The sequence below is a fragment of the Candidatus Liberimonas magnetica genome, from assembly GCA_020523885.1.
Taxonomy (GTDB): Bacteria; Elusimicrobiota; Endomicrobiia; order Endomicrobiales; family JAFGIL01; genus Liberimonas; species Liberimonas magnetica.
Genome location: JAJAPY010000024.1, coordinates 1 through 48,867, shown reverse-complemented (window position 1 = coordinate 48,867; position 48,867 = coordinate 1). Strand labels below are relative to the sequence as shown.

The 48,867-nt window shown below is 36.5% G+C and carries 44 protein-coding genes and 2 tRNA genes; 7 read left to right on the top strand and 39 right to left on the bottom strand.

The window, feature by feature from the left end:
• From LHV68_13090 to LHV68_13075, 4 genes are all read right to left on the bottom strand, one after another.
• Positions 1–148 (bottom strand): lipocalin family protein (locus LHV68_13090; protein MCB4792798.1); only part of this gene is annotated, 148 nt, incomplete at its 3' end.
• A gap of 142 nt (positions 149–290) precedes the next feature.
• Positions 291–470, bottom strand: a complete 180-nt coding sequence (locus LHV68_13085) for a hypothetical protein (GenBank protein ID MCB4792797.1) — start codon at positions 468–470, stop codon at positions 291–293.
• 300 nt (positions 471–770) lie between these two features.
• Positions 771–1,718, bottom strand: a complete 948-nt coding sequence (locus LHV68_13080) for an FRG domain-containing protein (GenBank protein MCB4792796.1) — start codon at positions 1,716–1,718, stop codon at positions 771–773.
• 10 nt (positions 1,719–1,728) lie between these two features.
• Positions 1,729–4,686, bottom strand: coding sequence for an N-6 DNA methylase (locus LHV68_13075; GenBank protein ID MCB4792795.1), 2,958 nt, complete (start codon positions 4,684–4,686; stop codon positions 1,729–1,731).
• A gap of 732 nt (positions 4,687–5,418) precedes the next feature.
• On the opposite strand from LHV68_13075, the gene LHV68_13070 reads away from it, so the two are divergent.
• Both LHV68_13070 and LHV68_13065 read left to right on the top strand, forming a co-directional pair.
• On the top strand, positions 5,419–6,912 hold the full coding sequence (locus LHV68_13070; GenBank protein ID MCB4792794.1) for a DUF4062 domain-containing protein: 1,494 nt from the start codon (positions 5,419–5,421) through the stop codon (positions 6,910–6,912).
• 3 nt (positions 6,913–6,915) lie between these two features.
• Positions 6,916–8,004 (top strand): zinc ribbon domain-containing protein, encoded by a 1,089-nt coding sequence (locus LHV68_13065; protein ID MCB4792793.1) that lies wholly within the window; start codon positions 6,916–6,918, stop codon positions 8,002–8,004.
• 29 nt (positions 8,005–8,033) lie between these two features.
• Here the strand turns inward: LHV68_13065 and LHV68_13060 are convergent, their stop codons facing one another.
• The 20 genes from LHV68_13060 to LHV68_12965 all read right to left on the bottom strand — a co-directional run bounded on the left by LHV68_13060 (position 8,034) and on the right by LHV68_12965 (position 24,182).
• On the bottom strand, positions 8,034–8,720 hold the full coding sequence (locus tag LHV68_13060; protein ID MCB4792792.1) for a HEPN domain-containing protein: 687 nt from the start codon (positions 8,718–8,720) through the stop codon (positions 8,034–8,036).
• 99 nt (positions 8,721–8,819) lie between these two features.
• The gene (locus tag LHV68_13055) at positions 8,820–9,365 is read right to left on the bottom strand and encodes a hypothetical protein (protein ID MCB4792791.1); all 546 of its coding nucleotides are present in this window, start codon (positions 9,363–9,365) and stop codon (positions 8,820–8,822) included.
• A gap of 237 nt (positions 9,366–9,602) precedes the next feature.
• Entirely contained in the window at positions 9,603–11,219 is a 1,617-nt protein-coding gene (locus LHV68_13050; GenBank protein MCB4792790.1) for a hypothetical protein, read from the bottom strand.
• Positions 11,185–11,721, bottom strand: a complete 537-nt coding sequence (locus tag LHV68_13045; protein MCB4792789.1) for a hypothetical protein — start codon at positions 11,719–11,721, stop codon at positions 11,185–11,187. Before LHV68_13045 ends, LHV68_13050 begins: the two co-directional genes overlap by 35 nt.
• Positions 11,722–11,867: 146 nt before the next feature.
• The gene (locus LHV68_13040; GenBank protein ID MCB4792788.1) at positions 11,868–12,245 is read right to left on the bottom strand and encodes a response regulator; all 378 of its coding nucleotides are present in this window, start codon (positions 12,243–12,245) and stop codon (positions 11,868–11,870) included.
• A gap of 239 nt (positions 12,246–12,484) precedes the next feature.
• Positions 12,485–13,177 (bottom strand): DNA/RNA nuclease SfsA, encoded by a 693-nt coding sequence (locus tag LHV68_13035; protein ID MCB4792787.1) that lies wholly within the window; start codon positions 13,175–13,177, stop codon positions 12,485–12,487.
• A gap of 69 nt (positions 13,178–13,246) precedes the next feature.
• Positions 13,247–13,729 (bottom strand): hypothetical protein, encoded by a 483-nt coding sequence (locus LHV68_13030; GenBank protein MCB4792786.1) that lies wholly within the window; start codon positions 13,727–13,729, stop codon positions 13,247–13,249.
• A 1-nt stretch (position 13,730) separates the two neighbouring features.
• The gene (locus LHV68_13025; GenBank protein ID MCB4792785.1) at positions 13,731–14,702 is read right to left on the bottom strand and encodes a hypothetical protein; all 972 of its coding nucleotides are present in this window, start codon (positions 14,700–14,702) and stop codon (positions 13,731–13,733) included.
• Positions 14,695–15,513, bottom strand: coding sequence for a site-specific DNA-methyltransferase (locus LHV68_13020; protein MCB4792784.1), 819 nt, complete (start codon positions 15,511–15,513; stop codon positions 14,695–14,697). The genes LHV68_13025 and LHV68_13020 overlap by 8 nt, the downstream gene beginning before the upstream one ends.
• Positions 15,507–17,213, bottom strand: coding sequence for an N-6 DNA methylase (locus LHV68_13015; protein MCB4792783.1), 1,707 nt, complete (start codon positions 17,211–17,213; stop codon positions 15,507–15,509). The genes LHV68_13020 and LHV68_13015 overlap by 7 nt, the downstream gene beginning before the upstream one ends.
• Before the next feature lie 124 nt (positions 17,214–17,337).
• A complete protein-coding gene (locus LHV68_13010) occupies positions 17,338–17,565 on the bottom strand; it encodes a DUF2188 domain-containing protein (protein ID MCB4792782.1) in 228 nt (75 codons plus the stop codon).
• A 12-nt stretch (positions 17,566–17,577) separates the two neighbouring features.
• A complete protein-coding gene (gene lexA / locus LHV68_13005; GenBank protein ID MCB4792781.1) occupies positions 17,578–18,201 on the bottom strand; it encodes a transcriptional repressor LexA in 624 nt (207 codons plus the stop codon).
• Between the two features lie 82 nt (positions 18,202–18,283).
• Positions 18,284–19,111, bottom strand: a complete 828-nt coding sequence (locus LHV68_13000; GenBank protein MCB4792780.1) for a metallophosphoesterase — start codon at positions 19,109–19,111, stop codon at positions 18,284–18,286.
• A 15-nt stretch (positions 19,112–19,126) separates the two neighbouring features.
• A complete protein-coding gene (locus tag LHV68_12995) occupies positions 19,127–19,363 on the bottom strand; it encodes a hypothetical protein (protein ID MCB4792779.1) in 237 nt (78 codons plus the stop codon).
• A gap of 211 nt (positions 19,364–19,574) precedes the next feature.
• Positions 19,575–19,754, bottom strand: a complete 180-nt coding sequence (locus tag LHV68_12990; protein MCB4792778.1) for a hypothetical protein — start codon at positions 19,752–19,754, stop codon at positions 19,575–19,577.
• Entirely contained in the window at positions 19,751–20,053 is a 303-nt protein-coding gene (locus LHV68_12985) for a hypothetical protein (GenBank protein ID MCB4792777.1), read from the bottom strand. The genes LHV68_12990 and LHV68_12985 overlap by 4 nt, the downstream gene beginning before the upstream one ends.
• A 16-nt stretch (positions 20,054–20,069) precedes the next feature.
• Complete coding sequence (locus LHV68_12980; GenBank protein ID MCB4792776.1) at positions 20,070–20,312, bottom strand: hypothetical protein; 243 nt, start codon at positions 20,310–20,312, stop codon at positions 20,070–20,072.
• 42 nt (positions 20,313–20,354) lie between these two features.
• The gene (locus tag LHV68_12975) at positions 20,355–21,104 is read right to left on the bottom strand and encodes a hypothetical protein (protein ID MCB4792775.1); all 750 of its coding nucleotides are present in this window, start codon (positions 21,102–21,104) and stop codon (positions 20,355–20,357) included.
• A 76-nt stretch (positions 21,105–21,180) separates the two neighbouring features.
• On the bottom strand, positions 21,181–21,891 hold the full coding sequence (locus tag LHV68_12970; GenBank protein ID MCB4792774.1) for a hypothetical protein: 711 nt from the start codon (positions 21,889–21,891) through the stop codon (positions 21,181–21,183).
• A gap of 365 nt (positions 21,892–22,256) precedes the next feature.
• Complete coding sequence (locus tag LHV68_12965; GenBank protein ID MCB4792773.1) at positions 22,257–24,182, bottom strand: site-specific integrase; 1,926 nt, start codon at positions 24,180–24,182, stop codon at positions 22,257–22,259.
• A 142-nt stretch (positions 24,183–24,324) separates the two neighbouring features.
• Between LHV68_12965 and LHV68_12960 the strand changes: the two genes are divergently transcribed.
• The 4 genes from LHV68_12960 to LHV68_12945 all read left to right on the top strand — a co-directional run bounded on the left by LHV68_12960 (position 24,325) and on the right by LHV68_12945 (position 29,190).
• A complete protein-coding gene (locus LHV68_12960) occupies positions 24,325–25,341 on the top strand; it encodes a hypothetical protein (GenBank protein MCB4792772.1) in 1,017 nt (338 codons plus the stop codon).
• A gap of 144 nt (positions 25,342–25,485) precedes the next feature.
• Positions 25,486–27,414: a site-specific integrase gene (locus LHV68_12955; protein ID MCB4792771.1), complete on the top strand. Its 1,929-nt coding sequence runs from the start codon at positions 25,486–25,488 to the stop codon at positions 27,412–27,414.
• Positions 27,414–27,572, top strand: coding sequence for a hypothetical protein (locus LHV68_12950; GenBank protein MCB4792770.1), 159 nt, complete (start codon positions 27,414–27,416; stop codon positions 27,570–27,572). The genes LHV68_12955 and LHV68_12950 overlap by 1 nt, the downstream gene beginning before the upstream one ends.
• 55 nt (positions 27,573–27,627) lie before the next feature.
• Positions 27,628–29,190 carry a recombinase family protein gene (locus tag LHV68_12945; protein ID MCB4792769.1) on the top strand — a complete coding sequence of 521 codons (1,563 nt, stop codon included), beginning with the start codon at positions 27,628–27,630 and terminating at the stop codon, positions 29,188–29,190.
• Here the strand turns inward: LHV68_12945 and LHV68_12940 are convergent.
• The 3 genes from LHV68_12940 to LHV68_12930 form a co-directional block, all read right to left on the bottom strand.
• Positions 29,179–29,254, bottom strand: a tRNA-His gene (locus LHV68_12940). The genes LHV68_12945 and LHV68_12940 overlap by 12 nt on opposite strands.
• 26 nt (positions 29,255–29,280) lie before the next feature.
• A complete protein-coding gene (locus LHV68_12935) occupies positions 29,281–30,276 on the bottom strand; it encodes a magnesium transporter CorA family protein (protein ID MCB4792768.1) in 996 nt (331 codons plus the stop codon).
• A 31-nt stretch (positions 30,277–30,307) separates the two neighbouring features.
• A tRNA-Arg gene (locus LHV68_12930) sits at positions 30,308–30,381 on the bottom strand.
• A 323-nt stretch (positions 30,382–30,704) separates the two neighbouring features.
• Between LHV68_12930 and LHV68_12925 the strand changes: the two genes are divergently transcribed.
• Positions 30,705–32,171 carry a Do family serine endopeptidase gene (locus LHV68_12925; protein MCB4792767.1) on the top strand — a complete coding sequence of 489 codons (1,467 nt, stop codon included), beginning with the start codon at positions 30,705–30,707 and terminating at the stop codon, positions 32,169–32,171.
• A 4-nt stretch (positions 32,172–32,175) separates the two neighbouring features.
• Here the strand turns inward: LHV68_12925 and LHV68_12920 are convergent, their stop codons facing one another.
• From LHV68_12920 to fmt, 12 genes are all read right to left on the bottom strand, one after another.
• Positions 32,176–34,416: a DUF2723 domain-containing protein gene (locus LHV68_12920; GenBank protein ID MCB4792766.1), complete on the bottom strand. Its 2,241-nt coding sequence runs from the start codon at positions 34,414–34,416 to the stop codon at positions 32,176–32,178.
• Positions 34,417–34,465: 49 nt separating this feature from the next.
• Positions 34,466–36,286 carry a glycosyltransferase family 39 protein gene (locus LHV68_12915; GenBank protein MCB4792765.1) on the bottom strand — a complete coding sequence of 607 codons (1,821 nt, stop codon included), beginning with the start codon at positions 36,284–36,286 and terminating at the stop codon, positions 34,466–34,468.
• 33 nt (positions 36,287–36,319) lie between these two features.
• Positions 36,320–37,219, bottom strand: a complete 900-nt coding sequence (locus LHV68_12910; protein MCB4792764.1) for a patatin-like phospholipase family protein — start codon at positions 37,217–37,219, stop codon at positions 36,320–36,322.
• A gap of 46 nt (positions 37,220–37,265) precedes the next feature.
• A complete protein-coding gene (gene rlmN / locus LHV68_12905) occupies positions 37,266–38,300 on the bottom strand; it encodes a 23S rRNA (adenine(2503)-C(2))-methyltransferase RlmN (protein ID MCB4792763.1) in 1,035 nt (344 codons plus the stop codon).
• 135 nt (positions 38,301–38,435) lie between these two features.
• Positions 38,436–39,317, bottom strand: coding sequence for a zinc metalloprotease HtpX (gene htpX / locus LHV68_12900; protein ID MCB4792762.1), 882 nt, complete (start codon positions 39,315–39,317; stop codon positions 38,436–38,438).
• A 72-nt stretch (positions 39,318–39,389) separates the two neighbouring features.
• Positions 39,390–40,730, bottom strand: a complete 1,341-nt coding sequence (locus tag LHV68_12895) for an outer membrane protein transport protein (GenBank protein ID MCB4792761.1) — start codon at positions 40,728–40,730, stop codon at positions 39,390–39,392.
• Positions 40,731–40,795: 65 nt separating this feature from the next.
• Entirely contained in the window at positions 40,796–41,572 is a 777-nt protein-coding gene (locus LHV68_12890; protein MCB4792760.1) for an EFR1 family ferrodoxin, read from the bottom strand.
• Positions 41,573–41,589: 17 nt separating this feature from the next.
• Positions 41,590–44,646 (bottom strand): transcription-repair coupling factor, encoded by a 3,057-nt coding sequence (mfd, locus tag LHV68_12885; GenBank protein ID MCB4792759.1) that lies wholly within the window; start codon positions 44,644–44,646, stop codon positions 41,590–41,592.
• Between the two features lie 19 nt (positions 44,647–44,665).
• Positions 44,666–45,019, bottom strand: a complete 354-nt coding sequence (locus LHV68_12880) for a cupin domain-containing protein (GenBank protein ID MCB4792758.1) — start codon at positions 45,017–45,019, stop codon at positions 44,666–44,668.
• A gap of 66 nt (positions 45,020–45,085) precedes the next feature.
• A complete protein-coding gene (locus LHV68_12875; GenBank protein ID MCB4792757.1) occupies positions 45,086–46,126 on the bottom strand; it encodes a YchF family ATPase in 1,041 nt (346 codons plus the stop codon).
• 644 nt (positions 46,127–46,770) lie between these two features.
• Entirely contained in the window at positions 46,771–47,784 is a 1,014-nt protein-coding gene (locus LHV68_12870; GenBank protein ID MCB4792756.1) for a hypothetical protein, read from the bottom strand.
• Positions 47,785–47,787: 3 nt separating this feature from the next.
• On the bottom strand, positions 47,788–48,735 hold the full coding sequence (gene fmt, locus LHV68_12865; GenBank protein MCB4792755.1) for a methionyl-tRNA formyltransferase: 948 nt from the start codon (positions 48,733–48,735) through the stop codon (positions 47,788–47,790).
• Between the last annotated feature and the right edge of the window lie 132 nt (positions 48,736–48,867).

Genomic DNA, 48,867 nt, shown 5'->3' with positions numbered 1-48,867 from the left:
AGTGGGTTATCCTGGCGACCTCGTACCATGTGCCCATATAGCGGTTTATATCCACATAATCAACAGTCTTAATGTCCGGTAACTTCTGCGCACCAGTCACAATTGCCGGGAAGACAAACAAAGCGACTATCAGAATATATGTTTTCATCAAAACCGTCCCTGGATTGTCAATACCGTATTTCCTAACAATGGAGTTACCCCGCGTTGAATTTAATTTCTCTTCTGCGCGACTCCGTCCCATATTCAGTTAGTCAAGTAAGTCATGTCTGGCACCGCTTTTTTTAGGCAAGTTAAGCAAGCCTGACACGGTTTTTCTTTGCATATGTTTGTTTTACAGACTCAATTTTATCGGTAATTTCATGTATATCTTCTTTTGTTGCGATATTTTCACCCTTTTTTTTTAAGTAGTTACGAAAATAATAAATACAACCAATGAGAATCACATTTATAAAAGTATTTATTATGTCCATTCTAATTTCTCCTTTGCTTAACATTTAAGCTCAGCTGTTTTGCTATAGCGCCCTATTATGCTATTTTTTTCTAATAATGCGATTAATCCGCTACCTGGGACTTTAGGGACACTCTTAACCGATTAACTATTACAGAAAATTGTGTACGGCTTTGACTTGTTGAAATAATTAAAACTTCTTTATTTTATTTAATCAACCTGTAAGGACAATATCAATCTTTTCTTTTTTGTTCAACTTATCAAGCCTGACACCGTATTTGACACCGTATTTTCTTATTGTGTACCAAAAATTCATAACTATTTACAAAATGCTATCTGACTGTCTGTTTTTGTACCACATATTCATGAGAAATGCTTCTTCAGATTTAAATAAAGAATAATAATTAATATTTCTTTTGTTAACTATTGTTAGAATTTTATATTTTTCAGTTCTCGGTATCTTTATCTTGACAATTTTTGGTTTATTCATAATTTTATAACTGCCATGGTCTTGACTTTCAGTTTCTTTATTTAATATATCCATAAATGGGACATACTCTGCTGTCTTTAAATTACGATTATTTTTATAGGCAACTGTAAAACATGTTTTTTGTATTTTATCTCGTTCTATCAATCTATTTTTTGATGATTTTAAAACAAAGTCTGGTTGAGAATCACCCACAAGCTGAGCACTAAAATGATAATAAACGAATATTGACGAATATTTAACTCCTTCACGTTCAGGTGTCGCAAATGCAAAAAAAGCTGCAACATCCTTATCTTCACTCCAATCCAGTAAAGGAGATGGAAAACCGTAATGTCTTAAATAGACCATATAATCGTTTAAAGGAATGTCGCCTGCTTCGATAAGTTTTTGATGATCAATAAAATCTAGTTTTTTCGGACACTGCACACATAAAGGTTCTTTATATATTTTTTCATAAAAACTATTAATAAATTCACTGTATTTATTTATCGAACAATTTTTTATTCCAAACCTCTCCAAGGAACTTTCCAGATTCCATCTACTATCAGATTGTCCTCTAAATATTACGCCATGGTTTTGATTATGGTCAGATTTGATTTCTATAATTTTATTCTCAACATCTTCCCATGTATTTAGAGTAATTTCTTCGTAACAATTATTTTTATTGTATTCAGATAGTTTTTGAATAAATTTCAATATTTTTGGCAATTTTTCTCGAATTACTGAACCCACAGATTTACCTGTTTCATTTAAATTATTTATAAATTCCCTTTTATCACACATTTTATGTTCCTCATTTTGAATCGTCTTCTATGATTTTTATTTCTTCTTTGGTTAAGCCGTAGAGTTTATAGACTATCTCGTCAATTTCGCGATCGGTTTGGGATATCTGCTGCTGGATTTGTTCTTTTTTACTGCCTTGAGCTGTTTGAATCTTTGTATTTAGATCAAGCATAATATCTACTAACGAAACAATATTGTCATGCAACCCTTTTTCTATTTTTTCTTCAAAGTCAATTTTTCTTATTGGGATATTTTTAAGAAACATCGTTTTATAAATAAAATAATCATTTGCTTTCGGCACTGTGGTTCGCTTATAAAACCATTCTAAAAACTTTGAGTTAAGTACCCCTAAAATATATTTTACATTCTCTTTTACATCATTTTTTAAATAAAACCCACAAACAGTATCTCCGTAATATAATTTATTAAAATCCAGCATGAAGCGATTTCCATCTGCAAGTTCTGGGACAACTATTTTTACACTATTAAAATTAGATTCTTTTCTTTGATTCCACAATTCATACCACTTTTTTGAAGATTTATTAAAATACTCTCTTGCCTTTAATTTGCTTTTATTCTCACATAAAAAGTCATAATATTTTGGAGCTTTTATTCGTATACTATCTTCATCAATTATTTCATTATTTGTATATGGATAAAACACACACTCTGAAACATTCTCAAAACTATATTTCCTAATATTTCTCCCCCTAAGACAGGGTTTAAAATATATCTTTTCATATTTTTTCTGCGTTATCAATTCTTCATTTAACAAGTACACATCGTTTAACCCTGTTACTATTCCTTCGGATATACTATCTACATAATCAAATAATATTCCAAACCGCTTATTATTTTTATACTTTTGAATTATAGCAGTATTCAATTTATCTCTAAATATCCATGTGTTTTCGGAAAGATCGTCTTGATTATACAACTCAAAAGCATCATCTATATCCTTTAAATATCTAAACTTATTATTTTTGTTGTATGGCTTTGACAATATATATATACCTGTATAATTTAGAGCATCTTTAAATACCTGCTTGTGTTCAAAATCAATTATTGACTTAATCACGGAATTATGCAACAAATATTTCCTTACATCTTGACCATGATCCCTTTTCATAAAACCAGTCGGACAAATATATGAAAGCAAACCATTTCCTTTAAGTAAATTCAATCCATTTTCAATAAAAAGAACATAAATATCATATTTCCCTTTTGCACTTAGATATTTATCATTAAAATAATTTTTATTTAAAGCAAAACCATGAAATCCAATATAAGGCGGGTTTCCTATCACAACGTCAAATCCACCTTCGCGCAGGGCGGCGGGGAAGCGTTCTTCCCAGTTGAAGGGTTTTACTTTGTAGTAATCGTCGCCGAAGTATTTTTTCAGCTCTAAGGTTGAACCGGATATAAGGGAGTTTCCGCATTTTATGTTGCCGTCAAGCATGGGAAGGACCGCGCGGCCGGGGACAAAACCGTATTCGTCTTCAAGCATTTTAAGCATTAGGGAAAGCTTTGTTACTTCCACCGCCTGCTCGTCTATATCAACTCCGAAGATGTGTTCCTTTAGAATATTAGCTTTTTCCTGGATTGAAAGCGGGCGGGAGGATTGATCGTGGTTAAGGGCGAGTTCGCCGTCAACGGCATTTTCTGGATTCCCGCTTACTGCCTGCGGGAATGACACAGGGAGAGAGGAAGAATGTTTTCTTTTATTTATTTTTTGCTGTTTGTAGTAGTTAAGCATTTCTTCGTAGGCTCTTATAAGAAAACTGCCGGAGCCGCAGGCAGGGTCAAGAATGCGCAGTTTTTTGATTTTGGATGGAGGAAGCTCGGTTAGAAGTTTGCCTACCGTGTTCTTTATTATGTAGTCAACGATATATTCCGGCGTGTAGTAAACCCCGCCGGCTTTGCGAACATCCATTTTAAGCTCGTATTTTACCTGGTGTTCCGTAAGCCGCGCCGTGTAGCCAAGATACTGCTCGTAAATACTGCCCAAAACTTCCAGAGGGATAACGTCAAACTGGTAAGGATTATACATTTCAAGGATTATTTCTTTCATTACCTTAAAATCTATCTGTAGTTTCTCTTCCCAATCTTTAAAAGCGAAGAGGTCGCTGTTATAAACCCGGCTGTAATCCTTAAACTCTTCTGCCAGAAAAAGCATTGCCTTCGGGCCTACGGCATCCGTTCTTTCTTCAAAGATGGCTCTTAAATTGTTTCTGTGCGTAAGTTTTCTGTCTTCGCAAAAGCGCATAAAGATTATGCGGTCAAGCAGTTTTTGCGTAATTTCTTTAAGGTAGGCGCTGTCTTTTTCCAGGTCCTGCGAATGGAAAAGATGAGGGTTGTTTTTGTAGATGTCTTTTGCGAGTTTTTCGCGCCAGTTTTCAAGGTCGGCAAGTATGGCCTTGTCAACTGTCTGGCGGTCTTTGGGCTTCTTTAAAAGGAGCTTGTCTAATTCGCCGTTTTCAACGGACTCCTTTGAAAAAAGCCACAGTTTGTCAAACTGTTTTAGATAGTCTCTATAATTTAATTCAATTTTCAAGCCTTTTTTAAGGTTTCGTAAATCAGGCTTAAAGGTAACGTCAAAAAGTTTTACTCCTTCAAAATCCGTAAGAAGCACAAAGGGAACGTCCCTGCGGTTGTAGCCGTAGCGGACAGCCTGCTCTATATGTTTATCCAAATCCGCTTTTATGGGCTTTGCTTCAACAAACATCCTTATTTTGCCGCAGGCTTTAAGGCCGTAATCAACCCTGCCGCGGGAAACCCTGACTTCAGGGCTGACCTCGTTGTTATCGTTAACATCCCAGCCGAGCACATCTTTTAAAAGCGGCTGTATAAACGCGGTTTTAGTTGCCTCTTCGTTGTATTCCCTGGCCTGCCCTGAGGCAAGTTCCACTTCAAATTTATTGATGAGTTTTGAAAGGTTTTCTTTGGCCTGCAGTTTCGTAAGTGTCATTCAAATTCCTTTACAACAAAAAACCACACTGTATTTTTGCAAGTGTGGTTTTAAATTACTATTCCTTTTGCTTTGGTACTCATAATCCCCTCATTTTGATATATTCATTTTCACGATTTCAGTACCCATAACAGCAGCAAGATTTAGTCAGAATTATACCAAATATTGAAGTAACAGGCAAATTCAATTATTTGCGGTTCTGACCTTGTTTTTGCTAATAAATAAGTGATTTTTTAGGTAAAAGTATAATAGTTTAAAAAATGACTGCCTATTTCGACAGGTTTATTCTTCGTCTTAGACTTTACGATTAGATAGTTTTGCTTTACGATTAGTTAACGATTGGTTACTTTTGTTCATTATAGCTTATGCGGAAAATCGGATGATTTGATTTTATCTCTATATTAAATCTGACAATTATAGATTTTTATCTGACGATTACCTGACAATTAAGGATTTTTACCTGACGATTATTTATCCGACATTTTATCCGACATATTTCATATTTATCCGACATCAGAGTATCCGACATTTTATCCGACAGTAATACTATATATCCGACACCTTTTGTTTTGCCGTATAAGCAGCGTCTTTTTTAAAACCTTCCTTTTTTATCATATTTTTTTCTAATAATAAATATTGATTTCTTAAGGCTGTCCTATCTGTAGTTTTAATATTTAGTATTTCTTCATCCTGTTAATTACTTTAGAAATAAGTAAAATTATCTCATAATATATGAAGAAACAACGAATTTTTATCAGCGCCAATCAGAAAGAACTTAGGGAAGAAAGATTTGCTGTAAAAGATGTAATTCTCAACAACTCTTCTTTAAGAAACTGCTTTGATGTATTTTTGTTTGAAGACCTTCCTGCTACGGGAAAACCGCCTACTTCAACTTATTTGAAAGAAGTAGCCAACAGTGATATTTACATAGGTGTTCTCGGCAAAGAATACGGCATCAAAGGAGCAGATGGCTTATCGGCTACTGAAAGAGAATTCAAACATTTTTTAAAAAAGAATCCTAACGGCGATACACTTATCTATATCAAAGGAAAAAATGATTCCATTAAGGACAAGGATATCCAGAAATTTATTAAATCTGCCCGGGAAGTATCTATTTACAAGCGTTTTGATATTGTTGAAGATCTAAGAACACAAGTGCTTAACAGCCTGATTTCCTGCATGGATGAAAAAGGAATGATAAATCTCCTATCTTTTGATAAAAGAATAAATATTGAAGCATCATACAGCAATATTGACGAAAAACAGGTTAAGGACTTTCTTGAAACCAGGGCTATAAAGCTTAAAGTTGCAGTACCAAAGATAGAAATAAAGGATTTTCTTGTTAATACACTTAAGGTCGTATCTGAATCTGGCAAGAAACTGGTTCCTACAAACACGGCTTTACTGTTTTTTGGCAAAAATCCTACCGACTTTATCCCTCAAAGTGAGATTAGAATCGCCCGGTTCAAAGGATCGACCCGCAGCTATTTTTTGGATTCCGCAGAAATAACCGGGCCCATATATAAGATGCTTGATCAGGTTGAAAGATTCTTTTTAAGAAATACCAGGCTTGCTAATAAAATTGTTGAATTTAAACGGGTTGATATTCCTGAATATCCCTACGCAGCGATACGTGAAGCTGTAATAAACGCTATCGCGCACCGGGACTATACCCGCATGGGAACGCCGATAATGATATCTATATTTGATGACAGGGTTGAAGTAAGCAATCCCGGCGGGCTTTTGCCCGGATTAAACATAAAAAGGCTTGAGGGCCATCATGCTACAAGAAATGAAAATATATGCCATATTTTTCATGAAACTCTTGATATGGAACGGTTCGGCACTGGTATCGGCAAAATGAACCGCTTAATGAAAGAACATGGGCTTAGTAAGCCTGTATTGGAAGAAGAAGGCGACTTCTTTGTATCCAGATTCTTTGGTCCCGGTGATAATATTTTAGATCTTGTGCCAAGCATTCCGAAAGAGCGCCAGACAGATTTAAAGGAACTAGGATTAAATGAGCGGCAAATAGAGGCTTTAAGGCTGATGGTTAATGAGCGCCATACTTTTACAATTCATAAATATACCGAACTGTTTAAAAATATTAGTGATAAAACTGCAAAAAGGGATATCAAAGGCTTATTAGATACCGGCTACATTAAGAAAATTGGATACAAGAAAGGTGCATATTTCCAGTCTAACCTCGATGTCCCTAAAAAGTAAAAAATGTCCCTAAAAATGTCCCTAAAACGGAATGTCCCTAAAAACAGTATTTTGTCCCTAAAAATGTCACATAAGACTTCATCAGATACTAACTCTCTCGCATTGCATTGTACTTGTGTCAACGACGACATAAATCAGGTCATCTGTTTGCCCCGCCTGGATGCAGTATTCAGAAATCCTTTCTATTACGGATATTTCTATTATGCCGGGACACTTTATACAGGAAAGCACGAACCCATGATTACAAGGACTGAATATGACAGGGCTCAGAAAATACTCAGCGGCCGCTTTAAACCTATGGTAAAGAAGCATTATTTCCCATTTACACAGCTTATTCGTTGCGGCGAGTGCGGTTGTATGATAACAGCAGAAAACAGGATTAAACGCCAAAAGAATGGTAATACTCATCGTTATATATACTACCATTGTACAAAGATGAAAAATCCCAACTGCTCACAAAAATACATACTTGCTGCTGAACTGGAAAAACAAATTATACCCGTTCTTGAAAGCGTAGAAATCCCCCAGGATTTCCATGACTGGGCCATAGAAGAGCTCAAAAATGACTATGCAGAAGATATTAAAAGCCAGGAAATGTTATTGGAAGGCTATAGGAAGGCTTTTACAGCCTGCAGCACCAAAATAGATACACTGATGAACATGAGAATTAACAAAGAGATCACTGAAGAAGAATATGTAAAAAAGAAAGACGAGTTGATGAATGAAAAGATACGATTAGAAGAGCTTATAAGAACTGATGGAAAGAGCGCCAAAAGCTGGCTGGATAAATCTATTGAGGTTTTTAATATGGCAAAAGAGGCAAAAAACAGGTTTTTAAGCGGCTCTGATGAAGAGAAACGGTATGTAGTATCCTTTTTAGCTTCGTACCTCTCCCTTATGGATAATTTACTGACGATAAAATTAAAAGAACCGTTTGAAATCATCAAAAATCTTAATTTAGGGGTAAAAACGATAATCGAGAGATTCGAACCTCTCGATTATCGTCAGAAACTGGGTAAAAAATCGGTACGACGTTTAGTTTGGGGTCCCCTAGGGGACGCTATCAGAACCTGTTTTATTTCAAACAATTGATTGATATTTCAATATATTATAAAGTTTTGCTAATTCTTAAAATGATCTATTATTTCTTTTGAAAACCTTACTTTTGCTTTTAATTCATCAAATATTTCTTTATGATGAATATGAGTTGGTGTGCCAGAACCTGACTTTAATTTGTAATTTTTAATTAACTTCCTTTTATAGGTCCCAAAATAGAAATTTTTGTAAACGAGTTGCTTCCTCAATTCTAATCTTTTGTTATTTAACACATGTCCTAAATACCCATGATGAATAAACTTATTTGGTTGTTTTAAATAATAAGGATTTTGAATTCTCTTTAAATTTGCAGACAAACCATCAACCATTGTTCCATCTATTTTTTTAATTTTAGAATTAAATAAACCACAATATCGCCTAATAAACCAGACAGTTCTATCAAGTGACAATAATTCTTCTCCATATAAAAAATATGGCTTCTCAAAATAACGATCTAAACCATATCTATTTAAGTAACTAATAAATGACTCTACATCTTTAGGAATATCAAAACTAAATTCCTTCAAAGATTTCATTTTATCATAAGCCTTAGATATATCATGTCCGATACTTTTTGTTTCTTGTTCGTTATATAGCAATATTGCTTTGATATATTTTTCTATAGCTTGTAAAGATAACCATAAAAACTCTTGGGGTAAATCATACCGATAACATATTCTTGCCGCCAAATAATCTTTATCGGCAATATCCATAAACGATCCATCAATAAAAGAATAAATAAGATGATTTTTATACATACATTGGTCCAATTAGTATAATTTTGCAAAACAATTACAACCCAACAAATACTTTTATTTTTTTCTGATTATCCTTTCTATTATTATCAATATTATACCTACAATGAAAGGAGCAATAAGAAATTGGAACCACCACTGTTCATAGAACAATTTTTTCTTTTCATCCTGGTTTGATATTTTAATGCCATAATTATTATCTATTAATGCTATGGCTAGATTTATATCTTCCGAAAGTTTTTCTAAATCTGTTTTTACTAGATACCCTCTACCATCAAAATCAGTAGTTTTTGATGGTAGCGGAAATGACCTTTTTGGCAATACAGAAAAGATATTAGGATTTATTTTCTTAAGTTTTTGAAGAATACTATTATATTGTTTAAAGTATTCTAAAAAATAAGCGGGATCGTAGTATCTGTTCCAACTATCAAATAAAGCTTTCTGCTTAAGAATGCTATTAATATTTTCTAAATGTGGCCTATATAAAGACACTATCTCTTTTGAATCTTGTTTTTGTTCTATCGGCCTTGTTCTCAAATAAAAAGATAATATAATAAAATATATTAAAAGAGCTGCCAATATAAAGATAATTATTTTTTTCATTATATTTCCTATTAAAGATATTACTAAAGCGTTTTTCGATCCTGTTTTATTTCAAATAATTGATTTATTTTACAATACAATTTAAACTATTGTATTAAGTTTTAATTTGCTATCCATTATCTTTAAAATCCCACTCCACTAATAGAAAATCTCGTATACTAAACCCGGCTTCAAGTGCGGATTCTAACCAATTGATTTGAGATGCTCTAATCGTATCTTTTCCTGCTTTCTTTGACTCTATAAATTTGTATGTAGCTTTTTTCCAAAGCAAGACACTATATCTAGCGATCTTACAACATATTTATTTATCCTATGTGGATATGTTATCAGTGCATATCTAATTAAATCAGAATATTCTCTATAAAAATTATCCACGTTTTCGCAATTGTTTGCTTCTTTGTAAAGATCTTTCCAGCTTTGAGTCATATTTGGAAATTCATAATGGTTTTCTCCTTCCTCTGCTCTCCATAAAAAGATGTCTTCAAACTTCTTTGGAGCAAACACATCGTAATGAATATATGACACTTTTTTCCAATTTTCTTCAAGAATTTTTCTTTGATTTCTTCTAGCAAGCATCTCTATTAATGAGTTCAACACATATGATGACCCTACAAATGTTTCTTCTCCTAACTGATCAAAAGAAATACCTAATAGTGCTTCCAATAATTCTTCAGCAGTATAATATGGATTAGGCATTGGGAACCCTTTGTATTCGAACTCTTTCATTTTTAATGTATCGCTAAACAATGCAATAAGAAGATTTAATGCTAATTCTTTTTCTTGAATGGCTTCAAGGAAATTAATTATATTAAGAAAATACGGAAAGGCACTTTCGCCCCAATAAAACACAACTTTATTACTTACATTCTCTTTAACCAAATCAACGAATTGCTGTCGGACTCTATATTCTTTATTTTTTTCTATGTTTTTTACTTCAAAAGCAGATATAGTTCCCAATACAATAGTTGCTCTCGCTTTATATACCCACCAACCATCCCCCATTGGATTTCCTTCTAAAAATACCTTTTTAGCAATAATTTCTTCTTCTAAAAGCTGAATGTTCTTTTCAACCTCTTCTTTTATCAAATCATATGTTTCCAAATATAATTCTTTGTCAATATTGTTTCTTTTCACATATCTTAATATATTACCTGCAAGCAATACCCATGCTTCGAACATGGCGTAGTAGTTATTTTGCTCTTGAAAAGACTTTAAAATATAAGAAGTTATAATAACACTACTAGATATTATGTTAAAGTAATCAGATTTTTGTTTGTATGTTTTTGAAAAAAGCATATTATTTACTAGATTTATATATTTTTCTTTAGGAAAAAAATCTTTACCATTATGCAAATATATCTCCAAGAACATTTGCATATCTTTTAATTCTACTGGCATAAATCTACCATGAGCATCTATGAACTCTTTTAAAAGCGTATCTTTACAAACAATAGACAAAGGTGAAAAATTACGATTCATTCTGACATTGTCATCATTTAACTGATCTATATAGGCTCTAACATCGGCAGTTATATCTCCATTTGCAACTAATACTGATTTATGCATTTTAGTTTTATCTACAGAGGGGTGTCTTATAGATAGTTCTATTAAATCTTGGATTTCGCCTCTAATTTTTCTCCACTCAGCTAAGTTAATATCACCCGTCTTTAGCTGATAAGCTTTACTATTACCTTCTTTATCAATACTAATTATATCCTTGCCTTGCTCCGCTGGTCCATGAGAGCAAACATAAATTATCTTTTCGCCTTTATTCATTAGCACCTGACAGAAAGCAATTTGATAATTGCGTTCATTAGTATTAGTCAACCAGTTTTCTATAGCTCTCTCTATCATTCCAGTCTTTCCTTTTTCTTTCTATTAGATTATCTAATTGATTTTTGTACACCGGGTTAGTTTCCCATACAGGAAGTTCTTCTTTCACTCTTAATGCTATTGCTGGAGAAACAATCACTGTTGGCATAATTGGGTTTTTATTTTCATCAAATTCCATAGGATATTTATCTAACATTTCCATAAATAACTCAAAGCTAAATCTCTTACCTTTTCCATCTACGATGTTCCCAGTCTCTTCAGTGACCTGATTTATTTTATCTATCATAGCCTTAGCAGCTGCTTCTCTCATCTCTTTAGCAACAATTTCACAATTTTCAATAAACAATCTCGGTCCTTTTTTTATTAAATCATCCTTATCTATTTTAAATTCAGATTTGAAGTCTTGATATTTTGATTCATCTTTATACCCATCTTGTGAAACCCCCGAGATGATATCTCCTTCAAAATGTCTAGCTTTAGAAACACCCTTTAATAATGGCTCTTGATTTATCAGGGTTTTCATAAACTTATTCATAACATCAGTAAATTTAGTTTTAATTTTAAGAAAATCTGGTAACAATTCGTTTCTCCTTATTAGTCATAATGTATAAATTGACGCAAACTTAATATTAATATCGAGTATAAACAAGGGGATATATAGAACTCCCACTATTTAGTAAATGATTTTACCATACTTCTAAAATTAGATACTTCAAAAGGTTTTTGTAATAATCCTTTTATTACACCAGCCTTAATTAGTTTTTCTGCCTTTTCCTTTCTGCCATCTGCCAGGTTCCCGGATACAAGGAATATCTTGATCTTTGGATATTTTCTATGAATATCGCGAGCAAAATCCAAACCACTCTTTCCTGGTCTGTTTATATCCGATATTATAACATCTATTGCAGGGCTTATTTTATCTATCATATCTTCTGCTTCTTCACTATTTTCAGCAGTAAAAACTACGGCCTCAAATTCCTTCCTGATAATACCTTTGTATAATTGAAACATTGCTGTTTCATCATCAACAATTAGAAAACCTTTCATAAAATTATGACCTCAAACCATGACTGTAGCTATTTTTCTGGTTTTCTTTTGAATACTGCCATAAGGCTCTGTCTAATATTCGTTTATCAACTTTAGTTTTATCTATTAAGGTCCTAAAATATTCTACATAATTCCACCAGAAATAATAATCATATTGTTTTGTGACATCAACTCCTACAGACCTACAGGATTTAATTCCATAATCCCGAGTTCGAAGAAACTCTATTTTCGTTATTTTTCTATATTCCATTACATATATTATTTAATTTATAACAATCTATGAGACTTACGCCTTTGGGACCTATTTTAAGATTAACTTGCCAATTTTCTACACCATTGAAGATGGCTTTTTTAACTATATTCCGCATCCTTTTTTTCGTTATGTTATTAAACAAGTCTCTATATTTTTCTGCATTATACATAAAACAATGCAAGACGATTGCCCTAGAAAATTCTCCAATATGTTTTGAAAGAAGGTTATAGTGTTTTATAGTTCTATGATAAGAATGAAATGCTTTGTCGGGTTGATATTTTAAATAAGATTTGTAGGGTAAATTAGTTAAAGGTGTTTTTACTTCTACTAAACAAGTATTTACAAGAAAATCTATTTTTGAGTTACTCAAACCGTATTCTCTCTTTACACTTTTTATTCTCTTCACAACTTTATTCAATTCTCCAGCAAGAAATAAATGTTCAATGTAACTGTTTATTTTTGTTTGATTAATCCCTATCCATTTTTTCCTTGTGACATCTACAGGACTTAAGGATATAGCTTCTACTGTATACTTAGTGTTAGAGCTATTACTGTTTGACAGAAGACAAGGGATGCTTTCGAATATTAGGTTACCAATTTTCGTGGGGCACGGACAAAAACATCTTTCTATTCGGCCATTTACATCGACCATCATTACAAAACGATTCGGTCGATCCATAACGACACCTTCTATCAAAGGCTTTTTAAATCTAAATATACTCACGGCTTAATGCTCATTCTAGAGTGCCTATTTTTTTGGTATTAGAGAAAAATAATCAATAGACTTTTTTGTCGTATCCCATTTTGCAATTTTCATTATTCGTTCCTTCTTTAAACCATATACCAAAAGGTCTTCTCTTTTTAATATATTGAAAAGATGGGGAAGTCTACCTAATGATTTTGATGAAATCAAAAACGACTCAACTGGACTTATTAATTGAGTATAACCCCACAACTGGCCAAGAGCAGGAAGTGTAAGAGGGCCATCCTTTACTTCTACAAATGCTAACTTTATTTCCTCGCCTTTCCTCAGAACAGCAACAATATCAACTTTTATAGCCAGTCCTACGGCTACATTCAAGTCAATTTTAAGGGTTTTTAAATAGGAATCCAGGGTTATACGAGATGTCTTGTAAGTGGTAATTATTTCATATTTAGGATATCTGTCTTTAAGATAACCTTTAAACCATTCTTCAATTTCAGGATATAACTGTTCTTCTTGTTTACTCATCTTATTTTCTCCGATAACCCAAAGCATCAGAAATAGCCTTCCAAGAATCAAAATGTTTTCCTCTGATTTCGACTGGGATCTTATCGCTTGATTCCATAGGATGTACCGGCTTCGGCTCCTTATTAACTTCCCTGGTTTCCCAATAATACTTATGATGAATTCTGTCAATGTGTCCAATCATATTTTTGTATTTTTCTTTTCTCGTATCAGAATCAGTATCATTCATCTTAACCTTTAAATCTTTATCATACTCTTCCCTGTTTTTATCCGCTAAAGTCTTCAATGCTTTCATTTTATGATCTATTTTAAAACCTATTTGTTCATATTCATCGGCAAATATTTTTATCTGGTGTTCTTTATACCAGAACATTTTGTTACCTTTATTATACTGTTTCAAATTTGAATCTCTCATATTAGGATGTGCCCAATCTATATTATGGATTGGAACATTAAGATCAGTAAGCAGATTGCCAATATCTACCACCATATACCAGTTGACGGGAATCTCTATATATGTCCTATAGCCATGGATATGAAGAGCATCTTTTCTTTTGAATGCAACATTGCTACTCCTTATATGCGCCGTAACATCTCCTAGCCCCAACATAAATTCTTTTTTTATATCATTAGGTGAATTAAATATTTCTTCAGGAATCCTGAAGTCTTTACAGGAGTTAAAATTCTGAAAATGCCGATTAATTTCCCGAATTAGATAATCTTCGTTTATTTTCACGAATTTAATTGTAGTTTTATTTTTTTCTAGATTAGGAGTCAAGGTTGCACCAATAAGAGGTTCTAGATTATTCTTTATATCTATGAGACTTGCTTTAACTGAAAGAGCTGCATCCATCCCTTCGCTTATAATATTCTTATGAGGAATCTCAATGATAACATCAGTATCATTCGGATTTCTTCTTATAGTTCCTTTTCCAGCTATCATGCCAAGCAAATAAGCCAATTGTGCATTATCCATTTAATTCCACCCTTTTTCTAAATATTAAAATATATTCATGAACTTTATTGACTCTGAATACATAAGGGTATCCTAATGGTTTCATATTATTGTATTCGTGTTGTCTATCCCAGATAATAAGGTCCTCATAAACAAAACCTAGTTCTTCCATTATTTTTGCCATATCCGAATGAAAAGGGTAAAATTTGTCTTTCTTTCTTATGTCCATTAAAACAATTACACAATGGCCATTTGGCTTTAACACTTCATATACTGATGAAAATACCTTTTTCAATTCATTTAAAAATCTTACATAGTCATTGATATTTCCTAGATCCACATCAGAATCGCTGTATTTTCTTATATCTTGTCTATCTGCCGTTCTGTTTCTCAGCAATATATCCCAGTAAGGTGGCGATGTGAGGCATAAATCAACACTTTCTTTTTTGAGATGCTTCATCATATTTCTAGAATCATCTTGAAATATTGCGGGCTCAATAGTAGCTATATCTTTTAATTTCTTTTTTGTTTCTTTCAGCCTGCTTTTAGCGATACTGATATATTCTTTTGACAACTCTATCCCTATACCCTTTCTACCTTTTTTATACGAAGCCAATACAGTGCTTCCGGCTCCCATGAAAGGATCAAGAATAGTGTTTGTTTTCTTAGTATAAATGTCTATTACTCTGGAAGCGAGCTGTTCAGGGAACATCGCAGGATGCTTCAATTTAATTTCTTCGGCAGATTTTCTTAAATCTCTCCAAATACTAAAGGAATATTGCAGCCATTCCTTCCCGGTTAATTCATTATAACGCTTATCATTATTTACCATATACTTTTCCTAGACATTATTTTATTAACAGCTGACTCTATTAATATTATTTCTTCCTTATTTAACGAATAAAGTCTATATACTAGTTTATCTAAATCTCTTTGTTTTTCTTTAGGGTCAACTGTCCCGATACCATTCACAATATCATCAATTATAGATATCATGGAGTTAACTATGCGCTTATCAGGTTCATTAATGACTGGAATTAGCCCTAAATAAGCTTTATCTGCGTGCATTGTCAATCTTGACTTATTGAACAAATAGTACATAATATAAAAATTGATTAGCTTTGAATTAAGGAGCGCAAGTATATATTTTCCTTCGAAATCAGATTTTACGATAATATTGGTTACCGTATCAAGGGTTAATAACCCTTTAGCATCATACGATGAAATAATACCAGCTTCTGCTGAAAATATATTTTGTAAAACAATTTTCTTTTTCTTAATTTCTCGTATTTTACTATCACTTTGTTTTTGAAGCTGTGCGCTATCAATAAGAGGAAGGGTCTTTATTCTGAATTTTGCAATATCTTTACCTCTTATTACTCTTTCGGAATTAGGTTTATTAAGGACTGTAGTATGGTTCCCGCCTATTGGCAGACCACGAAATATCTTGCCATCCGTATAAGTCTCTAATGAAACTCCAATTTTTGCCAGTTTACTTACTAAAGAATAATATTCTTTATTTTCAAACGTTAAAAATCTGCCAGAGTGCTTCAATTCATTTTGCTCGACATAAGCTGTTGGCTGGTTATTTAAACCATTCAGCTTTGCTTCAAAAACACTAATTTTTACCTTATTTATGATAGACGGCTTGCTCTTTTTAAGTATGAGAATAAACTGTTCTCCACGAACATCTTCAAATCTTGGACCTAAATCATAAATTTGCTGTATTTCAGTATTGTCCGATATATATTCCCTGAATTTTGAATATGAGTTCACATATAAAATAGATTTTGGCAGTAAGAATGCCAATATACCACCCTGTTTAAGAAGATCTAGGGACCGGCAAATCATCAGTGTAGCAGCATTCACAGGCCCATTGATTATGCTTGAGTAAAACGATTCTTCAGGATCAAATGCTGATGATTGACTTAAAGTAACATAAGGGGGATTCCCGATAATTACATCAAAGCCACCAGATTCAAGGACTTCTCTGTACTCCAATCCCCAATTGAAAGCATTCTTGTCTATCAGCGGGTTTGAAACGATGCTATTACCTGTTTTAATATTGCCTTTTATTGTATCAATATATCTCTTATTAAATTCGACATTACGGAACAAACAAAGGCGAGTCACATTTGCTGCATTATCGTTTAAATCAACACCATAAATATTCTTAATAGACTGCATTCCATACTTCTTTTTCAATAACTCAAATGTTTCCATTATAAAGGATCCACAACCACAGGAAGGGTCTAATATTTTAGAATCCTCGTTTATATCCAGTTGCGAAAGAATATATTCGACTATCTCTTTAGGGGTATAGTACTGCCCGGTATTTTTTCTTTCAAAATACTCAAGCGACTTCTCAAAACTTGCACCTACGATGTCGTGAGGGAGACCGTTAGCAACATGTTCCGCAAACATCTCTTTAACAGAACCATTTTTCGTATTAATCAGAATACTACCAAAATCAATCTGAAGTGCACTTGAGTCTGGTTTTTGTTCTAATAATGGCATTTTCCTTAAGTTCATGCGATCCTTTTTTTCTATATAAAATTATACTTTTCTTATTTTTCCAATCTAGACTTAGACTTTTAAATTTTATACTACTATTTAAGAATTATACAACTTTAAATATTATTTCTCAAAGCAATATTTATTTCTTATCTTTCGGTGGGCAAGGATCATTAGGCCCATATGTATTTCTGTTTACTATCTTACCATCACGACCTTGTATTAATAATTCTGATTGATTTGCTTTTGCAATTGGTTTTCCTGCATCAATTGCTGCACCTTGAGTTCTATGATTAGAAACAATATTACCTTCTTCTCTTCTTACAGCCCAGTTATTGCCTTTGTGGACAACCCAAATGTTTTTACCCATTTTACATTCCTCCTATAAACCTCTGATTGCTGTAACAACAACTCCTTGAACCTGAAAGTCATTTGTTAGAATTATTGCCTTAAATTTATCATTTTTAGACCGCGGTTTCAGTACAATTGCATTATCCGTTTTATGAAATTCTTTTATTGTTGATTCGCCGTCAATAAGCGCCACTACCGAATCACCATTTTTTGCAGTTTGTTGTTGCCTTATTAAAAGCAAATCGCCGTCATTAATGCTTTTTGCATTCATTGAATCGCCTTTTGCCCTCAAAAGAAAATATTTATATGGGGGCGGTGCAAGCCTAACAGATACTGGATACACTGCTTCAATGTTTTCTTCGGCAAAGTTTGGAGTTCCACAGGGAGCAGAACCAAGCAAAGGAATATCTACAGTCTGCGCATTAACTTCTTTTTTATCATTATCATTTGCAAGTATGACTTTTCCATCAAGTTTTCTTTTTAAAATACCCTTTTTTGTAAGTTGCACAAAGAGCAATGAAACAGAACGCGGATATTTATACCCCATATAGTTCATTAGCTCACGAACAGACGGCATGCGTCCGTTATGCATTAAAAAATTACGTATTGAACGAAGTGCTTCCTTTTCTTTGTCTGTTAAAACGATATTATTCATAGTTATACACCTATTATACACTATGATTATACATACTCCAATTTAATTTGTCAAGACCTAGAGAAGTTTGAGTTCAAATAAGCTATATTCTTATCCTTTCACATTGAAATTTATCTAAATCTATAGATACATAAACAAGATCTTCCATATGCCCGTATTGGCCAGGTTGGATACATAAAGTTTTGCCGAGCTTTGCCTTCCAAACACCTGTCATATCGGGAGACTCATGGATATGCCCGTGTAATGTCAGCTTTGGCTGATATTTCTTAATAAATCTATAGATTGCTTTAGAACCAACCTTCATACCAGTTAATGTGACATCAAGCCAAAGATTAGCCGGTGGGGCATGCATAATATATATGGTTTTAGACATATCCTGAGGTTTCACAAGATTTTCAAGTTCTTCTTCTATCGTAGGGAGTGTTTTAATGTGACTTTTCCAGTCCGATATTTTTTCAAACCCATTTTCAGTAGAGAAAAATGCATATCCGGGCTGATAGCCAATTCTAAACTTTTTATCATCCTTTCTGCATCTATCTTTTAATGCGAAGGGAAAGTTCGGAACCAGGTTGAACCCGATAAACTCATAATCGCCTATTTTAACCTTCTTTTGAGCCAAATACTTGACATAGGGATATCTATTGCAGATTTCTTCAAATAGGCCATCAAAAGCCTTCAAATCATCGTTCCCTGGAAAACATAGATAATATATTTTTGCTTCATTGAAAGCTTTAAAATGCTCATTTAACTGGTTTAGGATGTATTCCTTTTGCCTGTGCAGATTGTTATCATTAGGCAACATATCCCCGGCGTTGATAACAACGCCGGGGTTTAGCTTAAGAACCTCTTTTACAAGCATTTTGTATTTCCACGTGTTTCCATGTAAGTCGGTAGTAAGCATTATTTTCATTTTTTGCTCCTTCTATTAGAAATTATCAAAATTCTTTGCCTTCCAGAGTATTATTGAGCTGTAAAATATCAGAATTAGCGGTATTCCAAGCCCGCCTAAATAAGCTACAGCAAAATAAACGGCAACTTTCATAAATCCCTGCCATTGACCGGCAGGGATAAGTGTGCAAACATACGGCGCCAGCTTGAAAAACATGCTGTAAAATATTCCTGCTGCCGCCAGCCAACATAAAACTACTGATAACCATTTCATAGTATCTCACCTCCTGTGAATTTATTTGTGGTTTCTATAAACCGTTCTTTTTGATACACATCTTTGGCCTGTTTATTCCATCTTTACTAAATCTCAGCTTAATATTGAAATAGTTGCATTTCATAGGGTAAAATTCACTATCAATGCAAGGACAATCATTACATTGGCTGGGATTTTTTAACTCTACAACGATTTTCAATGCAGTGCTCCTTTACTGAATTATTATATCATCCGCTCTTTTTTTCATTAAGCGCAGTTTTCTAGCCCAACCTTTTCTGGGTCTACGAGCGCTTAAATATTCATCATGTTTTCTAGCAACATCTTTTGTATCAGTGAATATTCCGATAATACTTTTGAGGTTTCTTGGATTTTTCATGAATAATCCTTTCATCCGCTGCTCTTAGAATTAACGCTCGAACTATTCTTTAATAAAACCCATCTAATCGTCTCAAGACATATAAAAATACTTATACAATGCCATAATGAGATACTGTGATATATTTCAGGCAAAAAGTAAAAGTATTTATCTCCTATCCTGAAAATAGTCCAAAATATCCAGAATGGTACTGCCATCAGGACATCGAGCAATATGTTTATCATTATTGCTGCAACACCCATTAAACCACCCATGACTGGAATAGCAGCTAATTTCATACATGACTCTAAAACAGTATCGTTGTTGTAGTACATTGCCATTCACCTCCATTTAGTAAACTTTAAGCGCCTGTTTTTGCATAGGCCTTGCATACTTTTCTTCTATCGGCTTCAGTATCTCATCTTTAAGAACTGTTACTACTCCATGGCTAAGGACATTCAAAAGCACAACCTTAGCTAATTCTGGACCTATCCCTGCTTCTCTGACAGAACCGGTCACACTGATGTCCATGCTTTGACCATCCAGTAGATTTATGTGTCTTGTTACTGATATTTCTTTTACATTTGTATCCATAGGTATCACCTCCTTCGAGCAAGTGCTCGTTTTTTTTACACTTTACATTCTTGACTCAAGCCATGCAAGATACTTTGATGTATCCTCAAACCCTATTTTCCAAACTATTTTATAGGTATTTCCTTGAATAGGATTATTGATTACTGCCTTAAAACTTCTCTCTACTGGATTATTCCTGATTTTTTCCAGATCAAATGGTAAACTTTCCTTAAACGGTTTCGTTTCGGTTGATTTCATTATTTCAACTCCTTTGCCGTTTAGTCCTGACATCACAATAAAAGGTTTTCCTTGAATAGGATACATATCAGGAAAATGGATCCGATAAATAAGCTTCTTTGTCGGATAAGTTATCTTTACAATACTATGCTGTCCTTCAGAGCTTGGGAATGTACTGAACATCACATTGTTAAGCCAACCCCACGAATAGAAGGCATTTTTTCTTAACCCAAATGATTTTTGCCAGAAAACCTTAAATCTCTTTTCCTTTTTGCTGCTTTTTAGTTCTTTTAAAACTATTTCCTTATTTGGCGAGTCTTTTGAAAATACAGTAAATATATATTCTGCATTTTTTGTACGTCTGGGCGTTTCCTTTAGTAATTTGTGAGCGATTGCTAAACTCCCTAAATCTACAAATTCATTAAGACATTCGTCTTTACCGAAAAAATGCTCTATTTCAGCAGTCTTTGGATTTTTACATAATGCAGATATTGTGTGAACCACTGTCCCATTACCGTCAAAATACGGGAATACATCTTTGATATACTCCTTGAAAATTACATCTTTTGTATCCATACAGCCTCCTAAAATATTTATTTGACAGGTTTGTCCTGTCTACTAAGAAAATAAATCAATTCATGAATATCGGCAACTAAAGTTTTCGCAAATATAAAAGGGCCTTTATTTCAATTTTCCTAACTCCTTCTTTGCTAAGCCTTAGTATTTTAGCCACTGACGATAACGGAAGAGGGTTATTGCGATGTTTACCTATTCCATACCTTAATTGAAGGATAATTGATGCAAGTGGATGAACAGTGTTTTTTGATTTCTCAAGCTGTAATAACATGTTGCCAACCTCGATTTTTATAAACTCCGTTTTATCGGCAGGAGATTCAATCAAATCCTTAAGCATAAGCGGTTCATCTTCTCCATTATCTGAAATGATTTTATCTAGAGAGTCAGAAGGGTTGACATCAAAACCATTTTTTATTCTTTCTTTACCATACAACCTGGAGTAATTCAGATGCTTATATATTTCTGCTTCCAGATAGCTGCCTACATAAGAAGATACATACTTATAATAGCCGCCAAGCTTTGGATTATAATTCCTAGTTGCTTTTAGTAAAGCTATAGTAGCCGCAGATACAAGGTCCATATAATCAATACCATACTTTTGTGCATTGTTCTGCCAAGCCCGTACCAAATATATCGCCAATTGAAGGTTCCTTTCTGTTATTTCCTTTACAACTTCATTTTTAGACTTCTTTTTATACAATTCATGTATTTCTTTTTCTGAAAGCTTGCGGTAACTGTAAATTTTGGTAAAATACTGCGCAGTGTGTTTGTTGATTTTTGACATCATAGAAAGCTCCTTTGAACAAAAAAAAGCCTCAGTGCTACCTAAAGGTAGCACTGAGGCTGATTATGTCCTTGATATTTTAATATGTGATATTGATAATAACTTATTGGATGGATTGGATAATATTATGAAGATTTTAGTTTGAAGGGTATACTGCGTTTTTAAGTGATTTTATCTGTACAAACCGAACTACAATCTGACCAGCATAAATGGAAACACATTGGCGGTCGACGACAAATATGCTAAATCTGTTAAATTCTTGCTATCAAGGTTTATAAAAATAACCTTGATAGCAAAAACAGTTTCCTATAGTGAGCACCCCAAAGAAATACCTGGTTTTACTGTATAAACCGGACTTGATTGCTGTATTAATGGCAGATGGGTTTTGAGGATGGATGTGGAGCATTTTTGTCAAAAAAATGCTCCACTAATTCCCCTGGTTCGAAGTGATGTAGCTTCCCTATTTTTGTTGACCTGATTATACCTTTGTTTGCCAGGCCGGGAATAGTTGTAGGCGTTTTTTCTTTATAGCCAAAAGCAATAGATGCTTTCCTTGAATCGACTAATGTAGTTAAATAATCGATTTCTTCTTTTGAATACCTTTGTGTTCCACTTTTATCAAGAATTGGTTTGATTAATCCTTCTTTAGCAAGTATATTTATCCTCTCATATGTTTGTGTTCTCCCAAGACCCCATTTGTCAACAACATCTCTGAAAGTGTAATAAAACTTGCTTTCAACATAATCGTTACATTTTTTAACTATGTTTTTTTCTATTTCCAAAAGATTAATTGTATCCAACTCTTCAGTATTCAAAATATCTTTATTATTCTTAAGATAACCAAATATCTGCTCTATCATAGAACGAAGAGCTCCTTTGGGAGGTAGTACGGACATCCTCAGCTCTCTGCTTTCTTTATCAAGCTTCTCAACTTTTTCAACTGCCTCAATACGTTTCTGAGCATTGCTGTGAAAATACCGCCACGTCATACTTAAATCACTATGCCTGGCATTTTCATGGACTTTTTCAAATGGATAACCATCATCGATCCAATGAGTAATTCTTGAGTGCCTGATGATATGCGACTTGTATCCTAATGGCAAGATTATTCCTGCTTTTTTTAATAAACTTGCAAATATTGAAGATATATATGTCTCAGAACCAAGCGTTTTTCCTTTGGCAGAAAAGAATATTGGATGATATGTCTTGCCATTAATGCTTTTTTCAGATGGGATCATATTGTGTTTCTTGCAAAATTCATCGCTAATAGTCTTCCATTTTGCCAAATCAATATCAAGTCGATCATACAGTATATATACCCTGTCTTCAAAGTCTTCAGGTCTTTGTTTTGCGCCTATCACAATAACTGGACCAATATTGGTTCTCGTTCTTTCATATTTAGGTAGATTTTCCCAGCATAAATTAACAACCTCATCTGCTCTTAGGGCTGCCTCATATTGTACAGAAAGCATTGTTGCATTCCTGACCAATTCGAACTGCTCTAATAAGGATTTATTATTGAGTTCTTCCGCATTTATAACCCTAAGTTTTTCAACTTGCTCTTTACTCAAGCAAAATTCTCTTTTGTTTGTCCTATGATACTTTGCTTTTATATTCTTCAATATATCATCTGATAATTTTCCTTGATCGTAACCTATCTTATAGATACGTTTCAGGTTTGATATATGCCCTATTAAAGTATTGAATGCAACTTTTTGACCAGTTAGGGGGCTTAACTGAGTCTGCATCAGAGAATTTCTAAAGTTTAAAACATCTCTTTCAACAAAATCTGCCAGTTTCGATATAGTTCTACCAGGTTCTTCTTTAATAACATAATTGTAAAATACCTTAAAACTGGCCATTATTACTTCTTGTGATCTGCTTTTTAACTTTGCCGCTGTTGAAAACACGAAATGAGAATCTATTATTTTAGATATTTCATCTGAGATACTTGGAGGCAAGACGGCTTGTGGCAAAGCTTTAACTCTTTTAATCATATTTTCTTCTGAGAACAGGTCAGGTCTGTTCTGTATTCCAAAAAGACAGAATGAGTTCCATGCAGTTATCGGCCAAGTATAGCGCTCAACCCAATTATTTTTTTTGCGTACTGCACTGAAGATTTCTCTGTTTATTTTTGCAACATCGTAATCAACTTCTTCTAACATTTTATTAATCTGCTTTTTATAACGCACTACGCGTTTTAAATCATTTATTTTCGCCCATTTTGCCATTATTTCTTTTGCAACTAGCTTTTTTGACTCCGGTAACCTAGCATCATCTATTACAATAGCCATTTTAAAACCTCCTTTATATAATAATCCTTATTAATTAAGTTAAATCGCCTATCTCTTTCCAGCAACTAAAATATAAAATGTGACACGATTACTACTAAAAATGCTAAAATATTACAAAACGTAAAATAAAAGGGAGTTGAACATGGAAATAAACCAACCTTCAGGTTATGACAAGCTATTTCAGGAAGAAGATATTGCAAAAGTTAAAGAGTTGAATATCAATGTTGAAGATAATCAGGATGTTGCCAATTGCTTGTTAACATTGGCAATTGAACACTTAATTGAGAACAAATTAACTATTGCAGTAGAGTATTTAAACTTATGTCACAAATATTCTGACAAAATTGAGGATTTAGATAACTCCATGTGGTTGACTGTGGTTTATTCATACTACCTAAAATGCATGTTTATCAACAGAGAGATAGATATATCAGGTTTTGGAGAGAAGTTTTTATACTCTGAATATTTAGACGGCTTTGAAATTGGCCCGGGAGGTCCAGGTGCGACACCTGAAGTAGCTAAAGAATTACCTGTTTTAAAATACAAGAAACGCTTAACAACTATTAATGACAAGTTAATAAATATAGTCGGCCAAAATGGAATCAATTTAAAAGCAGAATTACTAGATATAGTGAATAGCGCCAGAGCAATGTTTGAGACACGCACAAAAACAAAGCTTACTGTCCAAGATCTTTCTAAATTTCTAAATAATTATGCGTATAGACTACGAAGGATAGGCAAATTTTATGAAAATGATTTGGATATTATCGTGCCAAGAAATAAACAGCTTATAATAATAGAGCTAACACCTATACCACTTGGACCATTGGAACATGATATCTGCTTTAAACTGGCGAGCAAACTGGAAAGCGATAGGAACAAATTGTTAGAAAATGACTTGGAAGACATGGAAACAGCATTTTTGCTTGGCTTGTGCAAAACATTTCCAGACTTAACAGATTGTGCATCTAAACCAACCAAAACAAAGGACGCCAATGATAGATATACACGAGGGAATATTTATAATGCAATATCAGATCTAAACAATGTAAAATTCAGCAAATTTAGCAAAAACTTAATTTTAGCATCAAGAATAAACGGTTACAGATTAAACAACAATCCAGTTGCAGTTAAAACAGTCCAAAACTTGCCAGAATAACATCTTCCATATATATTACCTAGCTAAATTATTGATTCCGTCGTATATCTATTTTTTCTTCCCTAGTTTGCCACGTTTTATCTAACCGCCTTTTTGATTTATAATGTTTACATGATCTCTAATGATTAGAAGGTCATGTAACCTATGAGATATTTACAGTTAGTAAAATACTTAGAAAATCATATTAAACCGGGCATTAGAGGAACAATGCTCGGCAAATTAAAAACTTGGGTAGATATAAACCCTTCCATAATACGCTGTCGTGTTAATAACATGATCAAAATTATGGAAGAAGTTAAGTATGACCTTAACAAAATAAATAGGGATGTTTTGAATAATGTTATTGACAAACACGGAGTTGAACTAGAGAAAGCAATACAGTATCTTAGAAGTTTTATTAGATGGGCAGACTTTAATATTGATTTACGTTATATTTCACTTGCCAACAAAGAATATGTAGGCTTGGATAATTTACTTAAAACAGTTCCTTTCCATCCTAATCTGGAAAAAGAGATAACAGAATTAATCGATTCTTGGACAAGCTGCTACACAAAAGGAAGATTGAAACCAAGGTCTATTGAAAAAATACGATATTACCTACAATTACTTATCAATTTCATTTACTATAATGAACCAACTTCTTCAATATACTCATTAAAATGTATTACCCCAATACATATGAGAGCTTTTGTTTCATTTATGAACAACGAATCCACAAGCTCATGGCTAACTGGAAGAAGGTTAAAAAAAGCTTATATTAATACAATTCTTTCGAATCTTAAAATATTTATCAATCGAGCTTATGCGGCTGAAATTATTGATGTTAATCCTATGGCGAGGATAAAAACACAACAATCTGGCTATTTAACCAAAGCTGGTGGATATCTTTCTAAAACAGATTATAACCGAATTACATATATTGATATAAATAGTTTTAAACAACTGAATATACCCAACAAATACAGATATATTCTTCCAAAATTTTCAATAAAATTGTCCTTTCTAGCGGCTCTAAGAGTTTCAGAACTGATAAATCTCGCAGTTGAAGATATAAGGGTTAAGGAAATACGTGATGGCTACGTACCAATTTATATATATGGCGCTAAACAAAGACCAGAAGGACATGTAGATATAATATGGATTAAATATGAAGAAATAAAAGATGATCTTAATCTGTTTTTATCATCTCGGGATAATCTTCTTAAATTTTTAAATATTTCTGACTCGCCAATATATTCAGACAAAAGTCAACGTGAAACCCACATATTGTTCCTAAACCCTTGCACAGGAAATCCTTTCTATATTCGTGAAAATTATAGACACTATTTTTCTAAGTTTATGATTGAGAATGGTTTAAGCAATTTAAAAAACAAGACTCATTGCTGTCGAAGAGGCTTAGTTACTTATTTGCTCAATTTAGGATGGAGCTATGAAGAGATAATGCTTATCACTAGACACAAAACCTTAGGCATGGTGCGACGTTATGATAGTGGTGATTTTAATGATAACAGAAAAAGATTAATGAAAGCCGAGATTCGTCACGAACCTTTCCGTGAACACAAAGAAAAAGCGCAAATGGAAGAAAATATGAATTTTAAATATTTTCAACTAATTGAATGGCTAAACACTAAAAATCTATTAAGTTCTAAAAATAGCTATGAAATAAGTGATCTATTAACACAATTTGACAATGAACGATTAGAAGTTCAGAGTAATGCACTCAATATAAACAATTATTATACCAGTGAAGACATCGGAGCACTTTGGGGGTTAGCGAAAACTCAGACATATCAACGGCTAGATTATTTTATAAAAGCAAATTACTTTCATCCGTGTAACGACAATACTCATGAATTACTAATACCCAAATGGGAAGTTGATAATTTCAACATGAAATATGTCGAATTAGCAAATGCAGCCAGTGCTGCAGGTTACAATAGTAAAGGAAAAAAAGATTACATAAGGAAAATGGTTGCTTCTGGCAAAATTAAGTCTATAAAAATTAATAGGCTTATTATTCTTGACCGGACTTCATTTGAGAAGTGGTTAAAAAATGTACGGAGAAGAGCATAATGAGTAAAATTTCTCCTGAATCAATTAAGAAATTTAAAGAAATATATTTTAAGAAACACCAGACACAATTATCTGATGAAGAAGCTCTTATTTTAGCCTCAAATCTTTTAAACCTGTACAAACTGCTGTTTTCAAAGTACTATAGCAAAGCAAAGTAGACGAAACTGTTTTATTGATTTATTCTATTAGTAAATCAATACCAGGAACAAATTTATGGAAAACATTAAATACTTTCTATATGCAAGAAAATCATCTGAGAGCGAAGACAGACAGGTTGCTTCTATTGAGTCTCAAATTTCTGAGCTTCTGAAAATAGCCCAAAAAGATGGGCTGGAAATCGTTAACACTTTTACAGAATCAATGTCAGCAAAAGCTGCAGGAAGGCCAATTTTTAATCAAATGATGTCCTTGTTAGCCAAAAACCAGGCACATGGCATACTTTGCTGGAAATTGGACAGATTAGCCCGTAATTTTATTGATGGGGGACTAATAATTGATCTATTGCAAAAAAATATCATAAAATCCATCCACGCTTATGATAGGGTATATTCCCCTAATGATAATGTACTTATGATGGCTGTTGAATTTGGGATGGCAAACCAGTTCATAAGGGATTTAAGTGCAAATACCAAAAGAGGAATGTTAAGTAAAGCTGTCAGAGGATGGCACCCGGGAAGAGCTCCCATAGGATACCTGAACGACAAATATAAACCCCAAGGAGACAGAACCATAATAAAAGACCCTGAAAGATTTGAAATTGTAAGAAAAATGTGGGATTTAATACTTGAGAAGAGTTATACCATAGAAAAAGTATATGACATTGCTGTATATAAATGGAATTTAACTCTTTTTACTGGCAAAACACCAAATCGCAGTAAGATTTATGAGGTATTTAGGAATCCATTTTATTATGGACATTTTTATTTTGCTGGCAACTTATATAAAGGAAATCATGAACCAATGATTTCCAAGGAAGAATTTGACTTAGTCCAAGAAGCAATGGATAAAAAAATCAAGCCTAGGATAAGAAAACACTTTTTTCCATTTACCCAGCTAATCAGATGCGGGGAATGTGGTTGTATGATAACCGCAGAAAGACATACAAAACACCAAAAAAACAAGAATATTCATCATTATGCTTACTACCATTGCACTAAAAAGAAAAATCCGGAATGCACTCAAGGGTTTATTAAAGATACTGAACTTGAAAAACAAATCCTTGAGACCCTTGAAAGCATACAGATCTCGCAGGAATTCCATGATTGGGCCATAGAAGAACTGAAACTTTATTATGAACAGGATACCAAAGGGCTTGAAAAGCAAATTGAAGGCTTTAAGAAGGCTTTAACGAGCTGTAGTACTAAACTGGACAGTCTTCTAAACATGAGAATAAACAAGGAAATATCTGAAGAAGAGTTTTTAAGGAAAAAAGATGAGTTAACGAATGAAAGGATAAAGCTGGAAGAGTTAATTCAAAATAACGGCAAAGGCGCTAAAAACTGGCTGGAAAAGGCTATTGAGGTTTTTGACTTCGCAAGAGATGCAAAAAACCTCTTTATTAAGGGGTCTGATGAGGACAAGAAGTTTATACTGTCCTTTTTAGGTTCGAACCTGTCCCTAAAGGATAATTTACTGACGATAGAATTGAAAAATACATTTTTTTTGATCCAAAAAAACAATTTAGGGGTAAAAACAAAAATCGAGAGGTTAGAACCTCTCGATTGTCGTCTGAAAACAGGTGCTATTTCGGTTCAAAAAGAAGTTTGGGGTGGCTGACGGGATTTGAACCCGCGGCCTCCTGAGCCACAGTCAGGCGTTCTAACCGCTGAACTACAACCACCTTAAAACGTATAAAATATTATGGAACTAAAGCCATTTTTTTCTTTTTAAATAAATATAAATCAGTAATGTCGATACAAGTATCAGGGAAAAAGCAAAATACCATACTAAATCATCACCGAACAATTTATGTTCAGGGAACGGGACTACATTCATACCATAATAACTCGTAATAAGCAAGGCCGGCAAAAATATTGTTGCAATGACAGTTAAAAACTTTATGACTTCATTCAATTTAAGCGTAACTGAAGAAACATAAACTTCCAAAATGCTGCTTATTATTTGGTTATATGACGCAATTGTCTGGCTCAGCCTTTCAAACTGAAACAATATTTCCCTGAAATAAGCAATTGATTTCTTTGATATAAAAGGATTTATTTCCCTTGTAAAGAATCCATAAACATTCCTTTGAGCTTCGCCTATTTTCCTAAGGTTTAAAAGTTCTTTCTTTAAATCAAGTATATTCGATATAAGCTCTTGGGAAGGATTTTCAAGGACTTTGTCTTCAATCATATCTACTGTTTCGCTTATCTTCTGTATGTTAAATTCATAACTTGCCACTATCTTTTGAAATATGCTGTAAAGCAAGTTTTCCAGGTTTTTTAGCTCAACCAACGGTTTCAATTTTGCTTTTTGATAGAGGCTTTCTATATGCAGAACTTCGCTTGTATGGACCGTTACAATATATGTTTTCCCTATAAAGATATCAAGTTCATATATCGTCTCCTCAAAATCAGAAAAATCTTTTACCCTTGTCTTTATTCCATGCAATGCCACAAAGGCATAGTTTTCAAATTCTTCAATTTTTGGATGGTATTGAGGTATAAGGCAGTCTTCAATAGAGAGCTCGTGAAACTTGAAAACGTCCGTAAGCAGGGAAAGTTCTTCCGAACTAAAATCGTTATTTTCAATGATAATATCTATCCAAATCAGGTTTGGTTTAGATTCAATAATATCTTTTATCTTTGCGACATCCGTAGCGGAGGAAGAATCGCCGTTTTTTAAATAAACCGCTCTTATCATTACACATTTCCTTTTTTTGACACTCTCATAGCGTCTCCGACGTGACTCGAACACGTAACCCTCTGCTTAGAAGGCAGATGCTCTATCCAGTTGAGCTACGGAGACACAAAGAACACTGCAAATATCAAAATGTAAATTGGAAAATTAAAGAACATTTTAATCTTGCATGTGGTATTATATATAATATTCCTATTTTAATCAATAATTTACCGCTTTCTGCCTTAATGATTGAAGAAAATATTTAGCAACACCACTAGATGCCCGCTTACAAATTGCGGGCATGGCAACTCCCTTATCAAAGGATAAGGCATTTTTATTAGTTCCCACAAGTAGCTAAAAGATAGTGTTTCTGGATAAAATGGGGTTGTAATTAAAGATTAAATTTTATATATTTTATAACCAAAGACAAGATTATCGGAGGCAATAAAATGTATTTGTTAAAACCTTTTCGGCTTATTATTTGTACCATTTTCTTGTTAAACGGCTCCCCCATCAGAGCCTACACCCAAGACCCGAAATCCTTTGAAACAGCAACGGCATTTCAGGATGTTTTTTCATCCATAGCAGATGAGTACAAGCCTATTACGGTAAGCGTGACTACAAAAAAGGTAGTCAAAATACCGGAAAATGAATTTTATTTCGGAGACCCGTTTGAGTTTTTCTTTGAGCAGTTCCAGGACCGGCAGCAAGGCAGGTCTAGGCATAAAAAACGTTATCTTGAAAGAAAGTTAGAGGCAGGAGGAAGCGGTGTAGTGATAGACCCTGAAGGTTATATACTTACAAACTATCATGTAATCGCTAATGCGGATGATATAAGCGTACATTTTTGTTGCACCGACACAACCTACGATGCAAAGGTTATCGGGAAAGATCCTCTTACCGATCTGGCAATAATTAAAATAAAATCAAACCATAAATTCATTTCTGCAAAACTCGGAGATTCGGATAAGCTCGCTGTAGGCAATTGGGTAATAGCCATAGGCTCGCCTTTCGGCCTGGAGCAGACCGTAACCGCAGGTATCGTAAGCGCAAAAAGACAATCTTTGGATATTGAAGGGATTAGATATGAAAACCTTATACAAACAGATGCAGCTATCAACCGCGGGAATTCCGGAGGCCCGCTTGTAAACTTAAGAGGCGAGCTTGTCGGCATAAACGTTGCCATCTATGCGCCTACAGGCGTTTTTTCCGGCGTGGGGTTTGCCGTCCCGATAAACAAAGCAAAAGAGATCCTTACCCAGCTCATAGAAAAAGGCAGAGTTACACGAAGCTGGCTCGGGGTTGAAATAAAGAATGTAGATGATGCCATAGCAAAACAATTCGGGCTTCCGGAAAAATCAGGGGTCTTGGTAAACAAGGTTTTCACCGGTGCAGGAGCTGAAAAAGCGGGGATCAAGCGCGGCGATATTATTTTAGAATTTAACAGGTATAAAATCGGAAATGTCGTGCTGTTACAAAGTATCGTCAGGAATATCAAACCCGGACAGAGTGTTAATGTCGTTCTTTTAAGGAATAAAAAGAAAATATCCCTTGATTTTAAAATCACAGAGATGCCGGAAAATGCGGCATTAACAGAAAAAGAAGAACCCGCAGGCAAAAACGAAGCTTTCGTATGGGAAAATATGACCTTTCAGGATATCGGTACTGAATTGTCTAAAAAATACGATATCAGCCAGGATGAAAAAGGCGTTGTAATAACTGAAATAAATTATGAAAAACAAAAACATGATTTTGGCTTAAAGGAAGGGGATGTGTTAAAAGGAATTAACAGGGAAGCGATACAAAGTGTTGAAGACCTGAGAAAAATTACAAGTACATTGAATATTAATGACGGTTTGGTTTTTGACATAATTAGGAACGGGACTTCGATCTATATAACCTTCTGGAACCAGTAAAAACTTAATTGGCGATATTTTTAAGGGCAGTTCTTACGTTTTTGTTTAAATTACTGTTTGGCTCCAAAGAAAGGAATTTGTTAAGGGATGCCCTGGCTTTATCGAAATCTTTCAGGTCAAGGTAAGCAACTCCAAGGTTATAATGTATTATGGCGTAATCGGGTTTGATAAGGGCCGCTTTTTTCCATTCATCTATAGCTTTTATAAACTCACCCTTTTTATAAAGCTCAGTACCCGAAGAATAATACATATTTGCATACTTCTCATTGTTCTTTAATACGGTGCTGAATATTCTTTCGACTCTATCTAATTTGCCGAGCAGGTAAAAGACGTCAGCCAGCTCTTTATAACCGTCCAGGTCCTGCGGGGCATATTTAACGCTATTTTCAAAACATTCAAGAGCTTTATCCGGCAGATTCATGTTCTTATACACCAAACCCAGGTTAAACCAGCCTATGCTGTTATCCCTGTAGTCTTTTAATAAAGCTGTATATTTTTCCATTGCATTTTGATAATAACCTTTCCTGTAATATTCTAAACCTATATTATTCCTGATCCAGCTGACATCAGAAGATACGTTGAAAGCTTTTTCTAAAGTTATATCGCTCTGGCCCGTGCTTTTAGTTTGAATGTCGTCAGCCATCATGTAATAGTAGAATCCGGCTATTTCTCTTTCCTGATAATCAGCGAACGTCCTGTATTGCATTCCTCTATAATTATAGAGCTTCCATATAGCTGTATTTTCTGCAGGGTTCTTGCTGTTTTGGCCGGCCTTAGCGACTTGATATATAAGGCCGTTCCTTTTTAAATTCAACGATTGAGCGACACAGTCCGGCTCAAAAGTCAGATAGTAAACCGGGTCCACTGTATTTTTAATGATGTTTCCTTCAACGGCATTCCTTCGCTCCTGCCATTCTTCCTTGTCCGGCATAAAAGGAAAATCATCGCCGTAAACATTCACAAAGACATTGCCCCAGCAGTCGATGATATTCAAGTCCTGCCTTTTTCTCATTACTTTTTGCATGTAAAGGGCTGAAAACAGGGACTCGTCCCCGGCTTTTGCTATAAAAAGAGTAGAACCCTTTTTCAAAAATGAAAGTATGTTTTTCCCGTAATCATACGCTACAAAATTGTTCCTGTTGTGGTTGTACTGGCAGCTGAATGAAAAATCGTAAATAACTGCACACAGCACAAGTACTGTTATAAGTATTCTTGATAGCTTGCTCGAAAACAAGCCATAAATATAGTTTAAACCGATGCTTAAAAAAACAACAAATGCTATATAAGAAGGTATGTAGTAAACCTTTACTATCGTTAATCTTTCAGGATTAAAACTAAACTGCAGAACGTATGTAAGCATAATGCTGTTAGTTAAAAACAACAGAACAAAAGACAGGAACGATCTTTTATCATTTTTAAATGAAACCCAAAGTCCGATCACGGCAGGTATAATAAATAAATTGAATTGCCTGTATAACTCATAAAAATAATTCGCGATGAATTTGGCTTTTTCATTAAAAGCGACAGCCTGGCCCAGTTCAAGCACCTTATACTGTTTTCTTATGACGTGGCTTAAAAAATTACTTAGATTGTGCGGGTTTCCCCAGTTATTCGGCGGGCTCATGGCTGAGCGTATAGGCAGGTAAGCATAAATAAAAAGCCCGGATATAAAAAAACCTGTTGAAATGGCCATATCCTTTAAAGTCAATGACCTATAGTTTAACAGTATTAAGACAAGGTAGGCAGGTGAGGCAACGGCCATTAACGGGTAGTGGTTGGCAAGAGAAATGCCGAACAAGAGCCCGAACAGGTAAAAATACCTGTTATCGCCGTCCCTTTGCCATTTTAGCAGGAATATCAGGCACGCTATTATCATGAAAGCGTTTAACGGGTAGACTTTTGCTACCAGAGCCTGAGACCACACTGTAGCATTTACCGCATAAATAATCCCGCCAAAAAATGACACCCAGGTATTCTTCGTAAGTTTAAATACCAGGATGAACAAAAGGACAGAATTCAGTGCGGAAAATATTACTGAACTGAAAGTGATGCGCCAGGCTGAATTTGAGGCCGGGATAAGGCTGAACAATTTACCTAACAAACAATAAAGCGGAAAACCCGGCGGGTGGGATATGCCCAAGGTGCACGCGCTTGTTATGAACTCCCCCCCGTCGCCTGTCATCAGGGCCGGCGGGCTTGAAATAACATAGATCGCAACAACCAATAAGAAAAGTGTTATTTTCATCTTCTAATTTGTGGTTACGTTGATTTAATCATTGGAATCTGCAAGGTAATCACTGTAATGCTTCGACTTTACTCAGCACCATAAGTAAAATCGAATGGTCCTGGGGGGCAATGTATTTTTCAGTGCCCCCTAACACTACCGTTAAGTGAGGTTTGTCATTGCGAGCCAGAGGCGAAGCAATCTCGACGTTTTGGAGATTGCCACGTCGCTTCGCTCCTCGCAAAGACACCGAAGAAGAAAGAGTGTCGTATGATATTCGACTTAACGAAGTAGTGCTAATTTTCTTTTCGTAAATAAAAAGCCGCTCTTTATAGAACATATTCTTTTCTTCCTCAAACAACCTTTCAAGTTCCTTGCCGGAACATACAATACTAGGTTGTTTGGGGTCTACTAATGCAATCAGGGTATAGTTTTGTAGTATTTTATCAAGCTCTTCAAATATGTATCTCGGGCATTTCGGCGTTATCCCGAGCGAAAGCAGATAATTTGAATAAACTATATACCTGGGCAATTCTTTGTTCAATTCCCCTATGACTTCTTTTTGTTTATCCAGTGAATCAGCATACCCGCCTGTCAAAGGGTAGAAGAAAATGTACCTGGACGCGCTTTTTCGGTCTGCGTAGAACAAAATCTGCGGCTCTGAACCAGCTACGAATACTTTGTCTTTAATATCGGAGTTTTGTTTTATGAATTCTGCTGCTTTCACGTCTTCGTTAAACGGGTTACCGCTGTAGATAGCAGACGTAAGTTCCTGCTTGCTGTAATCGGAGTATGCTCTATTGGCCTTATAAGGCAGTAAGAGAACCAATAGAAACACCATAAAAACAGAAAAACCGAGCTTTGGCACTTTGTTCCTGTTGAGAAAAGTAGTTAAGCCTATTAATCCCATACCAGAAATAAGCGCCAAAGGAGGCATTAACTGCTCAAAATAATGAAGAGTAAACCTTTTTCCAAGGCTTACCGCAAGAAAAGAAAACAAAAACCAGAAGATGATAAATTCGAAATATTTTGCCCTGCGCTCAAAAATTATCACTATCATCCCGAAAAAAAGAAGCGCCCATAAGACAGCCTGACTCTGTGAAAGAAAACTTAGAGTGTCTAAAAGATTTTTCATGCCATGACCTTTCGGGATAGCCCAGCCTATATAAGCCACGTTATGCAATAAGACCTGGTATTTAAAATCGTCAAATGCGCCTGAACCGGCAAAATACAGCGCGCTTAGCAAAATAGGCACTGCAAAAGCTGCTGCCATCGCAAGGCATGCCTTAAGATACCGGGTAACACTTTCCTTTTCTTTGATCCCGTAATACGCGATAAAAAAGAACATGCAGAAAAAATTAAGGAATGCGGGCTGTTTGAACATTACAGAAACGCCGAAGAGGGCTCCGGAAATAATCAGAGCGGCCATTTTTTTTGATGCTAGATAGGCCAAAGCGAAATAAGTCCCTGCGATTATAGGCGCCAGCATAAAAACTTCCGTATTGGCGCTAAAACCGAGCAGCCTCCTCTCCGAGCTGGTCAAAGAAAATATCAAAGCTGCCACAAACCCGAGGTCTTTGCCCTTTAGCAGCTTCCCTATTTTATAAACGAAGTAAACAGATATTAAATTATAAAAAGCCGCAAAAAGCCGTAAGGCTATTACTTTTTTTCCGAATATCAAAAATACAAGGTAGTATAAATAAAATATACCGGGCGGCTTCTGGTCAAAAGCATCACGGTACGGCAGACCGCCGTCTTCGATCACATCAGCGATATAGGCATATTCGCCCTCGTCTCTTTCAAGAGGAATGTTCAGGAACGGGTAACGGAAATAGAAGTTAAAGAAGACCGCCAAGAAAATAAGAAGGATGCCGAAGGTTTTGCTGTTCATCAATTTGAGGGGTTCGATGAGACGTTAAATATTTTACGAAAATAGCTTCTTTATACGGTCAATGATGTTTTTATACTCTAAAACTGCCTTTATTTCTATTATTTTAAACAATGCCGCCTGTTCCCCTTTTTTTATCATAAAATCGATTTTATTGAACCCTGTCCAGTTTATATGTTTTACACCTGGAGAAATTACCAGGTCAGCTTCTGCAATTATACACTCGTTTAAAATAGAACCGGTTATATATTCCGACCTTGAAATAATGTCTTTAGCTTTAGAAAACTTGTCAAATTTAAGCACTTTACTTTTTACGTCGCAGGCTATAACATAATCAACACCCAGTTCTTTCACGGCATTTACCGGCACTGAGCCGGCATAGCCGCCGTCATTATAGTAGACCCCTTCTATCACTACAGGAGGAAAAACCCCGGCAATTGAAGACGATGCTATTACGCACTCCCTTAGCGAGCCTTTGGTAAATGTTTTGGCTGTCCCGTTTGAAAGGTCCGTAACCACACAGGCAAAAGGTATTTTTGTCCGGGATATATCTATATCAGGCAAAAGCCCGCAGACTATTTCTTCAAGCCTTTCGATTGTAAAGAACGAAGGTTTTGTCTCTTCAACTAAATGTATATACCCGTTCATAAAAAGTGACTTTGCTCTTTCTATGAAACTGTGCTTTCCTTTTGAGTCTGACCTCAAGGTCTCGATCTGCAGTTTCGTAAAGGAAGGGCCTGAAAGTATATCCCTCACGCGTTTTTCAAGCTTGGAGGCATCAGGCTCAACGGCATAACATGCTCCGAGTATAGCTCCCATAGATGTCCCTGCAATGGAATGAATAGGGATTTTAGCGTTTTCAAGAACCTTCAGAACCCCGATATGCGCCAGCCCCCGTGCTCCGCCCCCGCCTAATGCTAATCCTATCTTTTTCATAAATCTTCCTTATTTATTGCAAATTCTACAATAACTTTGTAAAAATTTATACCCCCAATTGGCCGCAGGCAGAACCGATGTCAAGGCCTCTGGGTTCTCTTACTATGGCAAGGATCTTGCTCTTTATAAGGAAACTTCTGAAACTCTCTATCTTCTCTTTGCTCGGGCACAATAATTTATCTTTGCCGGTTTGATTATAAGGTATCAGATTTATTTGTATCTTATCATCTCTATCTGAATGTTTTTTTATTAATTTAACAATTTTTTTTGCAGAAAGTAAAGTATCGTTTTCGTTAGCTATAAGCACGTACTCTATGGTTAAACGGGAGTTATTGCTGCGGGAATACGCTATGCCTTCTTTTAATATTTCTTCTATAGAATACGGCACTACCCCCGGGATAAACCTGCCGCGAATCTCGTCATCAGGGGCATGAAGGGATACGGCAAGCCTGATACCCAGCTTTTCCTGCCTTAACTTCCTTATCTCTTCTATAAACCCTACTGTAGAGACCGTTATATGCCGCCTTCCTATACCCATCTGTTCCGGGTCAGTCATGGTTTTTATGGCGTTTACAATATTGTCAAAATTAAGCAGAGGCTCGCCCATACCCATAAATAAAATGCCGTCGGTTTTTATGGACAGGTCTTTTTCGACGTCAAGCGCTTGTTCTAATATCTCTCCCCGGGTCAGGTTCCTTACGAACCTTTTTTTTCCTGAATTACAGAACTTGCACCCTATAACGCAGCCGATCTGCGTCGAGATGCAAACCACGTTCCTTTCCCTCTGCGGCAATAAAACAGCGGGCACGGTATTCCCGTCCCGCGTCAAAAAATTATACCTTATCGTACCGTCAAGCCCGGAAGTGCTTTTATTTTTTATCTTGAATACCCTCAAGGCAAAATCACTGTCAAGCCTATTCCTCAAGTCCTTGGGAAGGTTTGAAAAACTATGAAAATCATCAACTTTTTTCTTGTAGGCCCACTCAAGCACCTGAGCCAGCCTGTAGGAGCCGTGGCCGCACTTTTGTATATATTCTTTTATTTCTTTAGGTTTGAGATCAAGAAAATGTTTTTTCATCATAATATTTTAATAAAGTCTTTTGTCGCTCTATAGAGAAAACCCCCGATTTGTATCGGGGGATATCATGCTGCAAGTATTAATCTGTCTAATCATTTGAAAATCAGTGTAATCAGAGATTGGGGTTATTTAACAATCTCAATAAATTACTTTCGGGACTTTATAGCTGCTCATTTCCTGTGCCATCTTTTCAAGCCTGTCAACCCTGTCTTCCAGGGACGGATGAGTAGAAAAGAGAGTCAGCAATGATTTACCTTTCAGGGGATTTACTATGAACATATGTGCGGTAGTGGGGCTTCCTATTTCAGCCCGCGAGTGTTTTACGTTGTCTACCAGTTTCTTTAGCGCGCTCGCCAGGGCGAGCGGTTTACCGCAGAGTTTTGCGCCTGAGGCGTCTGCTTCGTATTCACGGGAACGGGAAATAGCCATCTGTATCACCATGGCGGCCAGAGGAGCGATTATCGCAATAACGATCGCTCCAAGCGCTCCTCCGTTCCTGTTATCATTGTCCCTTGAGCCGCCGAACATGGCTGCGAACTGCGCCATACGTGCAAGCATGAATATCGCACCTGCAACTGTTGCGGCGATAGATGCTATAAGGATATCCCTGTTCTTTACATGCGAAAGCTCATGGGCTATTACGCCTTCGAGTTCTTCGTCGTTCAAGAGCTCTACTATACTTTTTGTAACTGCGACAGCCGCATGCTCGGGGTTTCTTCCTGTGGCAAAGGCATTGGGGGCAGGGCTGTTGATGATGTAAAGCTTCGGCATGGGTATACCGGATTTCATGACAAGCCTTTGTACTATAGAATATATCTCCGGCATTTCATTTTCTTTTATTTCCTTTGCACCGTACATGGCCAGGACCAGCTTATCTGAGAACCAGTAAGATGCCATATTCATTACCCCTGCGAAAATAAGCGCTGTTACCATCCCGTTCTGGCCCGATAAGCTGTATCCGATAAACATCAACAAGGCCGTTAGAGCTAACATTAAAATAAATGTTTTAAAGGTGTTCATAAAAACCTCCCTACCCCAGAGGGGTGCGGTAGACGGTAAAATGTTTTTCTTCTATCGTCCACTTCTTACCTTTTATAATTTATATCCAAATGCCAAACGCACCGAATTGGAATTAAACTCATACTCTTTTGTATTTCTTGTTATATTATTTGAATAGTTTGAAGATACAAAGCAGTCTATTGTCATTGATTTTATTTTATAGCCTGCGCCCAAGGTAATATATATTCTCTCATATTGATTCGTATCAAGGAGTGTCCTGTAATCATTGTTTACCGGAGACGGGTCATTTTGAACCCCTGCACGCAAAGCCCACTTTTCATTAAGACGGTACTCGGTCCCGAAATGGACCTGATAAGTGTCCTTCCACTGCATATCAGTATTTGAATTAGTAAAAATACCTGCAAGCTCATTGTCAAAAGTAACAGCATTCCTTAAGGTTGAATATTTATTCTGTTCAACGGAAAAAGCAAAAAGAAGGGAGTTTTTTGGTTCATACGATACACCTAGACCGTATGTCATGGGGAAGGTATAGTTTTGCCTGTAGTTTGTATCAAAATCAAGATCAGGCACAGCTCCGCTTGTTATGGCAGAAATACCTTTAGTAACTGTCCTTGCTTTTCCGCTTAATTGAATTACCGTGCCGCTCCTGAACACTAACCCCAATCTGACCTTTCCTGTCGGTTTGTACATGCCGCCAAAGACAATTTGATAATTTGAACCTGTACTTTGCTGTTCGATCATAGCCAGGTAACTGGCTAACGGCGATGAAGCGCTTTTTGTATACTCTTTGGAAATTTTCAGGTGGTCTATCATTCCCACTGTGTCTATCCCTACACCAATAAAAAGTTTTTCATTGACCTCTTTTGAAGCTGATATATTGGCTAGGACGAACGCTTTCTGGCGTTCTGCTGACGCAGTTATTGTATCATTCGCAGACAAACTTCCGTTAACGGTACTTTCCCAGTTGCCTCCGCCTCCACCTAAGGCATAAACACCGGCAGCGATAGTAATATCCTTTACTCTTGTATAACCTCCAATAAACGGGACTATAGCCTTTAGCTTTAATTCTTTTGAGTTGTATTCGTTCGGTTCGCCTCCGAGACTATCATATAGGTTCTTAATCGGAAAATCTCCGTCGTAAGGATTAGGGCTTGCAACATTTGAAAGAGATTTGTTGCTCTTCGCCTGAGTGTCTGCAAAAAGAGCCGATACTTCAAAAGCTTTCCCTTGTAATTGACTTAACCCTGCAGGGTTCCAATAAATAGCAGTAATATCATCGGCAATTCCTATATACGCAGCACCCAGGGAACAGGCCCTGGTGCCAGGTGTTGTAAAAATACCGCTTGCAAAAGTAAATGGAGCTTGAAATACAAAAACAAGAAATAATAAGGTCAGTTTAGCGTACGGTTTCATTTAGTCTCCTTACAGTGCTATTATTTTAAAAAAGATATAACATAAACTTTTTATCAATAACCATTTTATATAAATAAATCTTCCACCTTTATTTCCGGATGGCGGTACCTTTTCCTTGTTTCAGTTGATTTCCCGAACTGAATAGCTTCTACAGGGCACCATTGAATACAAGCCAGGCACTGCTCGCACCGCTTATCCCAAACGGGCTTGCCTTGGTCAAGTCTAATATTTTTCACAGGGCATATTTTTTCACACAGCCCGCATTTAGTACAGGTGTCCTTTACCCAGAATTTCTTACTTGCTTCATGCATCTTAGATACGCTTAAATTATATATTATCCCTGAAAAAATCCAGTTAACGATAAATGAATTATCTTCACACCTGCCTTCCCTGCCGGCTTTAATATATTCAATTATTTCTTTTATCTTATTTTTTTCTTTATCATATAATTCATTGCAGGTTTTTTCCGGATACGCCCCATAGAGAGGCACATAGTTTCCCGGCATTTTCACGCCGAAACCTGCAGACAGCTTGATGTTCCGGCCTCTTAGAAGGTTTTTTAGCTGGTTGACCGTAGATGCAGGCATACCGCCGTAAGTAACCACGGAAAAAAAGTATTTGTCGGTTGCTTCCAGTTTCTTGACAAAATTAGTTACAATTACCGGTACACCCCATACGTAAACCGGAAAAATTAAACCTATCCTGTCGGCTGAGGGTTTTACATCATTTTTTATTGCTTTAGCTATGGGTATAAGCTCTGTTTCGCCAAGCCCTCCGGCTATATCTCGCGCAACTTTTAAGGAGTTACCCGTACCTGTAAAATAATAGATCGTTGTTTTCATAAACTGGGCCGGCTCTCTCATTTTTGGTTAATTTTAACATATTTGTGAAGGTTTGACAAGAAAGCTTTCAGGTAGTCAACAGGTTCAGCCCGGATCAGTTTTTTTATCAGGCGGATGCCTTTAGATTCCCCGCGTATGAATTCCAGGATATCCTTATAGTCCTGTGCAAGTTGTACTATGTTCTCAGGCTTAACGCTTATATCTTCAAGAAAATATATCTCGTAAAACTTTTCTTTTTCTATAATGCTTTTGACATTGCTTTTTTGCGCTGTTAAACGGAGGCCCGTAAGCCTGAAAAGGTTCTCAAGGGGCACGGGGAGCTTCCCGAAACGGTCTAGGAACTCTTCCCTTATTCCGGACAGGTCTTCATTTGAGCCTGCATTCACAAGTCTTCTATAAAATATTATCCTTAGATCATCCGAGGCTATATAGCTTTCCGGGATATAGGCCGGGATATCGAAATCGACTACTGTTTTGGATTCTTCGTTTTCTTTAGGCAAAGCGACCTCGCCCTTAAGGTTGCGGCTGGCTTCGGCAATCAGTCTTGAATACAGCTCAAAACCGACCTCTCTTACAAAACCGTGCTGCTCTGCCCCAAGGACATTTCCTCCGCCTCGGATCTCCAGGTCCCTTAAGGCCAGCCTGAACCCTGAGCCAAGCTCGCTCAATTCATTTAGGGCCTCAAGCCTCTTGCGTGCATCTTCCGTCAAAGAAGAGGAACTCGAAAATAAATAACAATAGGCTTTTTGGCTGGACCTGCCTATCCTTCCTCTTAACTGGTAAAGCTGGGATAAGCCGAAATTTTCCGCATCTTCAACTATCATGGTGTTTACTGAAGGTATGTCTAGGCCTGACTCGATTATAGTGGTAGCCAACAGCACATCTATTTCTTTATGGAGGAACCGCCACATCGCTTTTTCTATCTCCGGGCCAGAAAGCTGTCCATGAACAATGCCAAGCTTAGATTCAGGTATAAGTTTTTTTATCTGTTCGGCTTTAGTAAGTATCGTTTCGACCCTGTTATGCACATAAAAAACCTGACCTCCGCGGGAGAGTTCTGCCCTTATTATTTTTTGGATTAGCTTTTCGTCATAATGACCGAGGTGCGTTTCTATGGGAAGCCTTCCGTACGGCGGCGTCTCGATGACAGAAAGGTCCCTGATATTTGAAAGCGCAAGAGAAAGCGTCCTGGGTATCGGCGTAGCTGAAAGAAGGAGCACGTCTACGTTTTTTTTCATAGACTTTATTTTCTCTTTTTGCTTGACGCCGAAGCGGTGTTCTTCATCTATTATAAGGAGCCCCAGGTCATGGAACTCTATATCTTTCTGCAGGAGCCTGTGCGTGCCTATGACTATATCCACCGAGCCTGCTTTGATGTTCTCTATCGCTTTTGTCTGCTCAAGCTTTGACTGGAACCTGCTCAACACCTCTATTTTTACCGGGAACGGAGACAGCCTCTGGGTGAAGGTCTGGAAATGCTGTTCCGCAAGGACGGTCGTAGGCACAAGCACTGCTACTTGTTTTGAAGACAGGACAACTTTAAATGCCGCACGGATCGCGACCTCGGTTTTCCCGTAACCGACATCGCCGCAGACAAGCCTTTCCATAGGCTGAGATTTTGACAGGTCAGCCTTGACTTCCTCTATGGCTTTGAGCTGGTCCTCGGTTTCCGAATACGGGAACGAATCGCTTAATTCCATTTCCCACGGGATATCTCTCGGGTATGCGACACCTTCGCTTTTCTGGCGTTCGGCATATAGCTTTAAGAGGTCCTGGGCAAGTTCGATCGCACTTTCTTTTGCTCTCTGTTTTGCCCTTTCCCAGGCTACGGTATCGAGCGAATGAAGTTTCGGCCTGTACCCTTCAAGCCCCACATATTTCTGCACGACCTTAAAATCGTAAATAGGTATGTAAAGCTTATCCCCGCCTTTATATTCGATGCACAGGTATTCCTGCTCCTGCTGGCCCCTTGCTATCTTCTTTAGCCCCAGGTAACGGCCTATGCCGTACCTTTCATGCACAACGTAATCGCCGCTTGATATCTCCCATAACCCTTCAAGCCTTCTTCCTGTCTTAAATTTCGGGAAACTGACCGGCTTTCTCTTGTACAAGATCTCCTGGCTGCTAAAAACCGCCAGCCGCCTCTTATCCGAATAAAAACCTTCTTCCAACGGCCCGATATTTATTTCAGAAACAAAATCTAACAGCTTATTCTCAAAAAGTATCTCTTCGATCCTTTCTTTTTCGCCTTGATGCGGACAGAAAATAGCGGTTTTGTATCCCGAGCCTGCGAACTTTTTAAACTCGTCAATGAACAAAGGTATCTTTCCCTCATATTTCAACAGGGCTTTAAAACCTGCATCTTCGGCATCTTTACTCAGAGGCTCATTTATAAAACAATCATAACCTTCAAATATCTTTTCAAGCTCCGGGTCGGGTTTAATATCAAAATATACTTTTGTCTCTTCTGAAAGATATTCGCTTAAGTAACCTTCAGGGATTTCTTTTACAGGAAGGATCTCTATTTTATTAAAAAACCGGCTTGAGCGCTGGCTGTCCACATCAAAACTGCGGATGGATTCAAGGGTGTCATTATTAAATACGAGGCGCCACGGCACGTTCTGGTCGACAGGCCATACATCGAGTATCTCCCCGCGCCTTGAGAACTGGCCTTTTTCTTCTACGAACTCGTCATGGGTAAACCCGAAATCAATAAGATTCTTAGTCAGATTTTCCAGGTTAAACCGGCTTTCGCTTGAGAGTTTTAATATATTTTTTTGAAATGAACCGGCTGAAAATGTTTTTTCTTTGACCGAGCTTTCGGTCGCAAGTATTATTGACGAGGAAGAGTTTTTAAGGTTATTTAAGGTTTCTATCCGGTTAAAGTTGTCAGTTGTCAAAAATGAATATATCTTCGGATTGTAGTAAAATTTGCCGAGCGCCGTAAGGTTATTGAACCACAGGTTAATTTCGTCTTCCCCGGCAATTACCAATGTGTTCTTGTATGCATCGTGATTTTCAAGAACAAAATAAGCTTTCCCGCCGGCAAACAGTCCTGAAAATATTTTTTTCAACGATAAGCTCCGTGAAGGTTTAGATATTAAGATGTTTAGTGGGATTTTTGGGGCGTTCTATGACCAAAGCAGTGCTTCCTTTTTCAAGTGCATAGCCGTTGTGCCAGCAGTTAAATATCACAACTTCGCCTTTTTTAAGTTCCAGCTTTTCTATAGGAGAGTTTTCGATCTTTTTAAAAGTCATAACTATCCTGCCTTCAAGTAAAATGAACAGCTCCGGATATTTGTGCAGTTCAAGATAGTCATAATCTTTGATAGACCTTGTCTTCGGCTTAAAAAAACCGAAAAGCCAGCTTTTCTTGTCTTTAAACAGCGGGTTCCATGCTCTATTATGGTTTTTGATTTGGTATTTAATAATAGGTTTTTTAGTCACGATATCGCTCCTTCTTAAATTGACAAGTTCGTTATTTGTATTTCCTCTTACCCCTTATCACTGTCTTTAAACATTGAACCTGAAGACTATGATATCGCCGTCTTTAACAATGTATTCTTTTCCTTCCAGCCTGTAGACACCGAGTTTTTTTGCCTCGGCTTCGGAGCCGGCACGTTTTAAATCTTCAAAGGAAACAACCTCGGCCCTAATGAAGCCTTTTTCTATATCCGAATGTATGGCCCCTGCGGCATTATGGGCGTTGGTCCCGTTCCTTATGGTCCAGGAGTGGGAATCTTTAGGCCCTGCCGTGATAAACGAGATAAGTTCCCCGTAGCTATAGGCGAATTTTATCAGACGATTTATGGAAGTATCGGTCAAGGCTAAAGTGTCAAGGAATTCCTTCTTTTCGTTTTCCGCAAGGCCTTGTATCTCACGTTCTATCTTAACCGATACATTCAGGCTTTTTGCTCCGTCCGGCAGGTTAAATGCTGTGTTCACCTTGTCCTCATCGCAATTAATTATTACAAAAACAGGTTTAAACGTTAAAAAATTCAAGCTTTTGATTATCTTTCCTTCTTCATCGGTGAGTTTCAGGGAAGATAAATAATTGCCTTGTTCAAGGACTGTTTTTAGCTTTTCGATGACCTCCTTTTCTTTTAAGACCACGGTATCGCTTTTTGCTTTCAGCTGCTTGGCTATATTATCAAGCCTGGTCTCGACAAGCATCAGGTCCGCCAGAAGCAGTTCGTTCTTCAATGTAAAGTAATCTCTTTGGAAATCCACATTGCCTAAAGGATGATAAACATTCTCATCGGAAAACTGACGGGCCACGATGGCTATCATATCCATAAATTTCGTTTCAACAAGCATTTTCTTTGTTTCCTGCGAATCTTTCTTGACCGACGGGATGAGATGGAATTCTATCTGTGAATAAACCTTTTTCTTGCTGGCAAACATTCCGGCAAGAAAATCTATCCGTTCATCAGGTACACTTACCACGCCTATTTCCTCCTTTACCTGCACATGCGCTTCGATATCTTTTCCTGTTAAAAGCGAAAACAGGCTTTTTTTGCCTGCCCCTTCAAGCCCGACTATTCCTACTTTCATTATTTCTCCCTTATGTCGCGTTCCGCCTCTGGGGCGGAACTTACCCTCTCCCGCTCTGCGGGATCGGGCTTGTTCCTGCTCAATCGGAAACTGCTCGCAGGAACGCTCCCAGAGGGAAACTAAGTTTCCCTTCTGCGTTCGAATAAGAAGATAAACTTCTTATTCTCTCTGAACCCTTCTATGTTGTCAACTTCCTCATTCATGTATGTCGCGTTCCGCCTCTGGGGCGGAACTTACCCTCTCCCGCTCTGCGGGATCGGGCTTGTTCCTGCTCAATCGGAAACTGCTCGCAGGAACGCTCCCAGAGGGAAACTAAGTTTCCCTTCTGCGTTCGAATAAGAAGATAAACTTCTTATTCTCTCTGAACCCTTCTATGTTGTCAACTTCCTCATTCATGTATGTCGCGTTCCGCCTCTGGGGCGGAACTTACCCTCTCCCGCTCTGCGGGATCGGGCTTGTTCCTGCTCAATCGGAAACTGCTCGCAGGAACGCTCCCAGAGGGAAACTAAGTTTCCCTTCTGCGTTCGAATAAGAAGATAAACTTCTTATTCTCTCTGAACCCTTCTATGTTGTCAACTTCCTCATTCATGTATGTCGCGTTCCGCCTCTGGGGCGGAACTTACCCTCTCCCGCTCTGCGAGAAATTAATTCTTCAGGATCGCTTCAAGGTCTTTTGACACTGTTTTAGCCATCTGCTCGTATGCTAATTTGTTCGGATGGTTATCGTGCGGGATCTTATAGCCCTCTTTATAAAAATCTTCCAGTCCATGATAATCAAGATATTTTACCCCTGCAGCTTTCAGGTATGGGATCAATTTACTCATATATCCCGGGCCGCTGTCCGGCCAAAATAATACAATAAAATCATCGCTTCCGAATTTCTCTTTAAAACAATTTCTTGATTCTTCTATTATCCTGCAAGTTAACCTTATATGGCTTTCATTGATCTTAGGAAAATCATGGCCGTTTAAAATAAACCGGCCAAATTTACTGCCTCCTAAAATCTCATAGGCCTGTGTCAACAAAGGTCTGCCTGAAACAAAATCACCGTCTCTTTCAAGTATACCTTTTTTATTAATATAATAATATGGAACTCTTTTCCGTGAGCTGACCGAGCCAATGACTCTGTTTATATGAGCAGGGATAAATAAATATATACATACATATTTTTTGCTCTTATCTATCTCATTGACTATCCCTTTACCCTCAAGTCTTGACAACATGTTGTGCGGGCCGTACCCGGGACAGCCGTAATTATACGGTTTACAATTCGGGACCAGCTGAGACAGATAAAAGGGCAATGTCTCATTATCTTTAACTCCCTGGCCTAACATATAAGAATCGGCAAAGAATAAAAAGGCAGTATCTCTTTTATCAGGATTATCGACAGGGGTGATTCTTCTTTCAAATTTATCTTCTAAATAAACATATTTATAAATCCTTTTACCGTTTACTATTTTCTCTTCTTCCCTGGCCAGCCCTTCTTTTGTAATTTTAGATGTATTTATATACTGCACTTTTTCAACATTATAAAATATGCCGCGATTTAACCGCCTTTGTGAAACAAGTCCCCATAATAGGACAAAACCTGCAATTATTCCAATAAGAACAAGAAACAACCTTCTAAGCCATTTAGTGTTGTATATATTAATATTCATTATTTAAAAGATTTTATCGCCGCTATTAAAATGGCTCCCTTGCAAAAAGCTCCAGGCTGAAGACTGTTTTTTGTTTTCAAGGTGCACTTCTTCTATCATTAAAAACCCCTCCCCGCAGCGGACGATGAAACCTGCGTTCTTAACTATCTCAACTATCTGCCCCGGAGAAGTTTCTGTCTCGTATTTTGCGCCCTGCACCGCGTGGGCTTTAATGATCTTTAATATTTTACCCTTTAGATTTCCTTCTTTTATCTCACTATATGCCCCGGGCCAGGGGGTAGTGCCTCTTATGAGGTTAAAGATAACATCCGCCGGTTTTGACCAGTCTATTTTCCCGTTCTCCTTTTTCAAAGGCGGAGCAAAAGTCGGCGTCCCGTTCTGCGGCTCGCCCCTGCTCTGTCCTTTTTTCAACTTGTCAAAACTCTCCTGCAAAACCACCACGCCTAAAGCTGTAAGCGTTTTAGCCAAAGACAGATAATTATCGTCTTGGCTTATTTCAATAGATTTTTGAACAAGTACTGGGCCGCTATCTAATGTTTTTTCAATCCAGAAAGTCGTTACCCCTGTTTCTTTTTCGCCGTTTATCAAAGCCCATTGTATAGGTGCCGCTCCCCTGTATTTTGGAAGAAGAGAAAAATGTATATTAAAACACCCGATCTTCGGGACCGAAAAAATATTCTCCGGTATCAATTTCCCGTACGAAACAACTACGCCAACGTCAGGATTTAAGACTTTCAAATTATTAATGATATCATCATTAAATTTTTCAGGCTGAAAAACAGGAATATTGTTCTGCTCTGCAAGTATCTTGACTGGCGGCGAAACCAGTTTTTGCCCCCTGTCCCTGGGACGGTCCGGCCTGGTAATTATACCAACAACTTCCTGTGTCTGTATAAGCTCTTTTAAATACACTTCAGCGATCTCTGGTGTCCCAAAAAATAATATTTTCATTAATTTATGCTCCCGTAAAACAATTTAAACTCAAATTTATCCATAACTTGTTCTTCTTTTCCAAATTTTAAGTCTATTTATAGCACTACTTCGTTAAGTGAGGTTTGTCATTGCGAGCCAGAGGCGAAGCAA

Bases quoted from the DNA above. Each gene is read 5' to 3' on its own strand.
- LHV68_13070 (MCB4792794.1), top strand. From the start codon at position 5,419: ATGAAGAAACAACGAATTTTTATCAGCGCCAATCAGAAAGAACTTAGG.
- LHV68_13065 (MCB4792793.1), top strand. From the start codon at position 6,916: ATGTCCCTAAAAATGTCCCTAAAACGGAATGTCCCTAAAAACAGTATT.
- LHV68_12935 (MCB4792768.1), bottom strand. From the start codon at position 30,276: ATGATAAGAGCGGTTTATTTAAAAAACGGCGATTCTTCCTCCGCTACG.
- LHV68_12895 (MCB4792761.1), bottom strand. From the start codon at position 40,730: ATGAAACCGTACGCTAAACTGACCTTATTATTTCTTGTTTTTGTATTT.
- LHV68_13055 (MCB4792791.1), bottom strand. From the start codon at position 9,365: ATGAAAAAAATAATTATCTTTATATTGGCAGCTCTTTTAATATATTTT.
- LHV68_12950 (MCB4792770.1), top strand. From the start codon at position 27,414: ATGAGTAAAATTTCTCCTGAATCAATTAAGAAATTTAAAGAAATATAT.
- LHV68_13015 (MCB4792783.1), bottom strand. From the start codon at position 17,213: ATGAACTTAAGGAAAATGCCATTATTAGAACAAAAACCAGACTCAAGT.
- LHV68_12975 (MCB4792775.1), bottom strand. From the start codon at position 21,104: ATGGATACAAAAGATGTAATTTTCAAGGAGTATATCAAAGATGTATTC.
- LHV68_12870 (MCB4792756.1), bottom strand. From the start codon at position 47,784: ATGAATATTAATATATACAACACTAAATGGCTTAGAAGGTTGTTTCTT.
- LHV68_13025 (MCB4792785.1), bottom strand. From the start codon at position 14,702: ATGGATAATGCACAATTGGCTTATTTGCTTGGCATGATAGCTGGAAAA.
- LHV68_12995 (MCB4792779.1), bottom strand. From the start codon at position 19,363: ATGAAATGGTTATCAGTAGTTTTATGTTGGCTGGCGGCAGCAGGAATA.
- LHV68_12910 (MCB4792764.1), bottom strand. From the start codon at position 37,219: ATGAAAAAGATAGGATTAGCATTAGGCGGGGGCGGAGCACGGGGGCTG.
- rlmN (MCB4792763.1), bottom strand. From the start codon at position 38,300: ATGATGAAAAAACATTTTCTTGATCTCAAACCTAAAGAAATAAAAGAA.
- LHV68_13060 (MCB4792792.1), bottom strand. From the start codon at position 8,720: ATGGATATTGCCGATAAAGATTATTTGGCGGCAAGAATATGTTATCGG.
- LHV68_12945 (MCB4792769.1), top strand. From the start codon at position 27,628: ATGGAAAACATTAAATACTTTCTATATGCAAGAAAATCATCTGAGAGC.
- LHV68_12985 (MCB4792777.1), bottom strand. From the start codon at position 20,053: ATGTACTACAACAACGATACTGTTTTAGAGTCATGTATGAAATTAGCT.
- LHV68_12980 (MCB4792776.1), bottom strand. From the start codon at position 20,312: ATGGATACAAATGTAAAAGAAATATCAGTAACAAGACACATAAATCTA.
- LHV68_12875 (MCB4792757.1), bottom strand. From the start codon at position 46,126: ATGAAAGTAGGAATAGTCGGGCTTGAAGGGGCAGGCAAAAAAAGCCTG.
- LHV68_12965 (MCB4792773.1), bottom strand. From the start codon at position 24,182: ATGGCTATTGTAATAGATGATGCTAGGTTACCGGAGTCAAAAAAGCTA.
- LHV68_13040 (MCB4792788.1), bottom strand. From the start codon at position 12,245: ATGAAAGGTTTTCTAATTGTTGATGATGAAACAGCAATGTTTCAATTA.
- LHV68_13030 (MCB4792786.1), bottom strand. From the start codon at position 13,729: ATGAGTAAACAAGAAGAACAGTTATATCCTGAAATTGAAGAATGGTTT.
- LHV68_13050 (MCB4792790.1), bottom strand. From the start codon at position 11,219: ATGATAGAGAGAGCTATAGAAAACTGGTTGACTAATACTAATGAACGC.
- fmt (MCB4792755.1), bottom strand. From the start codon at position 48,735: ATGAAAATATTATTTTTTGGGACACCAGAGATCGCTGAAGTGTATTTA.
- LHV68_12925 (MCB4792767.1), top strand. From the start codon at position 30,705: ATGTATTTGTTAAAACCTTTTCGGCTTATTATTTGTACCATTTTCTTG.
- LHV68_12955 (MCB4792771.1), top strand. From the start codon at position 25,486: ATGAGATATTTACAGTTAGTAAAATACTTAGAAAATCATATTAAACCG.
- LHV68_13035 (MCB4792787.1), bottom strand. From the start codon at position 13,177: ATGGATCGACCGAATCGTTTTGTAATGATGGTCGATGTAAATGGCCGA.
- LHV68_12960 (MCB4792772.1), top strand. From the start codon at position 24,325: ATGGAAATAAACCAACCTTCAGGTTATGACAAGCTATTTCAGGAAGAA.
- LHV68_13080 (MCB4792796.1), bottom strand. From the start codon at position 1,718: ATGTGTGATAAAAGGGAATTTATAAATAATTTAAATGAAACAGGTAAA.
- LHV68_12920 (MCB4792766.1), bottom strand. From the start codon at position 34,416: ATGAAAATAACACTTTTCTTATTGGTTGTTGCGATCTATGTTATTTCA.
- LHV68_12915 (MCB4792765.1), bottom strand. From the start codon at position 36,286: ATGAACAGCAAAACCTTCGGCATCCTTCTTATTTTCTTGGCGGTCTTC.
- lexA (MCB4792781.1), bottom strand. From the start codon at position 18,201: ATGAATAATATCGTTTTAACAGACAAAGAAAAGGAAGCACTTCGTTCA.
- LHV68_13085 (MCB4792797.1), bottom strand. From the start codon at position 470: ATGGACATAATAAATACTTTTATAAATGTGATTCTCATTGGTTGTATT.
- LHV68_13075 (MCB4792795.1), bottom strand. From the start codon at position 4,686: ATGACACTTACGAAACTGCAGGCCAAAGAAAACCTTTCAAAACTCATC.
- LHV68_13020 (MCB4792784.1), bottom strand. From the start codon at position 15,513: ATGGTAAATAATGATAAGCGTTATAATGAATTAACCGGGAAGGAATGG.
- LHV68_12890 (MCB4792760.1), bottom strand. From the start codon at position 41,572: ATGAAAACAACGATCTATTATTTTACAGGTACGGGTAACTCCTTAAAA.
- LHV68_13000 (MCB4792780.1), bottom strand. From the start codon at position 19,111: ATGAAAATAATGCTTACTACCGACTTACATGGAAACACGTGGAAATAC.
- htpX (MCB4792762.1), bottom strand. From the start codon at position 39,317: ATGAACACCTTTAAAACATTTATTTTAATGTTAGCTCTAACGGCCTTG.
- LHV68_12970 (MCB4792774.1), bottom strand. From the start codon at position 21,891: ATGATGTCAAAAATCAACAAACACACTGCGCAGTATTTTACCAAAATT.
- LHV68_13045 (MCB4792789.1), bottom strand. From the start codon at position 11,721: ATGAAAACCCTGATAAATCAAGAGCCATTATTAAAGGGTGTTTCTAAA.
- LHV68_13010 (MCB4792782.1), bottom strand. From the start codon at position 17,565: ATGGGTAAAAACATTTGGGTTGTCCACAAAGGCAATAACTGGGCTGTA.
- LHV68_12990 (MCB4792778.1), bottom strand. From the start codon at position 19,754: ATGAAAGGATTATTCATGAAAAATCCAAGAAACCTCAAAAGTATTATC.